The sequence below is a fragment of the Pseudomonas saxonica genome (assembly GCF_007858365.1).
Taxonomy (GTDB): Bacteria; Pseudomonadota; Gammaproteobacteria; order Pseudomonadales; family Pseudomonadaceae; genus Aquipseudomonas; species Aquipseudomonas saxonica.
In genome coordinates this window covers 115344-168239 of sequence record NZ_VFIO01000001.1, presented here as the reverse complement: position 1 = coordinate 168239, position 52896 = coordinate 115344, and the positions used below count along the sequence as shown (strand labels likewise).

General features: G+C 54.3%; 65 protein-coding genes and 1 tRNA gene (1 of these 66 cut by a window edge). 31 read left to right on the top strand and 35 right to left on the bottom strand.

The features are described from left to right. Positions 1–178 precede the first annotated feature (178 nt). The 3 genes from FJD38_RS00910 to FJD38_RS00900 all read right to left on the bottom strand — a co-directional run bounded on the left by FJD38_RS00910 (position 179) and on the right by FJD38_RS00900 (position 1855). Positions 179–736 (bottom strand): Smr/MutS family protein, encoded by a 558-nt coding sequence (locus FJD38_RS00910; RefSeq protein ID WP_059762984.1) that lies wholly within the window; start codon positions 734–736, stop codon positions 179–181. Positions 737–799: 63 nt separating this feature from the next. Beyond that, the gene (locus tag FJD38_RS00905; RefSeq protein ID WP_146383670.1) at positions 800–1120 is read right to left on the bottom strand and encodes a hypothetical protein; all 321 of its coding nucleotides are present in this window, start codon (positions 1118–1120) and stop codon (positions 800–802) included. A 144-nt stretch (positions 1121–1264) separates the two neighbouring features. Then, a complete protein-coding gene (locus tag FJD38_RS00900; RefSeq protein WP_122782952.1) occupies positions 1265–1855 on the bottom strand; it encodes a cysteine hydrolase family protein in 591 nt (196 codons plus the stop codon). Positions 1856–2126: 271 nt separating this feature from the next. Between FJD38_RS00900 and prmB the strand changes: the two genes are divergently transcribed. After that, the gene (gene prmB / locus FJD38_RS00895; protein WP_146383669.1) at positions 2127–3035 is read left to right on the top strand and encodes a 50S ribosomal protein L3 N(5)-glutamine methyltransferase; all 909 of its coding nucleotides are present in this window, start codon (positions 2127–2129) and stop codon (positions 3033–3035) included. A gap of 76 nt (positions 3036–3111) precedes the next feature. Here the strand turns inward: prmB and FJD38_RS00890 are convergent, their stop codons facing one another. Both FJD38_RS00890 and FJD38_RS00885 read right to left on the bottom strand, forming a co-directional pair. Next, positions 3112–3903, bottom strand: a complete 792-nt coding sequence (locus tag FJD38_RS00890) for a hypothetical protein (protein ID WP_146383668.1) — start codon at positions 3901–3903, stop codon at positions 3112–3114. Between the two features lie 59 nt (positions 3904–3962). Next, the gene (locus FJD38_RS00885) at positions 3963–4958 is read right to left on the bottom strand and encodes an alpha/beta hydrolase (protein WP_146383667.1); all 996 of its coding nucleotides are present in this window, start codon (positions 4956–4958) and stop codon (positions 3963–3965) included. Positions 4959–5104: 146 nt separating this feature from the next. Between FJD38_RS00885 and aroC the strand changes: the two genes are divergently transcribed. The 5 genes from aroC (at position 5105) to mtnC (ending at position 9336) form a co-directional block, all read left to right on the top strand. Further along, on the top strand, positions 5105–6196 hold the full coding sequence (gene aroC / locus FJD38_RS00880; protein WP_122782948.1) for a chorismate synthase: 1092 nt from the start codon (positions 5105–5107) through the stop codon (positions 6194–6196). Positions 6197–6230: 34 nt separating this feature from the next. Then, positions 6231–7379: an MFS transporter gene (locus FJD38_RS00875; protein ID WP_146383666.1), complete on the top strand. Its 1149-nt coding sequence runs from the start codon at positions 6231–6233 to the stop codon at positions 7377–7379. After that, complete coding sequence (locus FJD38_RS00870) at positions 7376–7996, top strand: methylthioribulose 1-phosphate dehydratase (protein WP_146383665.1); 621 nt, start codon at positions 7376–7378, stop codon at positions 7994–7996. Before FJD38_RS00875 ends, FJD38_RS00870 begins: the two co-directional genes overlap by 4 nt. Before the next feature lie 101 nt (positions 7997–8097). Continuing rightward, entirely contained in the window at positions 8098–8643 is a 546-nt protein-coding gene (locus FJD38_RS00865) for a 1,2-dihydroxy-3-keto-5-methylthiopentene dioxygenase (RefSeq protein WP_122782945.1), read from the top strand. Positions 8644–8652: 9 nt separating this feature from the next. After that, entirely contained in the window at positions 8653–9336 is a 684-nt protein-coding gene (mtnC, locus tag FJD38_RS00860) for an acireductone synthase (protein ID WP_146383664.1), read from the top strand. Positions 9337–9408: 72 nt separating this feature from the next. Here the strand turns inward: mtnC and FJD38_RS00855 are convergent, their stop codons facing one another. Beyond that, a complete protein-coding gene (locus FJD38_RS00855; protein WP_146383663.1) occupies positions 9409–9687 on the bottom strand; it encodes a DUF3509 domain-containing protein in 279 nt (92 codons plus the stop codon). A 314-nt stretch (positions 9688–10001) separates the two neighbouring features. On the opposite strand from FJD38_RS00855, the gene FJD38_RS00850 reads away from it, so the two are divergent. The 5 genes from FJD38_RS00850 to FJD38_RS00830 all read left to right on the top strand — a co-directional run bounded on the left by FJD38_RS00850 (position 10002) and on the right by FJD38_RS00830 (position 14958). After that, positions 10002–10535 (top strand): ankyrin repeat domain-containing protein, encoded by a 534-nt coding sequence (locus FJD38_RS00850; RefSeq protein ID WP_122782942.1) that lies wholly within the window; start codon positions 10002–10004, stop codon positions 10533–10535. 69 nt (positions 10536–10604) lie between these two features. After that, entirely contained in the window at positions 10605–11135 is a 531-nt protein-coding gene (locus FJD38_RS00845; RefSeq protein WP_146383662.1) for a hypothetical protein, read from the top strand. 84 nt (positions 11136–11219) lie between these two features. Beyond that, entirely contained in the window at positions 11220–11411 is a 192-nt protein-coding gene (locus FJD38_RS00840; protein WP_122782940.1) for a PLDc N-terminal domain-containing protein, read from the top strand. Positions 11412–11615: 204 nt separating this feature from the next. Continuing rightward, entirely contained in the window at positions 11616–12491 is an 876-nt protein-coding gene (gene speE / locus FJD38_RS00835; RefSeq protein ID WP_146383661.1) for a polyamine aminopropyltransferase, read from the top strand. Between the two features lie 388 nt (positions 12492–12879). Beyond that, the gene (locus FJD38_RS00830) at positions 12880–14958 is read left to right on the top strand and encodes an LTA synthase family protein (RefSeq protein WP_146383660.1); all 2079 of its coding nucleotides are present in this window, start codon (positions 12880–12882) and stop codon (positions 14956–14958) included. A gap of 75 nt (positions 14959–15033) precedes the next feature. Here FJD38_RS00830 and FJD38_RS00825 read toward each other — a convergent pair whose 3' ends face one another. Next, the gene (locus FJD38_RS00825) at positions 15034–15186 is read right to left on the bottom strand and encodes a DUF3309 family protein (protein ID WP_122782937.1); all 153 of its coding nucleotides are present in this window, start codon (positions 15184–15186) and stop codon (positions 15034–15036) included. Positions 15187–15392: 206 nt separating this feature from the next. Here FJD38_RS00825 and FJD38_RS00820 point away from each other — a divergent pair, with 206 nt between their 5' ends. Both FJD38_RS00820 and FJD38_RS00815 read left to right on the top strand, forming a co-directional pair. Continuing rightward, on the top strand, positions 15393–15725 hold the full coding sequence (locus FJD38_RS00820; RefSeq protein ID WP_122782936.1) for a YnfA family protein: 333 nt from the start codon (positions 15393–15395) through the stop codon (positions 15723–15725). Positions 15726–15896: 171 nt separating this feature from the next. Then, positions 15897–16100: a carbon storage regulator gene (locus tag FJD38_RS00815; RefSeq protein WP_146383659.1), complete on the top strand. Its 204-nt coding sequence runs from the start codon at positions 15897–15899 to the stop codon at positions 16098–16100. Here FJD38_RS00815 and FJD38_RS00810 read toward each other — a convergent pair. From FJD38_RS00810 to FJD38_RS00775, 8 genes are all read right to left on the bottom strand, one after another. Continuing rightward, positions 16097–16324 carry a YheU family protein gene (locus FJD38_RS00810; RefSeq protein ID WP_146383658.1) on the bottom strand — a complete coding sequence of 76 codons (228 nt, stop codon included), beginning with the start codon at positions 16322–16324 and terminating at the stop codon, positions 16097–16099. The genes FJD38_RS00815 and FJD38_RS00810 overlap by 4 nt on opposite strands. Positions 16325–16425: 101 nt before the next feature. Then, positions 16426–17424, bottom strand: coding sequence for a glutathione S-transferase family protein (locus tag FJD38_RS00805; RefSeq protein ID WP_146383657.1), 999 nt, complete (start codon positions 17422–17424; stop codon positions 16426–16428). 87 nt (positions 17425–17511) lie between these two features. Further along, on the bottom strand, positions 17512–18513 hold the full coding sequence (locus FJD38_RS00800) for a glycosyl transferase family protein (protein WP_146383656.1): 1002 nt from the start codon (positions 18511–18513) through the stop codon (positions 17512–17514). Then, positions 18510–18845, bottom strand: coding sequence for a TusE/DsrC/DsvC family sulfur relay protein (locus tag FJD38_RS00795; protein ID WP_146384585.1), 336 nt, complete (start codon positions 18843–18845; stop codon positions 18510–18512). The genes FJD38_RS00800 and FJD38_RS00795 overlap by 4 nt, the downstream gene beginning before the upstream one ends. Further along, positions 18842–19141 (bottom strand): sulfurtransferase complex subunit TusB, encoded by a 300-nt coding sequence (tusB, locus tag FJD38_RS00790; RefSeq protein ID WP_146383655.1) that lies wholly within the window; start codon positions 19139–19141, stop codon positions 18842–18844. Before tusB ends, FJD38_RS00795 begins: the two co-directional genes overlap by 4 nt. Beyond that, positions 19141–19503, bottom strand: a complete 363-nt coding sequence (tusC, locus tag FJD38_RS00785; RefSeq protein ID WP_146383654.1) for a sulfurtransferase complex subunit TusC — start codon at positions 19501–19503, stop codon at positions 19141–19143. The genes tusB and tusC overlap by 1 nt, the downstream gene beginning before the upstream one ends. 1 nt (position 19504) lies before the next feature. Then, positions 19505–19897, bottom strand: a complete 393-nt coding sequence (tusD, locus tag FJD38_RS00780) for a sulfurtransferase complex subunit TusD (RefSeq protein WP_122783055.1) — start codon at positions 19895–19897, stop codon at positions 19505–19507. A 109-nt stretch (positions 19898–20006) separates the two neighbouring features. Then, on the bottom strand, positions 20007–20678 hold the full coding sequence (locus FJD38_RS00775) for a Bax inhibitor-1/YccA family protein (protein ID WP_122782928.1): 672 nt from the start codon (positions 20676–20678) through the stop codon (positions 20007–20009). Between the two features lie 129 nt (positions 20679–20807). On the opposite strand from FJD38_RS00775, the gene FJD38_RS00770 reads away from it, so the two are divergent. Continuing rightward, positions 20808–20898 (top strand) — tRNA-Ser (locus FJD38_RS00770). 382 nt (positions 20899–21280) lie between these two features. Here the strand turns inward: FJD38_RS00770 and FJD38_RS00765 are convergent. The 4 genes from FJD38_RS00765 to FJD38_RS00750 all read right to left on the bottom strand — a co-directional run bounded on the left by FJD38_RS00765 (position 21281) and on the right by FJD38_RS00750 (position 24789). Beyond that, positions 21281–21568 carry a type II toxin-antitoxin system RelE family toxin gene (locus tag FJD38_RS00765; RefSeq protein WP_146383653.1) on the bottom strand — a complete coding sequence of 96 codons (288 nt, stop codon included), beginning with the start codon at positions 21566–21568 and terminating at the stop codon, positions 21281–21283. Further along, positions 21558–21797: a type II toxin-antitoxin system RelB/DinJ family antitoxin gene (locus FJD38_RS00760; protein ID WP_055101365.1), complete on the bottom strand. Its 240-nt coding sequence runs from the start codon at positions 21795–21797 to the stop codon at positions 21558–21560. The genes FJD38_RS00765 and FJD38_RS00760 overlap by 11 nt, the downstream gene beginning before the upstream one ends. A gap of 263 nt (positions 21798–22060) precedes the next feature. Further along, entirely contained in the window at positions 22061–23761 is a 1701-nt protein-coding gene (locus FJD38_RS00755) for an acid phosphatase (RefSeq protein ID WP_146383652.1), read from the bottom strand. Between the two features lie 131 nt (positions 23762–23892). After that, entirely contained in the window at positions 23893–24789 is an 897-nt protein-coding gene (locus tag FJD38_RS00750) for a DMT family transporter (RefSeq protein WP_122783054.1), read from the bottom strand. Positions 24790–24886: 97 nt separating this feature from the next. Between FJD38_RS00750 and FJD38_RS00745 the strand changes: the two genes are divergently transcribed. Next, entirely contained in the window at positions 24887–26218 is a 1332-nt protein-coding gene (locus FJD38_RS00745) for an aminotransferase-like domain-containing protein (protein ID WP_146384583.1), read from the top strand. A gap of 17 nt (positions 26219–26235) precedes the next feature. On the opposite strand, the gene FJD38_RS00740 is transcribed toward FJD38_RS00745, so the two are convergent. After that, positions 26236–26727 carry a hypothetical protein gene (locus FJD38_RS00740; RefSeq protein ID WP_146383651.1) on the bottom strand — a complete coding sequence of 164 codons (492 nt, stop codon included), beginning with the start codon at positions 26725–26727 and terminating at the stop codon, positions 26236–26238. A 285-nt stretch (positions 26728–27012) separates the two neighbouring features. Between FJD38_RS00740 and FJD38_RS00735 the strand changes: the two genes are divergently transcribed. Genes FJD38_RS00735 through FJD38_RS00715 form a run of 5 tightly spaced genes read left to right on the top strand, consistent with a single transcriptional unit; the run spans position 27013 to position 31753 of the window. Then, positions 27013–28593: an ABC transporter substrate-binding protein gene (locus FJD38_RS00735; protein ID WP_122782922.1), complete on the top strand. Its 1581-nt coding sequence runs from the start codon at positions 27013–27015 to the stop codon at positions 28591–28593. Continuing rightward, positions 28590–29561, top strand: coding sequence for an ABC transporter permease (locus FJD38_RS00730; RefSeq protein ID WP_244302691.1), 972 nt, complete (start codon positions 28590–28592; stop codon positions 29559–29561). The genes FJD38_RS00735 and FJD38_RS00730 overlap by 4 nt, the downstream gene beginning before the upstream one ends. Beyond that, positions 29558–30364 (top strand): ABC transporter permease, encoded by an 807-nt coding sequence (locus FJD38_RS00725; protein ID WP_146383650.1) that lies wholly within the window; start codon positions 29558–29560, stop codon positions 30362–30364. Before FJD38_RS00730 ends, FJD38_RS00725 begins: the two co-directional genes overlap by 4 nt. After that, on the top strand, positions 30364–31155 hold the full coding sequence (locus tag FJD38_RS00720; RefSeq protein ID WP_146383649.1) for an ATP-binding cassette domain-containing protein: 792 nt from the start codon (positions 30364–30366) through the stop codon (positions 31153–31155). The genes FJD38_RS00725 and FJD38_RS00720 overlap by 1 nt, the downstream gene beginning before the upstream one ends. Continuing rightward, positions 31148–31753, top strand: coding sequence for an ATP-binding cassette domain-containing protein (locus FJD38_RS00715; RefSeq protein WP_122782919.1), 606 nt, complete (start codon positions 31148–31150; stop codon positions 31751–31753). Before FJD38_RS00720 ends, FJD38_RS00715 begins: the two co-directional genes overlap by 8 nt. A 9-nt stretch (positions 31754–31762) precedes the next feature. On the opposite strand, the gene FJD38_RS00710 is transcribed toward FJD38_RS00715, so the two are convergent. The 7 genes from FJD38_RS00710 to FJD38_RS00680 all read right to left on the bottom strand — a co-directional run bounded on the left by FJD38_RS00710 (position 31763) and on the right by FJD38_RS00680 (position 39022). Further along, positions 31763–32107 (bottom strand): DUF6388 family protein, encoded by a 345-nt coding sequence (locus tag FJD38_RS00710; protein ID WP_122783051.1) that lies wholly within the window; start codon positions 32105–32107, stop codon positions 31763–31765. Between the two features lie 62 nt (positions 32108–32169). Next, a complete protein-coding gene (locus FJD38_RS00705) occupies positions 32170–32397 on the bottom strand; it encodes a helix-turn-helix domain-containing protein (protein WP_122782918.1) in 228 nt (75 codons plus the stop codon). Positions 32398–32539: 142 nt separating this feature from the next. Further along, a complete protein-coding gene (locus tag FJD38_RS00700; protein ID WP_146383648.1) occupies positions 32540–33925 on the bottom strand; it encodes a nucleobase:cation symporter-2 family protein in 1386 nt (461 codons plus the stop codon). 132 nt (positions 33926–34057) lie between these two features. After that, a complete protein-coding gene (gene lpdA, locus FJD38_RS00695; RefSeq protein WP_122782916.1) occupies positions 34058–35446 on the bottom strand; it encodes a dihydrolipoyl dehydrogenase in 1389 nt (462 codons plus the stop codon). 2 nt (positions 35447–35448) lie between these two features. Continuing rightward, the gene (locus FJD38_RS00690; RefSeq protein ID WP_146383647.1) at positions 35449–36729 is read right to left on the bottom strand and encodes a dihydrolipoamide acetyltransferase family protein; all 1281 of its coding nucleotides are present in this window, start codon (positions 36727–36729) and stop codon (positions 35449–35451) included. Continuing rightward, positions 36730–37785 (bottom strand): alpha-ketoacid dehydrogenase subunit beta, encoded by a 1056-nt coding sequence (locus FJD38_RS00685; protein ID WP_122782914.1) that lies wholly within the window; start codon positions 37783–37785, stop codon positions 36730–36732. Positions 37786–37789: 4 nt separating this feature from the next. Further along, positions 37790–39022 (bottom strand): 3-methyl-2-oxobutanoate dehydrogenase (2-methylpropanoyl-transferring) subunit alpha, encoded by a 1233-nt coding sequence (locus FJD38_RS00680; protein ID WP_122782913.1) that lies wholly within the window; start codon positions 39020–39022, stop codon positions 37790–37792. 207 nt (positions 39023–39229) lie between these two features. Here FJD38_RS00680 and bkdR point away from each other — a divergent pair, with 207 nt between their 5' ends. The 3 genes from bkdR to copD all read left to right on the top strand — a co-directional run bounded on the left by bkdR (position 39230) and on the right by copD (position 41027). Then, positions 39230–39718 carry a Bkd operon transcriptional regulator BkdR gene (gene bkdR / locus FJD38_RS00675; RefSeq protein WP_122782912.1) on the top strand — a complete coding sequence of 163 codons (489 nt, stop codon included), beginning with the start codon at positions 39230–39232 and terminating at the stop codon, positions 39716–39718. Between the two features lie 78 nt (positions 39719–39796). Beyond that, positions 39797–40171 (top strand): copper homeostasis periplasmic binding protein CopC, encoded by a 375-nt coding sequence (copC, locus tag FJD38_RS00670; RefSeq protein ID WP_146383646.1) that lies wholly within the window; start codon positions 39797–39799, stop codon positions 40169–40171. A gap of 4 nt (positions 40172–40175) precedes the next feature. Continuing rightward, entirely contained in the window at positions 40176–41027 is an 852-nt protein-coding gene (gene copD, locus FJD38_RS00665) for a copper homeostasis membrane protein CopD (RefSeq protein WP_146383645.1), read from the top strand. Between the two features lie 43 nt (positions 41028–41070). Here the strand turns inward: copD and lpxO are convergent, their stop codons facing one another. The 5 genes from lpxO to FJD38_RS00640 all read right to left on the bottom strand — a co-directional run bounded on the left by lpxO (position 41071) and on the right by FJD38_RS00640 (position 45345). Next, the gene (gene lpxO, locus FJD38_RS00660; RefSeq protein WP_122782909.1) at positions 41071–41970 is read right to left on the bottom strand and encodes a lipid A hydroxylase LpxO; all 900 of its coding nucleotides are present in this window, start codon (positions 41968–41970) and stop codon (positions 41071–41073) included. A 266-nt stretch (positions 41971–42236) separates the two neighbouring features. Beyond that, on the bottom strand, positions 42237–42965 hold the full coding sequence (locus FJD38_RS00655; protein ID WP_146383644.1) for a GntR family transcriptional regulator: 729 nt from the start codon (positions 42963–42965) through the stop codon (positions 42237–42239). A 153-nt stretch (positions 42966–43118) separates the two neighbouring features. Next, positions 43119–43808, bottom strand: coding sequence for an endonuclease (locus FJD38_RS00650; protein WP_122782907.1), 690 nt, complete (start codon positions 43806–43808; stop codon positions 43119–43121). A 4-nt stretch (positions 43809–43812) separates the two neighbouring features. After that, complete coding sequence (locus FJD38_RS00645) at positions 43813–44064, bottom strand: DUF1654 domain-containing protein (RefSeq protein ID WP_146383643.1); 252 nt, start codon at positions 44062–44064, stop codon at positions 43813–43815. Between the two features lie 201 nt (positions 44065–44265). Continuing rightward, positions 44266–45345 carry an asparaginase gene (locus tag FJD38_RS00640; RefSeq protein ID WP_146383642.1) on the bottom strand — a complete coding sequence of 360 codons (1080 nt, stop codon included), beginning with the start codon at positions 45343–45345 and terminating at the stop codon, positions 44266–44268. Between the two features lie 418 nt (positions 45346–45763). On the opposite strand from FJD38_RS00640, the gene FJD38_RS00635 reads away from it, so the two are divergent. After that, complete coding sequence (locus FJD38_RS00635) at positions 45764–46807, top strand: LacI family DNA-binding transcriptional regulator (protein WP_146383641.1); 1044 nt, start codon at positions 45764–45766, stop codon at positions 46805–46807. 9 nt (positions 46808–46816) lie between these two features. Here FJD38_RS00635 and FJD38_RS00630 read toward each other — a convergent pair whose 3' ends face one another. Continuing rightward, a complete protein-coding gene (locus FJD38_RS00630) occupies positions 46817–47017 on the bottom strand; it encodes a hypothetical protein (RefSeq protein ID WP_122782903.1) in 201 nt (66 codons plus the stop codon). Positions 47018–47172: 155 nt separating this feature from the next. Here FJD38_RS00630 and FJD38_RS00625 point away from each other — a divergent pair, with 155 nt between their 5' ends. Then, entirely contained in the window at positions 47173–47478 is a 306-nt protein-coding gene (locus FJD38_RS00625; RefSeq protein ID WP_122782902.1) for a hypothetical protein, read from the top strand. A 161-nt stretch (positions 47479–47639) separates the two neighbouring features. After that, positions 47640–47948 (top strand): I78 family peptidase inhibitor, encoded by a 309-nt coding sequence (locus FJD38_RS00620; RefSeq protein ID WP_122782901.1) that lies wholly within the window; start codon positions 47640–47642, stop codon positions 47946–47948. 71 nt (positions 47949–48019) lie between these two features. Here the strand turns inward: FJD38_RS00620 and FJD38_RS00615 are convergent, their stop codons facing one another. Continuing rightward, entirely contained in the window at positions 48020–48232 is a 213-nt protein-coding gene (locus FJD38_RS00615) for a cold-shock protein (protein WP_007905882.1), read from the bottom strand. A gap of 293 nt (positions 48233–48525) precedes the next feature. Then, complete coding sequence (locus FJD38_RS00610) at positions 48526–48837, bottom strand: hypothetical protein (RefSeq protein ID WP_122782900.1); 312 nt, start codon at positions 48835–48837, stop codon at positions 48526–48528. Between the two features lie 364 nt (positions 48838–49201). Here FJD38_RS00610 and thrS point away from each other — a divergent pair, with 364 nt between their 5' ends. The 5 genes from thrS to pheS all read left to right on the top strand — a co-directional run. Next, complete coding sequence (gene thrS / locus FJD38_RS00605; protein ID WP_122782899.1) at positions 49202–51124, top strand: threonine--tRNA ligase; 1923 nt, start codon at positions 49202–49204, stop codon at positions 51122–51124. Then, positions 51124–51675, top strand: coding sequence for a translation initiation factor IF-3 (infC, locus tag FJD38_RS00600; protein ID WP_169835808.1), 552 nt, complete (start codon positions 51124–51126; stop codon positions 51673–51675). The genes thrS and infC overlap by 1 nt, the downstream gene beginning before the upstream one ends. Positions 51676–51735: 60 nt before the next feature. Next, a complete protein-coding gene (gene rpmI / locus FJD38_RS00595; protein WP_002553160.1) occupies positions 51736–51930 on the top strand; it encodes a 50S ribosomal protein L35 in 195 nt (64 codons plus the stop codon). 29 nt (positions 51931–51959) lie between these two features. Next, complete coding sequence (rplT, locus tag FJD38_RS00590; RefSeq protein ID WP_146383640.1) at positions 51960–52316, top strand: 50S ribosomal protein L20; 357 nt, start codon at positions 51960–51962, stop codon at positions 52314–52316. A 109-nt stretch (positions 52317–52425) separates the two neighbouring features. Beyond that, positions 52426–52896: the beginning of a phenylalanine--tRNA ligase subunit alpha gene (pheS, locus tag FJD38_RS00585; RefSeq protein WP_048383162.1), read on the top strand. It continues 546 nt past the right edge of the window; the window shows 471 of its 1017 coding nt (coding positions 1–471); its start codon is at positions 52426–52428; the stop codon falls past the right edge of the window.

Below are 52896 nucleotides of genomic sequence, written 5' to 3'. Positions count from 1 at the left end.
ACATTTGCCTGTCACCCGTTTTTAGATAGGGACAGGCAGGTACGTGGGCGGCAGAAAACTAATGGCATGATCGCGCATTTGGTTTTTTGCACGTACCGAGGGGGCCTGATAGTCAACCTCACTGCCGTCAGACGGTAGTACGCAACTCGTTCGGCACTCCCTGTGTCGCGACCCGACGTTATTCGTCGCGACCCTCCATCATGGTGCGTTTAAGCATGACATATACCGCTCCGGCGCCACCGTGTTTAGCCTGGCAGGAGCAAAATCCCAGTACCTGTGAGTGCTGTCGCAGCCAAGTGTTGACGTGGCTTTTGATCATGGGGCGCTTGCCGTCCAGGCGCACGGCCTTGCCATGGGTCACGCGCACACAGCGCACTTCGAGGCGGGTGGCTTCGCTGAGAAATTCCCACAGGGTTTCCCTGGCCTTCTCGACGGTCATGCCGTGCAGGTCAAGGCTGCCCTCAAAGCTGATCTGGCCAAGTTTAAGTTTGCGCATCTGGCTTTCTTGCACGCCGTCACGCGCCCAGCTCAACTGATCTTCAGGGCCTACATCAATGACAAACTGGTCAGACAAGCCGTCGATAATGGTTTCATTGCTGCGCACGATAGCGTTTTGCCGCAGCTTGGCCAGTTGCGCACGGTCAGCTTTGGGTTTTCCAGTGTCAGCCCGATCATGTTTGATCGGTTTAACACCGCGAATTTCATTTTTAAAAAGAGAAAAGTCGTCGTCTTGCATGTCAGCCTCCGCGAAGGTCGGACAGTTTACCCAAGTCGACGGCTAACGTGCGCTGGATGTGCCTCAGTCGCGTTTTTTCATCAGGTGCGCTGCCATGTTAAGGCCCAGGGGTTGGCGCATCTGGCGGCGCCGACGGCGCCACAGCCATGCACCCAGCCACGTGATGAACAGGCCGATGACAAGGACGACGGCAGCACCCGCGGGGCTGGCGTTGAGGTCGCCCAGTGCCGCCGGTTGGCCAATCAAGCTGCTGGCACCCACGACAAGCACGAGTGCACCGCAGAGGGTCAGTAGAGCTGCGAACGTCAGTACCAGTCGCGAGCGCCAGTTACTGTGTGCTTTGGGACGCAAGCGCCGCGCATCAAAACCATCGGCGATTTTCATTCCGATATTTCCTTAAAGGGTATCGGCCCTTCGACAGGAACATGGGCAGGTTGTTCCGGAGGATGTTCAGAAATGAAGGGTAAACGTGTCGCAGAGGGTGTTTACCGATAGGCGGCGCAGTCGTCCGCCTATCCAGAGGCGCGATCAGATGAGGTTTTGAGTCAGTGCCAAAGTAGCAAAATTGTCATTCATGATGGCCATTTCGGTTCTCTGCACGTCGGCGGCGGGGATGATGCCATCGCGTGTAGGCAAGTCGCGGGTGGCGCATGCATCTTCGACCAGGGTGCAACGAAAACCATAGTCCTTGGCGGCGCGCACGGTGGTGCTGACGCTGGAGTGGCTCATGAAGCCGCAGACGATCAAGTCCAGCGGGCCGGCTTTTTCAAGCGCTTCTTTAAGACCTGTGTCATTGAACGCGTTGGGCATGCGCTTTTCGATGATGACTTCATCGTCGGTGGCCTCAAGGCCTTTGATAAATTCGCCGCGCTCGCCCTGCGGGTCGAACAGGCCGCCAACGGTACCCAGATGGCGTACGTGGATCACCGGACGCTTGGCCCTGCGGGCTGCTTCGAGGAGCGCAGCAATGTTGGCGGTGGCGGCCTCCATTCCCGACAGGGCCAAAGGCCCGCTGAGGTATTCTTTCTGCGCATCGATGATCAGCAAGCTGGCATTACTCAGGCTGGCTGCGGCATAACCACGCCCGGTAAGTTGAAACATCGTCTTTAAAGCGGACATTCAGGGGCTCCTTTGGGTAGGGCTTTTGCGACATTCTCCACTGACCGAGCGTTTATGTGAATGGCTAGTCGTGTAAGGCACGTAGTTGTTGGCCTACAGCGATGTCAAGTGTCAGCGCATCATTGCAAAAATGTACAAAATGGAACGAACCGTGCCTTCAGGCAGGGTTTTTTGCTTCAGTGCCTGGGGTTCAAACCACCGCCGGGCACAACTTTGGCTGTCTAGAGGTTTGGCTGTTAGAATCGTCGGTCGATTTTTAGGAGTAAGGCCATTGATCACTTCCCGCCTGCGCACTTTGCGCGACCATATTCGCTGGGCCGTTAGCCACTTTCATGGGGAAGAGCTGTTCTTTGGTCATGGCACCGACAATGCTTGGGACGAAGCCCGTCAATTGGTGCTGGGTGCACTGAACCTGCCTTGGGAAATCGCGGACAGCTACCTTGATTGCCGTTTGGAAGACGATGAGCTGGTCAATCTGCAGCATTTGCTCAAGCGCCGAATCGAAGAGCGTGTGCCAACCGCTTATCTGCTGGGTGAAGCCTGGTTCTGCGGCATGTCGTTTATCGTTGATGAACGCGTGTTGATCCCGCGTTCACCGATTGGTGAGCTGATTGAAAAACGCTTTGAGCCTTGGCTGGCCAGCGAGCCTGCGCGCATTCTTGATTTGTGTACCGGCTCGGGCTGTATTGGCATCGCGTGCGCGTACGAATTCCAGAACGCCGAAGTGGTGCTGGCCGACCTGTCGTATGAAGCCCTCGAAGTCGCCAATCAAAACATCGAACGCCATGGCGTGGATGAGCGTGTTTACACGGTTCAGGGCGATGGCTTCGATGGCCTGCCGGGCCAGCGTTTTGACCTGATTGTGTCAAATCCGCCGTATGTCGATGCTGAAGACTTTGCCGATATGCCAGCGGAATATCAGCATGAGCCTGAATTGGGTCTGGCGTGCGGGGATGATGGGCTCAATCTGGTGCGTCGTATGTTGGCCGAAGCAGCTGATCACATGACCGAAAAGGGTTTGTTGATTGTTGAAGTGGGCAACAGCCAGGTTCACGTTGAAGCGCTTTACCCGGAAGTTGATTTTGCCTGGCTGGACTTTGAACGTGGCGGTCACGGCGTGTTTATGTTGACGGCGCAGCAATGCCGGGAACATCAAGCGCTGTTTGCTTCGCGCGTTTAAGATGGGCCAGTAGCTGCTGACGAGGAACGAAGGCTGCTCGTCAGCGGCTACAGTTTTTTGCTTGTGCGATCCGTACCTAGCGGTGCGTCGCAATCCATATCAGCAGAGCGGCCTGAAAGACTGCAAAAGCCACCAGGCAGGTGATGGTGAAGCGCAAACCGATGTCTTCTCGCTGAAACTTGCTGATCCTGTCTTCTTTAGCACGCAATTTTACTTCTTGCTCCTGCAATGTCTGTTCGGCTTGCTGGAGCATCTGCGCGGCTTCAAGAATTTCCACTAACTGCAATTTTTCACTGTTCCAGGTGGAGTAGAGGTCGCTGACTTCTACGGCCTTTATGTGGGCTTTGAGATGCAGGACATCTTCGTACACCACGTCAAAGCCTTGGGTGCGCAAGCTATGGTCGCGCCGCTGTCGAGTGTCTTCGCTCAAGGCATCCCGGCTCGGCAAGCTCATTTTTTCAACTGTGTAGCGCGAATGTTTTTTCTGCGCCCACAGGATGGCCTGCGCCATCAGGAAGCGTCCGATACCTCGGTTCAGAGGTTCAATTTGCAAGCCGCTCTCGGGGGTGATGCTCACTTGTCGGGTGGCATGGTCCAGCCAGACGTCGAGATGGTTCTGTTCTTTGCGCACTTTCTGGTTGGGCAGCAGGATGCTCAAGCGCAAGAGGCTGAAGTCTTTGTTGTGGCGTTCGGTGTACCCGAACTGGACAAAACGCAATGGCCGAGCGCCCGTGCTGCGATCCGTTGGCAGAGGTGCCAGGCGCAGCATTTTGAAATGCTCGGGTTGCACGTCCGCCCAAGGGCGTGTGGTCGCCTCGGGCGGTGCCGGCTCTTCAGTGCCCGCGTGTGGTGTTGGGGTGTCGCTCATAACGGCAGAATCCTGTGCAAGCCCGGTATGTCGGGCAAGCAAAGGCCGCCGACACCGGCTTATCGGCCGTTATGCGCAGGACTGGAGGGTTTGCCTGCATTCACTTTAGTGATGAAGCGCACAGTTCGATCGCCCAATTCCCCCGCGAGTCGCTGATTGGGATCGTTGTAGGACTGAGCCTGACGTTTCATGTCCATCGGGACAATACGCATCACGTGGTTCATGCCATTGATCAACGTCAGGACGGCATCGGGTTTGGCTGCCTTGAGCAAGCGCGCATCTTTGACGTCGACCTGAATGTCGTGAGTGCCCTGGATAATCAAGGCGGGCATTTTCAATGCGGAAAAAGCGGTGGCCGGGTTGTAATGCAGCAGGCTGATCATGTACGGCTGCACGCTGGGGCGGAACACGGCTTCGAGGTCTTTGGGCACGTTATCGTCGGTATGACCGGCTTCCAGTGAGCTGATCAGTTCAAAGCTGCGTTTGAGCAAGGCGGGCGGCAAATGATTACGTTGCAGTTGCTCACGCAATAACGCGCCGACCGGGCGCCCTGTACCCGCAATCGAGATCACACCGGCGGCCCCGATGCGCGGGGCAGCGAGGCTGGCAATCAGGGCGCCTTCGCTGTGGCCCAGTACAAATACCTTGCCGAAGCGCGGGTCAGCCTTGAGCTTCTCGCCCCAGGCCACTGCATCGTCAACGTATTTGTCCACACTCAGTTGTCGCTCGTCCGGGGTCGCGGGCTGGCTTTGGGCAATCCCGCGCTTGTCAAAACGCACGCTGGCGATGTTGCTTTGGGCCAGGCGCCATGCCAGTTTTTTCAAGGCGTCGTTACGCCCGCCAATCGGGTTGTTGCCATCACGGTCAGTTGGGCCGGAGCCAGCCAGGATCAGTACGACTGGCACAGGCTTGTCGCTTTTTGGCAGCACCAGTGAGCCATAGAGCGTGCCGGAACCCGTGTCCAGTTCAATAGGGCGCAGCAGAACATTAGAAGAGGTGGCCGCCAGGGCCTGAGTGCAGAACAGGGTCAGCGCTAAAAAGAATATTCGCAGCATCGTTACGCCATCATTGTCTAATGTGCCGGTTCTACAAACCCGGATGAGTAAGGTTGGAGGATGAACTACTAGGGCAGCCTGCGTATACTGGCGCGCATAGTAAACGAGGTTGAATTTAATCAACTGTTTTTCGCGGAGCTCCCTGCATGTCCGGCAATACCTACGGCAAGCTGTTCACTGTCACTACCGCAGGCGAAAGCCATGGCCCGGCGTTGGTCGCCATTGTTGATGGCTGCCCGCCCGGGCTTGAGCTGTCCCTTGAAGACTTGCAACGCGATCTTGACCGCCGCAAGCCCGGCACCAGCCGGCACACCACACAACGTCAGGAGCCGGACGAAGTCGAGATCCTTTCCGGTGTGTTCGAAGGGCGTACGACGGGCTGTGCCATTGGCCTGCTGATTCGCAATACTGACCAGAAGTCCAAGGACTACTCGGCGATCAAAGACCTGTTTCGCCCCGCGCATGCCGATTACACCTATCACCACAAATACGGTGAGCGTGATTATCGCGGTGGTGGGCGCAGTTCTGCACGTGAAACTGCCATGCGGGTTGCCGCGGGTGCTATCGCCAAGAAGTATCTGGCAACCCAAGGCATTGTGATTCGTGGCTATATGAGTCAACTGGGCCCGATCGAAATCCCGTTCAAGACCTGGGATTCGGTCGAGCAAAACGCCTTTTTCAGCCCAGACCCGGACAAAGTGCCAGAGCTTGAAGCTTACATGGACCAACTGCGTCGCGATCAGGACTCGGTGGGTGCCAAAATCACGGTGGTGGCCGAGGGTGTCATTCCAGGTTTGGGTGAGCCGATTTTTGATCGTCTGGACGCCGAACTGGCCCACGCTTTGATGAGCATCAATGCGGTCAAGGGCATTGAAATAGGTGCAGGTTTCGCCAGCGTTGCCCAGCGCGGCACCGAGCATCGCGACGAGCTGACGCCTGAGGGGTTTGTGAGCAATAACGCGGGCGGCATTTTGGGCGGTATTTCGTCCGGTCAGCCGATTGTTGCGCATCTCGCGTTGAAGCCCACCTCAAGCATCACCACGCCGGGTCGCTCGATTGATGTGCATGGCAACCCGGTCGACGTGATCACCAAAGGTCGTCATGACCCCTGTGTGGGCATCCGCGCCACGCCAATTGCCGAGGCCATGATGGCCATTGTGCTGATGGATCACCTGCTGCGTCACCGCGGGCAGAATGCCGATGTGCGTGTGAGCACGCCTGTGCTGGGCCAGTTGTAATGCAGGGGCGTATGGGTGCCGTGGTCTGACGACCGTGGCACCACTTCCTTACTGGCGGTTGTCAGGCTTCTACCTTTTCTACTTCGCCTTGCTGGGGGCTACAGCGCCGTATCTGGCGCTGTACTTCCACCATCTCGGCTTCTCCAGCGCAAGAATAGGCGAGCTGGTGGCCATCCCGATGTTGATGCGCTGTGTGGCGCCGAATTTATGGGGCTGGCTGGGCGACTATACGGGGCGACGCTTGCTGATTGTTCGGCTCGGCGCACTGTGCACCTTGCTCAGTTTCAGCCTGATTTTTGTCAGCAAGAGCTATGCCTGGCTGGCACTGGTCATGGCCCTGCATGCGTTCTTTTGGCATGCGGTGCTGCCGCAGTTCGAAGTCATCACCTTTGCCCATTTGCGCCAGCAGCCCGAGCGTTATAGCCAGATCCGGCTGTGGGGCTCGATTGGTTTTATTTTGGCCGTGGTGAGTCTCGGGCGCCTGTTTGAGTGGCTGGATCTGGATATTTATCCTGCGGCCGTGCTCGTCATCATGGCAGGCATTGTGGTGTGCAGCCTGTGGGTGCCCGGAGCGCAGCCGTCCAGCGAGGGGCGCAAGGTGCTGCTCGGCGGGTTTGTTCAGCAGTTGCGCAGTCCCGGAGTGCTGGCGTTTTATGCCTGTGTGGCATTGATGCAACTGAGCCACGGGCCGTATTACACCTTTCTGACCTTGCACCTAGAAGACCTTGGCTACAGCCGGGGTGTGATTGGCCTGTTGTGGGCGTTGGGTGTGGTGGCAGAGGTACTGATGTTTCTGGCCATGCGACGCATCTTGCTGGCATTTTCGGTACGAAGAGTACTTATGGTCAGCTTTGTGTTGGCGGCCCTGCGATGGCTGATGCTGGGCTCGTTTGCCGAATACCTGTGGGTATTGTTGCTGGCTCAGCTGCTGCATGCGGCCACTTTTGGCAGTTTTCACGCCTGCGCCATGGCCTTCGTTCAACGCAGCTTCGGGCCCGGCCAACAAGGTCAGGGGCAAGCGCTATACGCTACTTTGGCGGGCATCGGGGGGGCTGTGGGTGCGCTATATGCCGGTTACAGCTGGAACACACTCGGCCCGACTATCACCTTTAGTATGGCAAGCGCCGCAGCATTGGCCGCAGCCGTTATCATCGCAACTCGACTGCAAGAGGACAGGCCATGAGCCTTACCCGTGAACACTTGAGCCTGGAAATCATAGAAGCCGGGCGCTTCCTGTACGGTCGTGGCTGGTCGCCTGCCACCAGTAGCAACTATTCGACCCGACTTTCGGCCACCGAGGCGTTGTTGACGGTTTCGGGTAAACATAAAGGCCAGTTGGGCCTGGATGATGTACTGGCTACCGATTTGTCGGGTAATAGCCTTGAGCCTGGCAAAAAACCTTCTGCCGAGACCTTGCTGCATACCCAGTTGTACCGCTGGCGGCCTGAAATTGGTGCCGTGTTGCACACGCATTCTGTGAATGCGACCGTACTGTCGCGGCTCACGCCCGGTAACAGCCTTGAGTTTGAAGATTACGAACTGCAAAAAGCCTTCAGCGGTGTGTCGACCCACGCATCGAAAGTGCAGGTGCCTATTTTTGACAATGATCAGGACATCGAACGTCTGGCAGGCAAGGTTCAGCCGTGGCTTGAGGCTCATCCTGACTGCGTGGGTTACTTGATCCGTGGGCACGGTCTGTACACATGGGGGGCGCGAATGAGCGATGCCTTGCGTCAGATCGAGGCCTTTGAGTTCTTGTTTGAATGTGAGCTCAAAACCCGTGCCGTACTTAACCGTTAACGCTGACTTCACTGTGAAGAAGCTCACCGCCTGAATTCAATGGTTTGCCTGAACGGCCTGTAAAAGCCGAAAGCGCACACCTACGCCGAGGAACCGCATCCATGAGCAGCCTGTCCGTCTATCACATTTCCAGCCCAGAACTTCCGAACAAGGTGTTAACCCACCTTGATGACATCCAGTCCACCCTGGCCGAGCAGGGTGTGCGCTTTGATCGTTGGCAAGCCGCTGCGCCGATCCAGCCGGGTGCGACTCAGGAAGAAGTGATCAGTGCTTATCGTCAACAGATTGATCAGTTGATGACTGAGCGCGGCTACATCACTGTGGACGTCATCAGTCTGAACAGCGACCACCCGCAGAAAGCAGAGTTGCGCGCCAAGTTTCTGGATGAGCATCGCCATGCTGAGGATGAAGTGCGATTTTTCGTTGCCGGGCGAGGGCTGTTTACGCTGCACATTGGCGATTATGTCTATGCAGTCCTGTGCGAGAAAAACGACCTGATCTCAGTCCCAGCAGGCACGCCTCACTGGTTCGATATGGGCGAACATCCTCATTTTGTGGCTATCCGTTTATTCAATAACCCAGAAGGCTGGGTGGCGAATTTTACGGGTGAAGACATCGCCAGCCGCTTTCCCCGTCTCGAAGATTAAGGAGCCCCCATGCCGATCAAGGCCATCCTCACCGATATCGAAGGCACGACCAGCGCCGTGAGCTTCGTTTTTGACGTGCTGTTTCCTTATGCAGCCACGCATATGCCCGATTTTGTTCGGGCTCACGCTGAAGACCCTGAAGTGGCCATGCAGTTGGGCGCAGTGCGACTGGACAGCGGTGAACCCGAAGCGGACGTCGAGCGAGTCATCGAGATCCTCGCCCAATGGATTGCCGAGGACCGCAAGGCAACGCCGCTCAAAGCTCTGCAAGGCATGGTCTGGAAGCAAGGTTACGAGGCGGGTGAGTTGAAAGGGCATGTTTACCCGGATGCGGTCCAAGCCCTAAAGGGTTGGCATGCGCTGGGGTATGAACTGTACGTGTATTCGTCAGGTTCGGTTCAAGCACAGAAATTGATTTTCGGCTGCTCCGAAGCGGGGGATCTCTCGACGCTGTTCTCCGGCTATTTTGATACCACTTCAGGCCCCAAGCGTGAGGCGCAGTCCTACCGGCGTATCACCGAAGCCATAGGCTGCCTGGCGGGCCAAATTCTGTTTCTTTCAGATATTGTCGAGGAACTGGATGCGGCTCAAGAGGCCGGCTTGCAGACCTGTGGACTGGCGCGCGAAGGAGGTCAATTGAAAGGGCATAAGACCGTCAGCAGTTTTCTTGATATTGACGTGGAACACCTTTAACAAAAACCTCACTGCAACACAGCAAAAAGCCGGTCAATGCCGGCGTTTTGCTGTGCGCGAGTCGCGATGCCATTACGCTGAATGATAGGTAGGCAGGGCAAAGCGATGTTGGCTTTGCAGCATCGAAATGGTCGGCAATTCGCTGGCGTTACCTGCCAGGTCGCGACGGATGGCGCTAATCACCCAAGTCAATTGCTCAGCGGTGTGCAATTGAGCATACGAAATGCAACGCTGAGTCTGTTTGCCATCGCTGTCACACAGCGTGAGCAACACGCCACCATCAGGGCGAGGCTTTACGGTGACCTTGTGGTTCGAGAACAGGGAAGTGAATTTTTCTTGGATCAGACTCATGTCTTCATCTCCATTAGCGCGTGGAAGGCTTGTATGAAGTGAGAGTTGCAGGGACTGTGCCAGTCGAATGATTAAATAAAATCGTTATAAATCAATAGCTTGATAAATATGCGCCGTGGCTGGGTCGTGCATTTTGCATGAGTGCTAAAAGTTCACCCTGCAATTTGCCCAGTCGTGATCAATCATCGAAGTAAAATTCATGCTCAGGGGCGTGCTTATAGGTTTTTTCTATAAGTGCCGTATACACAAAAGGGGTGACAGGCCGGGGTTGTGTCAGGAAACTAGGCTTTTTTGTAGCCAACACGGAGCCTCATATGTCAGATAACAAGCCAGCAGATCAAAATCGGCAAATGACCCCAGAAGAAGCCGCCGACTTTGCCGAACAGGTGTTCAACAAAGCCCGTGAAGGCGATGCGGCCATGCTGGCTGCGTTGTTGAGCAAAGGCTTGCCACCTAATTTGCGCAACCATAAAGGCGATACCTTGTTGATGCTGGCGAGCTACCACGGTCATGTTGAAGCGGTGAAAGTGTTGCTGGAGCATAAAGCCGACCCTGAAATTCGCAATGACAACGGCCAAAGCCCGATTCAGGGTGCCGCGTTCAAAGGCGACCTGGCGATGGTGCAGGCGTTGGTCGAGGGTGGCGCACAGGTCGAAGGTGCTTCTTTTGACGGTCGCACGGCATTGATGATGGCAGCCATGTTCAACCGGGCGGCAATCATTGATTTCCTGATCAGTAAAGGCGCCGACCCAAAAGCTAAAGACGCCAGCGGTACGACTGCGCTGGACGCGGCAAGGACGATGGGCGCTGTCGATACCACCGCACAGCTGGAAAAACTGCTGGGCTGATGCGATGTCCTCGGGGGGCGCATTTGATATATCCTGCGCGCCCTCTTTTTCCCTGTTACAGGTCTGCCCATGAAAACTGCTCTCGTCGAACTTATCAGCAAAATCAGCTCTGGCTGCCTGAGCGACGACGACATAGCCAAAATCGCTGATGAAGCGTCTCAGGCCTACGCTGAACCTGCTGCATTTCTGGCTGCCAATCCAGATATCAACTACGACGATACCTTCCCGATCACGCTGGGGGAGTGGGTTGTGATCGGCAGTTTGCCTGAAACGGTCTTGTTCCAGGCAGATACCTACATGGACCTGTTTGAACAAATCGTCGCGTCGTTTGGCCCAAATGTGGCGTTCAATATCAAACCGAAACAACTGGCCAAGACCGAAGCGCTGACTGCGCTAAACCGGATTCAGATCCAGATGGGCAGCATGTCGGCGGATAAAGGCGGTTATGTGTTGATGAATGTCAGCCAACCGCTGGATGACGCGCTTCAGGTGGTGCTGGTCTACGGCGAAGACGTGCCGCGTGTGCTGGAACTGTGCGAGGCCCTCGGGATCAGCGCAGCGCCTTCTTTGGAAGCCCTCAAAATCGCTGTCCACGTTTAATCCAGTACGGCCTGTAATAAAAAACGGAACCCTGCCCATAGCTGACTATCCTAAGTAGACAAGTTCTCACTCAGGAGCATCATCATGGGTTCTACGTTTAACGGTCTCATTGGTCTCATCATTCTGGCGCTGGATATTTGGGCCATTATCAATGTGATCAAAAGCGGTGCCGGAACGGGGGCGAAAATTCTCTGGATCTTGCTGATCATCCTGCTGCCTGTACTGGGGCTGATTATTTGGGCCATCGCCGGTCCAAGGGGCAATGTTCGGATTTGAGCCATCAATGAGCGGTTTACGCCACCTTCAGGTGGCTATCCGCTGAGTCAGTCAACGTCAAGGTTCGACCTGTCAGGTTCCTCGACGTAGAATGCGCGCCTTTCTTGGGCAGTTAAGTCGGTGTATTGCGAACGCGATCTACGGCTTGACTGTCGATCATGGGCGGGTGACCGTCCGTTGCCACCAGCATTCAAGGGACTACCCATGACTGAAGCACCAAAGACCGACTATCTCGAAACCCTTTATGAAGGCTATGGCCAGCGTTTTCGCATGGACAAATTGCTGCATGAAGTGCGTACCGAGCACCAGCACCTGGTGATTTTCGAAAATCCGGTCATGGGCCGGGTCATGGCGCTGGACGGTGTTATCCAGACCACTGAAGCGGATGAATTCATTTACCACGAAATGCTCACCCATGTGCCGATCCTGGCTCACGGTGCAGTCAAGCGCGTCCTGATCATTGGCGGTGGCGATGGCGGCATGCTGCGTGAAGTGACCAAGCACCGTGGCATCGAACACATCACCATGGTCGAGATCGATGGCACCGTGGTGGACATGTGCAAAGAGTTTTTGCCTAACCACTCCAACGGCGCTTACGACGACCCGCGCCTCAATCTGGTGATCGATGACGGCATGCGTTTTGTCGCCACGACCGAAGAAAAATTCGATGTCATCATTTCGGACTCCACTGACCCTATCGGGCCGGGCGAAGTGCTCTTTTCCGAAAACTTTTACCAGGCTTGCCATCGTTGTCTGAATGATGGCGGTGTACTGGTCACGCAAAACGGTACCCCTTTCATGCAACTGAACGAAGTGAAGACCACGGCCGGGCGCATGCGCAGCCTATTCGCCGACTGGCATTTCTATCAGGCAGCGGTGCCGACTTACATCGGTGGCGCGATGACGTTTGCTTGGGGGGCTACCGACAAGTCCTACCGCAAATTACCACTGGAGACCCTGCGCCAGCGTTTCGCCGGAAGCGGCATCGTGACCCGTTACTACAACCCCGAGATCCATATCGGCGCATTTGCTCTACCGCAATATGTGTTGCATGCCATTAACAAGCCAAGCAACGATTAATAGACGGTTGTGCTGATAAGCCTGCTCCCCCAAGATCTGCAAGGTGCTTGAGGGGGGTGGGCATGCCTGTGGCAAATAGTCTTTCCCGACGCTTTCTTGTGTTTCAAGATGTTCTCTGTACGAAATTTTCACGGAAGGTTTAGGACAATTCGCGCGCAAAATTTCGGCCTCTGAGTGGCTCCGCCCCCTTATACGGTGCTTGCGATGCCTCTCATTTGATAATGTTGCGTAATAAATGGCATTGACCTCAGTGGATTACCTTGAGGTCAATGCTGCATGTGCTCAGTCCACTTGACCTACGGTTGCATCTAATCGTAGAGAAACCACGAGGGCAGGGCGCTGCATAATAAAAGCCACTTCAATCTGAACCAATGGGTCCTTAAACGACATGGCAATCCCGGACGCCCCAAAACAACAGCATGCGACTACACGTGTGTTGCAACCGACCGTCAAATCGCATCTGGCGTTTACGCTGCTCTGTGCCTTGATCATGATGGTGATGTTCACCCTGCTTCGGGTGGCCTTGCTGGTTTATAACCGAGAAATGATCCTCGATACTCCGGCCTCGACTTTTCTGGAAGCGTTCGCGAACGGTTTGCGATTTGACTTGCGAATCGTGGTCTATCTCAGCATTCCGTGTGTGTTGGCATTCCTCAGCGTCAAAGCCATGGCTTGCCGAGGCGTGCTGCGCTTCTGGCTGACAGCCGCTTCCAGTCTGGCGTTATTTTTGGGCCTGATGGAGATGGATTTCTATCGGGAGTTCCATCAGCGTCTGAACGGTCTGGTTTTCCAATATGTAAAGGAAGACCCAAAAACCGTCATGAGCATGCTTTGGTACGGCTTCCCGGTGGTTCGCTATCTGTTGGCATGGGCAGTGGGTACGGTCATTTTGTACTTTGCTTTCCGCGGCGCTGACCGCCTGACGCGTCCACGTGCTGTAGCGGGTGTATCGAGTGAAGCGCGGAGCGTAGCGCCATGGTATGGCCGTGCTGTGGTGTTCGTGGTGGTGCTGCTGGTGTGTGTGGTCGCTGCCCGGGGCACACTGCGCCAAGGTCCTCCACTGCGCTGGGGTGATGCCTACACAACAGATTCCAACTTCGCCAACCAGTTGGGTCTCAATGGTTCTCTGTCGTTGATTACTGCGGCAAAAAGCCGTTTCTCGGATGAGCGCACCAATATCTGGAAACCCACGCTGGAAGATTCGGTGGCGCAGCAGACCGTGCGCGACATGTTGCTGACCGAGAACGATAAGCTGGTTGATCCGGATACAGCGCCTGTGCGCCGCGATACCACACCGCCTGCGGAAAAAACCTTACCGATCAAAAACGTTGTCGTGATTTTGATGGAAAGCTTCGCTGGCCATTCGGTGGGTGTTTTGGGGCGTCCAGGCAATGTCACTCCTTACTTTGACCAGTTAGCCAAAGAAGGTTTGCTGTTCGAGCGCTTCTTTTCCAACGGTACGCACACCCACCAGGGCATGTTTGCGACCATGGCGTGCTTCCCGAACCTGCCGGGTTTTGAATACCTGATGCAAACCCCGGAAGGCAGCCACAAGCTGTCCGGTCTGCCTGAGTTGCTGAGCGCTCGCCAGTTTGATGACGTCTATGTCTACAACGGCGATTTTGCATGGGACAACCAGTCGGGTTTCTTTAGCAATCAGGGTATGACCACGTTTGTGGGTCGTAACGATTTTGTTAACCCGGTGTTCTCGGATCCTACGTGGGGCGTGTCCGATCAGGACATGTTCAACCGTGGTCTGGAAGAACTGAAAAAGCGTGAAGGCAAGGCGCCTTTCTATGCCTTGTTGCAAACCTTGTCCAACCACACGCCGTATGCGTTGCCTACACCGCTGCCCGTTGAGCCTGTTACTGATCGCGGTTCCCTGAACGAGCATTTGACGGCGATGCGGTATTCAGATTGGGCCTTGGGCCAGTTCTTCGAAAAAGCGCGTAAAGAACCCTATTTCAAAGAAACACTCTTTGTAGTGGTCGGCGACCACGGTTTCGGTAACGAACAGCAAATTTCCGAAATGGATTTGGGGCGCTTTAACGTTCCGTTGCTGCTGATCGGGCCAGGCATTCAGGAGAAGTTTGGCGCGCGCAATGACACGGTCGGTACTCAGGTCGATATTGTGCCGACCATCATGGGGCGTCTGGGCGGTGAGTTCCGTCAGCAGTGCTGGGGTCGTGATTTGCTCACCTTGCCGGAAGGTGACAAAGGGCGAGGTATCATCAAGCCCTCGGGCAGTGATCAGACGGTGGCTATCATCAGTGATGACCACATCCTGGTTCAGCCAAAGGATATGCCCGGTAAAGTGTGGCAGTACACGCTGGGTGCCAACCCTGAAGCTAAAGTAGTGGCTGGCTCGCCTGAAGAAGCTGATCTGAAGCAGAAGCTCGAATCTTTCTTGCAAACCGCTACCAAAAGCTTGGTGGATAACACTGCAGGCGTAGAAGATCCGAAGTAAGCAAACATGCAGTAAGCAATAAAAAAGAGGCCAATTGGCCTCTTTTTTATTGCGCGGTGGTTTACGTCGCCAGCGCTATATTTTGCCAAGTAACAGCAATACCAGCAGCACAACCAATACAACGCCGATAACGCCTGATGGCCCGTATCCCCAGCTTTTCGAGTGCGGGAACACAGGAAGGCCACCCACTAACAGCAAAATCAAGATGATGAGAAGGATTGTTGTCATGATTCTTTCCTTGTTGATATGTTCCGCCAAGGTGTCGCTTTATGAGCACCGCTTGAAGAACATGAATTGGACAGTGCTTACAAAGTCCGACTGTTGCTGATGCCAGATAATTCAAATTTATTTAACGGCGCTCTAAAACATTCCAGTATTGATCCCTGCGTGGGGCGCGAGTAGGGTTGCGCGCTGCACATTGGGAGATGCCTCGGATGCTTAACTACGTTTGGTTTTTTTTGGCGGCCGTATTTGAAATTGCCGGTTGTTACGGGTTTTGGATGTGGCTGCGTCAGGGCAAGAGTGTCTGGTGGGTTGTTCCGGCGATTGTCAGTCTGACGGTATTTGCCGTGCTACTGACCAAGGTAGAAGCTGTTTATGCAGGTCGGGCCTATGCAGCCTATGGCGGGATTTACATTGTGACGTCCATTGCATGGCTCGCCGTGGTTGAGCGTATTCGCCCATTAGGCTCTGACTGGATAGGGCTCGGCCTGTGTGTTGCAGGCGCAACCATTATTTTGTTGGGCCCGCGTTTCACCAGCTCCTAGTGTTTTAGCAGGCGATGAGCTGTTTGATGCTTTTCAAGCAGGTTCACTCCTTAATTGCTGTAGGAATTCTTCCCCTTAGCTGTAGGTCTTGGATGAATTGCCGTGTAGGGATTGAAGCACTGTTTTGCGACGTGCAGTCTTGATGGCCTGTCAGCTCTTGAGATGAAAGCCATGCGAATATTGACTTGCGCCATCGGCGGAGTGATTTCACTGGGGCAAGACATGACCGTGCGCATTATTTCTACTAACGGTAAGCAGGTCAGGCTTGCAATCGAGGTGCCCAAGCATATCGGCGTGCACCGAACAGAAATTTACGACCGAATAAAAGACGAGCTGGCGGCCAAACAGTTGATCAAGCCTTCGACCGAGTCTTAATCAAAGAACTCTTTAGGTACTGCGTGCCTGGGGGCCAGCTGGCACTGCTGACTTTCAAGGTCAAAGAAAATCACTGCCTGACCCTTGCTGAGTGCATTGCGCACGCGTAGCACGCGGGTTTCATGGGGCGTGTCATCACCATTGTCTGTGCCGTCGCGACTCACGAAATCTTCGATCAGGCGAGTGAGGGTGTCAGGTTCAAGCTGGTCGTAAGGAATAAGCATGGGTGGGACTCTCGTAATCAGTGCGAGAGATGCTACTGGCCGCAGGCGTGTGCGGCCAGTCTTTCTGCTCTGCATAGCGCTGATTCGCTGGAAGTACGGTGTTATTCGGAATAAATACCTTGGCCGGGCAGGCGGTTGCGATCGTGCGGCTCAGCGAAGTTCTGCGCCGGTCCTTTTGGAATAATCCCCGTAGGATTGATCATGCGGTGGCTGGCGTAGTAATGACCTTTGATGTGAGCGAAGTCTACCGTCGCGGCGATACCGGGCCATTGGTAAAGCTCGCGTAGCCAGTTGGACAGGTGCGGGTAATCGGCAATTCGTCGTTCATTGCATTTGAAGTGGCTGTAGTACACCGCATCGAAACGAATCAGTGTGGTGAAAAGTCGGATATCAGCCTCGGTAAAGTGTTGGCCTGCCAGATAACGATTGTCTTGGAGGTGCGCTTCCAGATCATCCAGTTCGCGGAACACATCGTCGAAAGCCAATTCGTAAGCCGATTGCGATGTAGCAAATCCTGCACGATAAACACCGTTGTTCAGTGCCGGGTAAATACGCTCATTCCAGCGGTCGATTTCCCCCCTCAACGATGACGGGTACAGGTCCAGCGTGTTGCCAGTCAAACCGTCAAAAGCGGTATTGAACATGCGAATGATATCGGCCGACTCGTTGCTGACAATGCACTGTTGTTGAGTATCCCAAAGCACAGGTACGGTGACGCGACCCGTATAATCAGGCGTATCCCGGGTGTAGCGCTGGTGTAGAAAACTGAAGTCGTCCAGCTTGTCTCCGCTGGAACCGAAGGCCTTGTCGAACGTCCAGCCGTTTTCCAGCATCAACCAGCTAACCACCGAGACGTCTATCAACGACTCAAGCCCTTTGAGTTGGCGGGTAATCAGCGTGCGATGAGCCCAGGGGCATGCAAGGGAGACATACAGAAGGTAACGGCCCTCTTGTGCCGCAAAGCCGCCAGTCCCGGTTGGGCCTGGCGAGCCATCAGGTGTTACCCAATTACGGCGTTGCGCCTGCTCTCGCTGGAAAGCACCGTCTTTGCTGCTTTCGTACCACTGGTCGTGCCAGCGCCCATCGATTAACAAGCCCATAAGGAACTCCGTAGCATTTTTCGTTAGAACTCAGTCTAGTGGGCTGAGTTCGAACAAAAAGCGCAAAACATGGGCGTTACTCATCAGTTAAATCGATTTGTTGCGATTGTCCCAGTAGCTTTTGGCTATTTCGAAGGCCTGTTCACGCGGCGTTCCGAGCCCGCGCAAGGCAAGCGCCATGGTTGAAAGCAAGGCCAGTTGGGGGTAGCTGTCTGCAACGTCACCTCGCCATACTGCCTTTAGATGGGCGGGGTCCAGCGAGGCCGGTTTCACATGACGCTGTGCGGACAGTGCAGGCCATTCTTCGTCCCAGCTAACACCTGCCGTGGTGCCGTACAGATGGCTGATGGTATCCGGGTTGATTTCAATTTCGCCGCCGTCACCTTTGACCACAATGCTGGTATCGCCCAGCAGGCCGCTGGCTTCACGGTGTACGCTTTGATAGCCCGGATGGAAGATGCTTTGCAGGCCACAGCGAGCGTTTAAAGGATTGAGAATGCGAGCCAATGAGTGAATCGGAGAGCGCAGACCCAAGGTATTACGCAGATCAATCATGCGCTGCAACTGCGGTGCCCAGTCTTGTAACGGGATAAACGCCAAATTGTCTGTATTCAGGGTTTCTTGCACGGTTTGCCAGTTACGGCATAGCGGAATTGCCAGCTCATTGAGCAGTTGCTCGCTATAAAGCCGGCCCGCGGTATGAGGGCCGCCACCGTGCATCACAATACGCACGCCATTTTGTGCCAGGCATTTCGCCGCTAACAGGTACCAGGGTAAATGGCGTTTTTTACCGGCATAGGTGGGCCAGTCAATGTCGACCTGGATGGCGGGTGCGGTTAAGCGCTCGCGAACGGCTTCGGTAAAGCCAGCTAATTCTTCCGGGCTTTCTTCCTTATGCCGCAATAGCATCAGGAACGCGCCCAGTTGTGTGTCCTCAGCCTTTTCATCCAGCAGCATGCCCATCGCTTGGCGAGCTTCTTCGCGGGTCAAATTGCGGGCGCCGCGTTTGCCTTTACCCAAAATGCGTACAAATTGTGCGAAAGGGTGTTCAGGTGGCGTTTCAAGGGCCAGTGCAGTGGGGGTATTCATAAGCAATTGGTCGGCTTCGGCAGGCCCGCCAGCTTGGCGGCGAGTTTGGCGGGAGTGCCGTTAAACAGGCGATTTAAGTGCATGCTGTTGCCTTTTTCAACGCCCAGTTTAAGTGCGGTGTATTTGATCAGCGGGCGAGTGGCAGGAGATAGCTCAAATTGCTGATAGAACTCTCGTAACACCTCAAGAATTTCCCAATGCTCGCGGCTCAATTCAATGCCTGACTGCTCAGCCAACGCTTGGGCGACCTCGGTAGACCAGTCGTTGAGATCCACCAGATAGCCGTCTTTATCCAGCTCAATGGTTTTGCCGTTGACGGTGAGTGCATTCATAGCCATGTGTTGACCTTGTCATACTGAATCGACAGCTGGACGAAGCCGGGATAATCGACAGCGGTTGCCCACTGAGGGCATTCCAGATTGCGCGCTACAAGGTCTTCTTCGAGGATAAAAAGCGACTGCGCAGCAAGATTTTCTTGAAGCAACTTGCACATGTTGCTGTTCGGCTGCAGGGCGTAGACCGCATCACCACACAGCAGCAACGCGTCGCCAGTGCCCAGTATGCGTAAGCAGCTAGCCAAACGCGTATCAGAAAAAGGAGAGTGGCTCAGAACGTGTAGGGTCGACATTAGAGGGTGATCACTTGGTCGTAGCGGTCGATAAGAGTGCGTGTTTCTTCTGGCGAAAGTAGCTGAACATCGTCGACTATGAACGAAGTGTCTGAGAGACCGCGCTCCGCCAGGCTGTAGCCGCATACAAAAAGGTCATCGACGCCAAACATCGACAGGGCTTGTAGATTAGCCGTTATATTTTTTTGCTGGAGGGCGGCGGAATTTTGTTCAGGAATCAGCTGAAATACGCCGTCATCCATAAACACCAGGCCAATGGGCAAATCAAATGCGCCGGCTGCGAGCACAATATCCAATGCCTCTCTAGCGCCAGGGCCAGACCAAGGTGCCTGACGACTGATGACCAACAGTGATTTAGGCATCTCAAGGCCCTCCAAAACAGATCAGTCGATCAGCCGTCTGAATAGCATCGTGCAACTGGCCGAGTCCGGACAACTCCCAGGGTGCATGCAGGTTGATCGCCGGGCGTTGGTAGCGGGCTGCTTCTTCTTCATTGAGCACCCCGCGGCGCAAAGCAGCTGCAATGCACACCACACCGTCCAGCTGATTGCTGCTGACGAACGCAGCCCATTGTTGCGCGAGGTCAAGTTCATCCTGCGGCGTCACACAATTGCTTGAAGCGCTATGCACGCCGTCTTGATAAAAAAATAATCGAACAATCTCGTGCCCACCCGCCAACGCTGCCTCTGCAAAGCGCAGGGCTCGGCGAGAAGAGGGCGCATGGGCTGCCGAATAAAGGGCAATGGCAAATTTCATGGAAGGCTCTGTCAGCAAATCTTTGGCAATGATAAAGCCAGAAGTCCAAAGATGCTTGCAGCAGACAACAAAAAGCCCGCCGAAGCGGGCTTTCATCTAGCGGTGTTACTCAGTCATCGCGGCTCATGATGCCGAAAATTTGCAGCAGGCTGATGAACAGGTTGTAGATAGACACATACAGGCTAATCGTTGCCATGATGTAGTTGCGCTCGCCGCCCTGAATGATGGCGCTGGTCTGGAACAGAATGCAGACCGAAGAAAACAGAACGAAACCGGCGCTGATAGCCAATTGCAGGCCGCTGATCTGGAAGAAGAAGCTTGCCAGCGTGGCGCCCAGAAGCACAAAGAAGCCCGCAGTGATGAAGCCACCGAGAAAGCTCATGTCTTTACGAGTGATCAGCACATAGGCAGACAGGCCGCCAAAAACCAGCGCCGTCATGGCGAAAGCGGAACTGACGACTTCAGCGCCACCCTGCATGCCCAGGTAACGGTTGAGAATAGGGCCTAGCAGAAAGCCCATAAAACCGGTCAAAGCAAAGGCGCTAACAAGGCCCCAAGCTGAATTACGCAGCTTGTTGGTCAAAAAGAACAGCCCGTAAAAACCGATGAGAACCACGAAAATATTGGGATAGCCGACCCTCATCTGTTGAGAGATATAAGCCATCACACCACTGAAAGCGAGGGTCAGAGCCAATAGACCATAAGTGTTGCGCAGGACACGGCTGACCTCTAGCTGCTCGGCCTGCACGCTGTTATTAACCGCGTAATCCTGTTCGCGCATGGCGAAACTCCTGTGTTTGGAAATGTTAAGTAGCAAAGATCATAGCAGAGGCTCTGAAACAAGGGATCAAGAGAGTTTGACAACGTGTTTCATTCAGGTATTATGGCGCCCGCAACGACAGCAGTATCCGGGAAATTGGCAGAGTGGTTGAATGCACCGGTCTTGAAAACCGGCGTACGTTAATAGCGTACCCAGGGTTCGAATCCCTGGTTTCCCGCCACATTACATCGACAGAGCCCGCCTTTTGGCGGGCTTTGTTGTTTCTGGGGTTTGGCAAAAACCCCAGCGCAGAGGTAATCGCTTCCGCATCTTTTGGGGTAGCTTGCGCAACAAGGGTGCTAATTTATTCTGCCACTTAGCTCATTCATGCCTGCCAGCTCCAGTCGTGAGCAAGCTTTGGAGGCCAGCCTTCATGCAAAATCTTCTTGCGTAATACCCGGGCCATAGCGGCCTCTGACGTGATTTGTCTTCCAGCACTCAAGATCAATTAATCTGTGACGATAGCCTTCATGCTCGCAATTATTAGACTCTAGGTGTTGAGCATGATTTTAAATAGACTCATGAAAGTGGATATTGCCGCCTTAGTGGTAGCCCTCTTAGCGCTACTTGAGTCGATCTTCAGCCTTCCGATACGCAACATCATTCTCACGCTTGTCGACAGCTACCACGAACACAACAACCTCTTGATCAATCACCTGGTAGATAAGGCGATAACCGAGACTGCGCAACTTGATTTTGTAGCAATCGGGGAGGTCGCGGAGCCGGTTCGCCTCAACTCGTGGGTTTACCAGAATATCTGCCAGTTTCTTCTTGAATTGCTGCCTGACCGTGTCTCCCAGCTTGTGCCACTCTTTGAGTGCGCGCTGGTCAAACTCAAGACTAAAGGTCATCCAGCGTCACCTTCACGCGCTGTGGTGCTGCAAGCCGTTCGCGCACGGTGTTGATGAGTGCTTCGTCTTCTTCGGTCATGAGCACAGGGCGGAAGGGCAGTTGACCGCGTTCTGCGACGTACTGCAGAGCTTGGCGCATCAGTTCTGAGGGAGTGACGCCTAAGCGTTCAAGTTCTTGATAGGCGCGGGCTTTGAGTTCGTCGTCCACACGTATGTTGATGGAAGCCATAGGTTTTACTCCTGTAATGACATTTGTCATTACAATGGCTTTTGCCGTCTTTTAATGCAAGTGCCATTCGGCACTCAGAGGCGGATTTCTGCTTCACAATCCTTTCCGCAATCAAAATCATAAGCCTCACAGGGCGTGCCCTGTAGCTTTGTAAAAGTGATTGAGGTGCGAAATAGAGTAATGGCATCTGAAATTGTCGTCACGGACGGTCGCGACAACACCGCACAGATCAATGGCCACCTGCTTTTGCTTGATCATCCTTCTTAGCATTTAGCACTCCTCTCAACAGCAAACGAGAGCGCGTTAGTCAGGTCGCCCATAGGCTTTTGCCCACGTGCTGTCATCGCATCATCACGTTGTTCGAGGCCATCAAGGACTTCCAGCTGATGCACCCTGGTGATCAGTCTCAGTATGGAGGCTGTGTCGTAGACGGTGTGATCCACCATGCCCCTGCGCGCGAAAGGCGACACTATCAGAGCTGGGATTCGTGTTCCCGGCCCCCAGCGGTCACCTTTGGGCGGGGCTACGTGATCCCACCAGCCACCGTTTTCATCCACGGTGAGCACCACGACCATATTTTTCCATTGTGGGCTTTTTCGCAGCACTTTAAGTACGCGGTCCAGGTGTCGATCACCGGCGGCCACATCGGCGTAGCCCGCATGCAGATTCAAGTTGCCTTGCGGTTTGTAGAAGGTCACTGCGGGTAGTTTTCCTGCCTCGGCATCTGCAAGGAAATAGTTGGTAAGAGCTTCGTCGCCCAAGCCGCCATCCCGCAGGCGTTTGCTGCGTTCTACCGAATTCTGCGGGCCTTGTTGCTCAAAGTAGTTGAACGGTTGGTGGTGGTACTGGAAGTTGGGGATTTTTGGAATGCCGCCGGAGTCTTTGAATTGATCCAGCGTGGCCTGCCAGGCACCCGCGTACCAAGCCCAGTCGATATTTTTTTTGTTCAATTTGTCGCCGATGTGCTCGTGTCGTTGAGGCACTAGCACGCTCGGTAAGTCTGGCTTTGAGTAGTCCGGTCGCTGTGGGTCGCGAATCCACGTGGGCCAATAGGGCGGGGCCATGGTGTTCACTGCAAAGCCATCCGGCGTCAACGCGCTGGGGCCGAATTGTGGTGCGCCAACCATGGCGCTCGCAGGGGATTGCTCCAGGGGTTTTAGACGTGTGCCTGTGGGGTCATCGCTTTCTAAGGTGGCAATTTGTGATTTGGCCACTGACGTAGCCGCGTTCGGGTAAGTAGGGGCGGTGGCGCTGATGAGGTATTGATTGTTCAGAAACGAGCCGCCAAAGGTGCCCTGAAAGAAGTTGTCGCACAGTACGAACTCTCGGGCTACATCCCATAGGCGTAATGAATATTGGGTCTGTGCGTAATGGCCCATGGTCAAACCCCCGGCATCCCCCCAGGCGACAAATTGGTCGTTTTTACCCTCATTGATTTGCATCTGATTCTGGTAAAAGACGTGCCACAGGTCGCGTGTTACAAGGCTTAGCGGGAGATCCTCCTGATGAGGGCCTTTTAGGGCGAACGGTGCATTAGGGAGGTTTTCCTGAAACTGCACCCCTGTGGGATAAGTAACACCATCGACTGTTTGAGGCCCCACCTGCAAAACTCCGCCCCAAGTCGGGGGCAAGTTTTGCAAAAGGCTGCCATCACGGTCACGTTGCTGATAGTCGGCGGGCTTAAGTGCACTCAGTGGCTTCTCTACACCGGGGAAGTCAGCAAACAGATTATTGAAACTGCGATTTTCGGCATAAATCACCACGATAGTTTGCACTTGCTCGTGGAGTTGCTTATCCAACTCGTCGCCTAGTAGCGGCAGGCCATTGGCCGGACGCTCCAACTCGCTGCCTGCAAAGGCATTCAATGTAGCTGCGCCAATGCCTAAGGCAGCAGCACCTGCGAGGAAGCGACGACGGCTGGTGTCAGTGGCAGGTTGTGCGTCTTGGTCTTTCTCGTCACTCATTTTTGGCTCCTGCTCAGATGTAACTAAAAATTCTGGCAGGCAGGCTATCAAGGGATTATGACGACGGTGTTGCGCCGGCTCTCAGTGCGCGACTCACAATTGGACGTAAAAGAGACGCGCGCATCATCCGCTCATTTCGCAAATCGCTTGGCCGCGATCACGCACAAGATGACGCCTCCCGTCACGCTGAACATGCCGATGCTCACGGTTTCATGCAGGAGGATCGCCGCCAATGCCAGCCCGAAGAAAGGTTGCAGCAGTTGGAGTTGTCCGACTGCGGCGATGCCTCCTTGGGCGAGTCCTCGATACCAAAAGATAAATCCGATAAACATGCTGAAAAATGAAACATATCCAAGACCCAGCCATGCGGGCGTGTCAATTGACGCAAAGGAGGAGGGTGCTAATAGCCAGGCCAGTGGTGCCATTACGGGTAGCGATAGTGCCAAGGCCCAGGAGATTACTTGCCAGCCGCCTAAGACTCTCGCCAGTTTTGCCCCTTCGGCATATCCCAGGCCGCAGACAATGACTGCCAGTAGCATCAGAGCGTCGCCTTTGGGGGACGCTGTCAGTCCCTGATTCAGAGCGAAGGCTACCACCAGCCCGCAGCCCAGTACCGAGAAGAACCAGAACGCTGGCTGAGGGTGTTCACCGCCGCGCAATACACCAAATCCCGCAGTGGCAAGTGGCAGCATGCCGAGGAAGACAATCGAATGTGCGGATGTAACATGCTGTAAAGCCAGCGCAGTGAGTAATGGAAAACCCACAACAACGCCAATGGCTACTATCAGCAATGGATAAAGCTGGCTGCGTTCAGGACGTTTACTTTTCAGCAACACCAACAAGCAGAGCGCCAAGATGCCAGCAATGGTTGCCCGAGCTACAGTGAGGAAAACGGGATCGAACTGCAATACCGCAACCCGTGTTGCGGGCAATGATCCGCTAAAAATCACGACGCCAATAAAGCCGTTTATCCATCCGCTCAGATTATTTGAAGGTGCTCGGCTTTGCTGTTCACAGGTACGTTCCATCGAGTTGCACACCCAAGGCCATTTGCGAGATTGCATGCAACGCATCCTAGGGTGGATGATCGATGACAATCAAAAAATTGTCATGGATACAGCCCTGATGCCGCGTTCACGTTATAAGTCGCTGGTTGATAAGTTTGCTGCAGATATTCGCGCCGCGCGCTTGCTCCCAGGTACTCGCTTGCCTACGCATCGGCAGTTGGCAGCCGCAGAGGGTTTGGCGCTGGTGACGGCCAGTCGTGTCTATGCAGAACTTGAGGCCATGGGGTTGGTCAGTGGTGAGGCCGGGCGCGGTACGTTTGTCAGGGAGACATCATTGCCTCCTGGTCACGGCATTGATCAGCCCGCAGTGACGGCAGGCATGCATGACCTTAATTACAACTACCCCTCAGTACCCGGTCAGGCCGAGTTGTTGCGCACGGCATTACGCCAGCTTGCGTTATCGGGTGATCTTGAGTCGCTGCTCCGGTATCAGCCTCACGGCGGACGCCTGCATGAACGTGCGTCCGTGGCGCGTCATTTGGAGTCGCGTGGCTTGCATGTGCCGGCTGAGCAAGTGTTGATCGTCAACGGCGCACAACATGGGTTAACGGTAGCGCTCATGACCCTGCTGAATCCCGGCGATGTGATTGCGGTTGATGCGTTGACCTACCCGGGTTTCAAGGCGTTGGCGCTCGCGCTGCATCTGGAGGTGCTGGCAATCCCTGTGGCCCATACAGGGCCTGATCTCGATGCGCTCGACAAGCTTTGTCGTAGCCGTTCAGTTCGCGCGGTTTACTGCATGCCCACGCTGCACAATCCGTTGGGATGGGTCATGAGCCTTGAGCAGCGAGAGCGTTTGGTAGGCATCGCGCGCACTCATGATGTGCAGATCATTGAAGATGCGGCTTACGCCTTTCTGGTTGAGAACTCGCCACCACCCTTGGCTGAACTGGCTCCGGAAAGGACGGTGTATGTGTCGGGCCTCTCCAAAAGTGTTGCCGCCGGATTACGTATTGGATTTATCGCGGCGCCGGCATCCATGATTGCTGGGTTGGAGCGAATGATTAGGGTCACGGCCTGGAACACGCCGGGGGTCATGACCTCTATAGCCGCTGGCTGGCTGGACGATGGCACTGTCAGCCAATTGGAGCGACAGAAACGTCAAGATGCTCAGGCCAGGCAAATCATTGCGGGTGAGGTTCTGTCAGGACTTCCCGTTGTGCGCCACCCGTTTTCCTACTTTGTCTGGTTACCTTTGCCGGAGGATGCCCGAGCCGATCAAGTCGTCACTGCCTTGATGCGCGAGCAGGTGTCCGTCTCGACCGCGCAGCCGTTTACAACCTCCGCCTATGTGCCTCATGCCATACGACTCGCCTTGGGCTCAGTGGATATGGGTACGCTGCGTATGGCTTTGGCGAAGGTTAAGTGGGTGATTGAGGCTTATTTATAGGGTTGCGACAACCAAGTTCAAATCCCCGATCGAGTCATCGGTCTGATCATTCGGCTGCCCAAGCTCAGCGCTTCAGTCACCAGCCCCCTCAGTTCGGCATTAGTCTCATTGTTGAGGCATTGCGACAGTTTTTCGCCAATGGTCGGGGCGGTGTCTGCACCTTCGGGGAAGGCTCGCAATAGCAACAGCCCGGGATTGGTGAGCACAACCTCGAAAAACGAAATGCCTGACATCCCGTCGAAATGGATGTAGCCAACGTCCGCCAGCCATTTCAGGGTGCCCATAAACAGGTCTTCTTCTTTTTCCAAGGCTGCTCGGTTACCCGCTTCAGCACCTTTATAATCGATAAAGTCTTCTGCTGTCAGGGTGATAGGCAGAGGAAAGTGACGGTACAGGGCGCCCAAAATTAGCCCGGTGTAGCAGTCAAACAGTTCGATATTGTTGGACGGCACGACGTTGAGCGAGTGAACGTTCTTCTCTTTGAGGTGACTCGTTAAATCTTTGAACATGCGAACCTCTGTCAGTTAAATCTATTAGCTGTGACGGAATAATCATTCCTATCGGTATAGCACAGCCTGTTTACGTGCTCTGACAGAGCGGCTATCACGGCGATATTTTTCGATTTCTCAGGCCTGATTGTTACAGAATGATGCTGTGCGTATGAGGTTTGCCACAAAAGATCACATCCTCGCTGGATATTTGAAACCACAGTGCTATTACTGATGGGCACAGTAGCAAGTGGCCGCGGTCGTTCGAGACCCTGTCGGTAAAAATAGTTAATTTCAGGAGGATAGATGTTCAAGCCTGCATGGATGCGTAACACCTTATTGGCCACTGCTTTGCTAAGCGTGCTGGTGGCACCTGCTTATTCCGCTCAGGAACGAACCCTGAAATTGGCCATTGGTGATGAGCCAACAGAAGGGTTTGACCCGATGCTGGGTTGGAGTCACGGCAGTTACTTGCTCTTGCACAGTCCTTTGCTCAAGCAAAACGAGGATTTGTCCTGGAACAGCTTTCTGCTTAGCGAGTACCAGACCAGTGAGGATGGAAAAACCTGGACGCTGAAGCTCAAACCTGACCTGAAATTCTCTGATGGCTCGCCACTCACAGCCAAGGATGTGGCTTACACCTACAACAACGCGGCGGCCAGTGGCGGCAAAGTAGACATGGGGAACTTCCTCAAGGCTGAGGTGGTTGACCCTTTGACCGTGCGCATTCAGCTGAAAGCGCCGCAAAGTACCTTCGTAAATGTTCTCGGATCGTTGGGTATCGTGTCAGCTGATAAGTACGACGCTAAAACCTATGCGCAGCACCCCATTGGTGCGGGGCCCTATCGGTTAGTCAGTTATCAGCCAGGCCAACAATTGATTGTTGAGGCCAATCCGTATTACGCGGGACAGAAAAATGATTTCGGCCAGCTGATCTTTGTGTTTCTCGATGAAGACAGCGCGTTTGCTGCCGCGCAAAGCAAGCAATTAGGTATCGTGCGTATCGCCCCTTCGTTGGCGGTAACGCCTGCGGCGGGCATGAAGCTGTGGGTTCGGCCCAGCGTCGAAAATCGGGGCATTGTATTACCCACCACACCCTCGGGTAAAAAAGATGCGCACGGTTATCCCATTGGTAATGATGTAACAGCTGATGTGGCGATCCGTAAGGCCATCAACTACGCCATTGACCGGCAATTACTGGCAGATCAAATTCTCGAAGGCCACGCTATTCCTGCTTACACCGGAGTGCAGGGGTTACCGTGGGATAACCCGCAGGCAGCTTTCAAGGATGGCGATATCGCCAAGGCCAAGCAGATTCTCGATCAAGCGGGTTGGGTTGAAACGGCCAGCGGCATACGTGAGAAAAACGGCCTGCCTGCAAAAATTACCCTGTGGTATGCCAGTGGCGATGCAACGCGCCGTGATTTGGCTCAGGCCGTGCGTTCGATGCTCAAGCCCATTGGCATTGATGTGGACTTGAAGTCGGGTAGTTGGGAAACCGTAGAGCGAAATATGCACGCCAATCCAACGTTATTTGGTTGGGGCAGCCTCGACCCGATGGAGCTTTATCATCACTACAGCAGCAAGGCGGCGGGCGTTGAGTATTACAACCCCGGCTATTACCAGAACCCGGTGGTCGACCAGCATCTGCAGCAAGCACTGGATGCACCGACCTGGCAGCAGGCAGTGCCATTTTGGCAGCAGGTGGAATGGGACGGTAAAACCGGTGCCGGGGTCAAAGGCGACGCTGCGTGGGCCTGGTTGCTCAACGTGCAGCACACTTATCTGACTGATGAATGCATAGATCTGGGTAAAGGCGCCCCGGAAATTCATGGCTCATGGTCGCTGCTCAATAGCCTTGATGGCTGGAAATGGACCTGTAAGTGATTCGCGGTATAGCGCTCTTTGTCGTGCGTTTGATGGGCCTGTTGCTGGTAACAGCGGCAGGCACATTTACGTTGCTCAGTTTTTCTCCAGTCGACCCCATTCGCGCTTATATAGGCAATGATTTGTTGCATGTGCCGCCTGAACAATACCCCTTGATAGCCGCCCGCTGGGGGTTGGATCTGCCGTTGTGGGAGCGCTTTTTGCACTGGTTTAGCCAAGTGTTACAAGGCGATTTTGGCTATTCCATGCTCTACAACGCCCCAGTCTCGCAGGTGATTGGCGAGCGTTTTGCCACTTCATTTGCATTGCTGGCCAGTGCGTGGATCTTTTCCGGGATCGTCGGGCTGGCTCTGGGGCTGACGGCCGGGCGCTATTTGAATCGTTGGCCGGATCGGCTGATATCGACTCTGTCGTATGTGATGGCGTCCTTGCCCACGTTCTGGATTGGCCTTTTGTTGCTGTCACTGTTTGCCGTGACGCTTAACTGGGCACCCATCTGTTGTGCCTGGACCCCAGGCAGCACCGCCGAAACAGCTACGTGGGGTGACAAACTCAAGCACTTGATTCTCCCTATGTTGGCACTCGGCGTTCTGGGTGTAGGGAATATTGCTCTGCATACCCGCTCACGGGTGGCTGAAGTGATGAACAGTGAATTTATTCGCTACGCCTATGCGCAAGGTGACAAGGGCTGGCCAATGGTCAACTTTCATATTGTTCGGCATGCCGTAACGCCTGCTATTTGTTTGCAATTTGCCTCTGTGGGGGAGCTGATTGGCGGCTCGCTGCTGGCCGAGAAAGTGTTTGCCTATCCAGGCCTCGGGCAAGCAACCATTGATGCGGGTTTGCGCGGTGATATTCCGTTGCTAATGGGGATTGTGATGTTCTGTGCCGTGCTGGTGTTTACCAGTAATAGCATCGCCAATGCGCTGTTACTGCACCTCAACCGGGGGGCGGCGCGTCAGTCATGACCTACAATCCAAATCAAGCGTTACTCAGGCTGTGTGTTTCGTTGTTGATGTTGTTGCTGTTGATTGCTTATGGCGTGTCGATCTCCGGCACGGACGTACCCATGGATTTACTGGCGCGCCGCCAACCGCCTTCGGCACAAGACTGGTTTGGGACTGACAGCTTGGGCCGCGATCTGTGGCTTCGGTGTTTTCAGGGCATGACAACCAGCTTGCAAATAGGCCTGACAGCGGCTTTTAGCAGCGGTTTTTTGGCGATGTTCGCCGCCAGCTTATGCTCACTTAATAAAACCCTGGATTATTTGGTGCGCGGGGTGATCGACAGCATGCTGGCTTTGCCGCATCTGTTGTTGCTGGTATTGATTTGCTTCACGTTGGGTGGCGGCAAACAGGGGGTGATTTTGGCCGTGGCGCTGACCCATTGGCCACGTCTGGCGTTGATCTTGCGCGCCGAGATCCTGCGTATACGCGAGACTGACTATGTGATGCTTTCGCATCGATTGGGCAACAGCAGCTTCTATCGCTGGCGCCATCATTTACTGCCTTTACTCATGCCGCAGTGGATCATCGGCACTTTGCTGATGTTTCCGCACGCGGTTCTGCATTCTGCAGCGCTAAGTTTCCTGGGGTTCGGTCTGGCGCCTCATGATCCTTCGTTAGGGTTATTGCTGGCCGATGCCTTGAGGCATTTGAGTAGCGGTGCGTGGTGGCTGGCGTTTTTTCCGGGTTTGATTCTGGTCAGTTTGGTTCTGGTGTTTGACCAATTTGCCCGCGCATTGCAGCAACTCTGGATAAGGATTACCTGATGCTGAAATTCGCCGATTTCGCGATTGATATTGCTCACTATCATTGGCTCGGGCATAAAACCTGGCACCCTTTGTTGAGCCGTATTTCATTTGAAGTACGGCCCGGCGAACTGGTTGCGCTGGTGGGTTCCAGTGGCGAAGGCAAAAGTCTGTTGCTGCAAAGCACGTTGGGCTTGTTGCCTGACAATATGCGCTGTCGTGGCGATATTCTGCTGGATGGTCAGGTGCTGGGAGAGTCTAGTAAGGTCGACCAGCGCGGCAAAACCCTGTGCTATGTACCGCAGGGTGTCAGCGCCTTGAACCCGCTGATCAGGGTGGGGCCGCAGTTGCAGCGGGCGGCTCAATTAAGCGGCGTCAAACTGGCCCTGGGCGAGGTGGCAGAGCAACTGAAGCATTACAACCTCCAGCCTGAATTGGTCGAAGAGTTCCCACGCAAACTATCGGGCGGGATGGCCAAGCGCGTCTTGGCCAGTTGTGCAGCCCTGACCCACGCTCAATATATTCTGGCTGATGAAATCACCTCGTGGCTGGATGACGAACATGCCTGCCAATTGCTGATGCACCTCAAGGGGTTTTGCCAACAGGGACGTGGGATCTTGTGGGTGACTCATGACTTGGCCCTGGCGGCGCGGTTTGCCGACAAAATCGCGGTGCTGCACGGTGGCGAATTGCACGAAACGCTGACGCCTCAAGCGTTGCGTGAGAATGCTGGAAGCCCATGGGTGCAATCACTGTGGGCCGCTTTGCCCGAACAGCAATTCCTTGCTAACGGGAGCCTTTCCTATGCTTGAAGTCCGCCATCTGACTATTGTGCAAGGAGGCCGGCGACTGTGGGATTCAGTGTCGTTTTCAGTCAATCTGGGTGAGCTTCATGGAATATCAGCGCCCAGCGGCTATGGCAAAACAACCTTGGGCAGAGTGCTGGCGCAATGGCAAACCGCAGCTTCGGGCAGCGTTACAGTTGGCGGGCAGCCCTTGTCCCCAACCGGCTATTGCCCCATTCAGTTGGTGCCGCAACATCCCGAGCAAACCTTCAATCCTTATCGCACTACGGGTGAAAGCCTTCGCGATGCCTGGTCACCGGATGCTGGTTGGTTAGCGCGTCTGGCAGTGAACCCGGCCTGGCTGGCGCGTCGACCTGACGAATTGTCGGGCGGGGAGTTGGCCCGGATTGCCTTGCTCCGGGCGCTGGACCCCCGTACGCGTTACTTGATTGCCGACGAGGTGACTGCACAACTGGATGCCCATATTCAGGCGCAGGTCTGGAAAGTGTTGCTGGAAGAGGTCAAGCGTCGGGAGCTGGGTATGATTGTGTTCAGCCATAACAAGGCATTGCTGGAGAAGGTTTGCACCAGCATCTGGCGGCCAAATCGTCTTTGCTCTTCGTAGAGAGCCTGTTTATACGGTTGGCGTTTGATTGACGAGACCGTGCATCTCGCAATATTCATCCCACGCCATCCCTGCCATTTGCGCCACTTCGCGGTGAACCTCCAGGCGCTGTGCCTCAAATTCTTGCTCGGTGGCACTGGTCAATTGCAACGTCAGTTCCCATGCGAACAGGCCCAGACGTTCAGCTTCGGCTTCAAAGGCCTCGTTCAAGCGCTCCTGGCGATACTCTTTCATCGACTGGCCGATGGCGCGGGCGGCCAATGGGTTCAACGTTTCCAGTGATTGAGCCACATCCGCATGTTCACTGAGAAAGCGGTCGAGGGCTTTTTGATGATGGATTGCGGGTTCGGTCACGCTGATCTCCATAGTCATTGTGCGAGGCATTAGCTGGGTGAAGGCAGGCTGTAATTTGGGGGCTATTGTACAAGAGCACCAATTTGCAGACTGTGGCGCCCGGTGATGATGTACAGCACATCAACCCCCAACAATGTAATAGCTGCCAGATAAGGGGCGCGGGGCAAGGTCACATCGCGCTCGTAAAACCCTTGTGCCTGACGTTTAACGCCACCTGCATGGGCCATCTGAGCCTGCGTCAGTTTAAGACGCAAACGTTCGTGTTTCAGCCGTTCACCGTAAGTGCTCATATGCGTAGCCCACGTAGGCATGAGGTTCACAAAAATCGTAATCCAAAGAGCGAAATAGGGAAAGGCGCATACTGATTTTGGTTGTGTCGTCTGTCAGACAATGCTTCAACTTAAGGCTGCTAACCAAGTGGTTCGCAGCCCCTTAGGCGAGATCAGATTTTTTGGCTTCCGGCAAAAACCAATTGAGTAGCAAGGCGCAAATACCACCCGTCGCGACGCCCGACTCTAATACGTTGCGCAGCGCGGCCGGCATGTGTGCAAGGAACTCGGGCACTTGGGAGACACCCAGACCCAATGCCAGTGACACAGCAATAATCAGCAGTGCACGACGATCAAGCGTGGTGCTGGCCAGAATATTGATCCCCGAAGCGGCAACTGCGCCAAACATCACCATCGCTGCACCGCCCAGTACGGGCTCAGGTACGGCTTGAATCGCACCCGCCACGCTTGGGAACAACCCCAGTAACACCAGCATGCCCGCGATCCAGATGCCTACGTAACGACTGGCAATGCCGGTGAGCTGGATCACGCCGTTGTTCTGGGCGAAGACCGAGCTTGGGAAAGTATTGAAAATGCCTGCCAGCAGGGAGTTGGCACCGTTGACGAGCACGCCGCCCTTGATGCGCTGCATCCACAGCGGGCCTTCCACAGGTTGTCGCGAGACTTTGCTGGTGGCTGTTACATCCCCAATGGCTTCCAGTGACGTCACCAGGTAAATCACCAGCATCGGAATAAACAACGCCCAAGAGAAACCCAGGCCAAAATGCAGTGGAACGGGTACTTGGAACCATTCGGCCTGATGCATGCCGGTGAAGTCCAGACGGCCTAGATAGCCCGCCAGCGCGTAACCCACAGCCAGCGCGATAACGATGGCGCAACTTCGCATCCACACCAGGGGGATCCGGTTGAGAATAACGATAATCGCCAATACCACGCCTGACAGCATCAGGTTTTCGCCATTGGCGAAGGTGCCGTTACCCATCGCCGTAAAGCCGCCGCCCATACTGATCAGGCCGACTTTAATCAACGTCAGGCCAATCATCAGCACCACGATTCCTGTGACGAGGGGGGTGATCATGCGTTTTACAAATGGCAAGACCCGCGAAATGCCCATTTCGATAAACGAACCGGCAATCACTACGCCAAAAATGGCGGCCATCACGGCTTCAACCGGCGTGCCCTGTTTCACCATCAATGCGCCACCTGCAATCAGGGGGCCGACAAAGTTAAAGCTGGTGCCTTGCACAATCAGTAAGCCTGCACCAAAGGGGCCAAAGCGCTTGCACTGAACAAAAGTGGCGATGCCAGAAATCACCAGCGACATCGACACAATCATGTTGGTGTCGCGAGACGAGACACCCAGTGCCTGACAAATCAACAGGCCGGGTGTGACGATAGGCACAATGATCGCCAGTAGATGCTGCAACGCGGCCAGAAACGCGATCCACGGCTTGGGGCGGTCTTCAAGGCCTAAGACCAATTCGTTGGTCTGGGACTCGGCTTCTTTTGGAATGTTGGGAGAGGTCATGACGAGCGCCCTGGAAAAAAGAGCGCGATTCTACTGGTCTTAGGCCATCACGCCCAGTGTTGCTTGCGGCGATAGGTAGCAAACCCTGTGAGAACCCGACATTTCAGACCCTCACAGGATAGAGGTAAGCACTTATAGATGTAGCGCATGCCCCAGAGCCCGTAACGCGGCCTCTTGTACGGCTTCACCCAAAGTCGGGTGAGCGTGAATGGTACCGGCGATGTCTTCCAGGCACGCGCCCATTTCCAATGACTGAGCAAACGCGGTCGACAGCTCGGAAACTCCGGCGCCTACAGCCTGCCAACCCACAATCAAGTGGTTGTCTCGCCGTGCCACCACCCTGACGAACCCAGACTTGGATTCCAGGGTCATGGCCCGTCCATTGGCCGCGAACGGGAAGCTGGCGCTAATAAAATCCAGTCCCGCTGCCTCGGCATCGACCGGTGTCTTGCCCACCACGACGATCTCAGGATCGGTAAAACACACGGCCGCAATGGCGGTAGGGCTGAACTCGCGGTGTTTGCCGGCAATAATTTCGGCAACCATTTCGCCTTGGGCCATGGCTCTGTGTGCCAACATTGGCTCACCGGTCAGGTCGCCAATAGCCCATACATTGCGCATGCTGGTCTGGCAACGGCCATCGATGCGAATCGCTGGGCCGTTCATGTCCAGAGCCAAGGTTTCGAGGTTGTAACCCTGGGTTCGCGGGCGCCGGCCAACAGCCACCAATACCTGATCGGTTTCCAGCGTTTGGCTCTCGCCCATGCGGTTGCGCATCGACAAGGTATGGGTGCTGGCCTGAAACCCCTCTACGCTGTGCTCCAGATACAGTGTTATCCCCAATGACTTAAGGGACTCTGCCACCGGCAGCGTCAGTTCTTTATCGTAGGTCGGCAAGATTCGGTCACGAGCCTCAACCACAGTGACTTCCGCCCCCAGTTTGCGGTAGGCGATGCCCAGCTCTAACCCGATATAGCCTGCGCCCACAACCGTCAGGCGCTTTGGAATCTCAGTAGGCTGCAAGGCTTCGGTAGAGGAAATGATTGCACCGCCCAAGGGCAGCATCGGCAGTTCGACAGTGTGTGAGCCTGTGGCCAGCAGCAAGTGCTCGCACTCGATGCGCTGACCGTCGACTTCTACCGCTTTGCCATCCAGGATCGTGGCCCAGCCTTGTATTACCCGGACCCCATTTTTTTTAAGTAGTGCGCCAACGCCTGTGGTCAGGCGATCCACAATGCTGTTCTTCCATTGCACACTCTGGCCGATATCGAGCGTCGGGGGCTGTGTCTGTATGCCCAGTGGCGAGGTGCCGGTGCTGTAGCGCTGCGTGGTGTAAAACTGTTCAGCGACATGAATCAGCGCCTTGGAAGGGATGCAGCCGACATTGAGACAGGTGCCGCCCAGTGACTGTCCTTCGATCAAGACCGTAGGGATGCCCAGTTGACCAGCGCGAATGGCGGCCACATAACCGCCGGGACCGCCGCCAATAATCAGCAGCGTGGTGTGTTGAGTGGGCTGCATGGTCACTCCAAAAACAAGGTGGCAGGTTGTTCGAGCAAGCCACGCATGGCCTGGATAAATTGCGCCGCGTCCATGCCGTCCACCACACGATGATCGAAAGAGCTGGAGAGGTTCATCATTTTTCGAATCACGATCTGGCCTTTGACGACCATTGGACGCTCAACGATGCGGTTGACACCCACGATGGCGACTTCAGGCAGGTTGACCACTGGCGTGCTGACAATACCGCCCAGTGCACCCAGGCTAGTCAGGGTGATGGTGGACCCCGTCAGTTCCTCTCGCGTGGCTTTACCGGTACGGACAGCGTTAGCCAGGCGAGCGATTTCATCGGCCGCCGCCCATAAATTCAGGGTTTCAGCATGGCGAACCACTGGCACCATCAAGCCGTTGCTGCTTTGCGCCGCAACGCCAATATGAGCCGCACCAAAGCGGGTGATTAATTGCGCTTCATCGTCGTAGCGCACGTTGATCTGGGGGAACTCGCGTAAAGCCACGACCATTGCACGTACTAAAAACGGCAGGAGAGTCAACTTGCCGCGGCTCTCGCCCCATTTGTGGTTGAGTTGTGCGCGCAACTCTTCAAGTGCGGTGACGTCAACTTCTTCGACATAGCTAAAGTGCGCAGCGCGCCGTTTGGCATCCTGCATGCGCTGGGCGATTTTACGCCGCAGACCGATAACCGGAATTTGCTCCTCGTCGGTGCGTTTGTCGTATCCGCTGGGGGGTGTTGACGGTGACTGGGTGTCCTGAGCCAGATACAGCTCAAGGTCGTCATGCAGCACTCGACCTGCCGGGCCGCTGCCTACAACAAAACGCAGCTCGATTCCCGCATCCCATGCCCGCTTTCGGACTGCCGGGGAAGCCAGCGGGCGTTCGTTGGCTTCGCGGGCCACAGGCGCTGGACGTTGGGCAGGGGCAGGGGCAGGTTTGATTGGCGTGGCTGTGACAGCGGCCACTTCGATACGCGTTTGTGGGGCCGCTTGAGGGGGCGTAGCCATGGGTTCTGCGTGCTGCGGAGCACTTTCGCGCAGGTTGCCAGCGCCCTCAACTTCAATCCGAATCAGCTCGCTACCGACCGCCATGACTTCGCCGGGCTGTCCACCCAAGGCCAGCACTCTTCCCGCCACGGGGGAGGGGATGTCCACGGTCGCCTTATCGGTCATCACATCGGCAACCACCTGATCTTCACTGACCATGTCGCCGACTTTGACAAACCATTCCACCAATTCAACCTGCGCAATGCCTTCACCGATATCAGGCATTTTAATGACGTGCGTACCCATTTAAACCTCCATGACCCGTTGCAAAGCCGCACCGACTCGCGCCGGGCCCGGGAAGTAGGCCCATTCCTGAGCATGTGGGTAGGGCGTATCCCAGCCGGTAACTCGCTCAATCGGCGCTTCCAGGTAGTGGAAACAATGCTCTTGGACCAGTGCGATCAGCTCGGCGCCAAAACCGCAGGTGCGAGTTGCTTCGTGCACGACAACGCAACGGCGGGTTTTTTTAACGGAGGTCACAATGGCATCCAGATCAAGTGGCCACAGGCTGCGCAGATCGATGACTTCAGCGTCGATCCCGGTTTCTTCAGCCGCGACCTGAGCCACATACACGGTGGTACCGTAGGTCAGGATGGTGACTTCAGTGCCAGGGCGCACAATCGCGGCGCAATCCAGCGGGACGGTGTAGTAACCATCGGGTACGGCACTGGCAGGATGTTTCGCCCAAGGCGTCACCGGGCGTTCGTGATGACCATCAAACGGGCCGTTGTACAGGCGTTTAGGTTCAAGGAATATCACCGGATCATCGTTTTCGATGGCTGCAATCAACAGCCCTTTGGCGTCATACGGGTTGGATGGCATCACGGTGCGCAGGCCGCAGACCTGAGTAAACATCGCTTCGGGGCTTTGGCTATGGGTTTGGCCACCGTAGATGCCGCCGCCGCATGGCATGCGCAGGGTCATCGGTGCAATAAATTCGCCTGCCGAGCGATAGCGCAGGCGTGCGGCTTCAGAAACAATCTGGTCGGAAGCCGGGTAGAAGTAATCAGCAAACTGGATTTCGGCGACAGGTCGCAGACCGTATGCCCCCATGCCGACGGCGGCACCAACGATGCCGCTTTCAGAGATAGGCGCGTCGAATACCCGTGAACTGCCGTATTTGGCCTGCAGGCCCTCCGTACAGCGGAATACGCCCCCGAAGTAGCCCACATCCTGACCAAACACCACCACGTTGTCGTCGCGCTCAAGCATCACATCCATAGCCGAGCGCAGGGCCTGGATCATCGTCATGGTGCTGGTACTCACGGCGTTCTCCATTTGAATTTTATTATTGTCGTTCATCTGGTTATAACCCCAATTCCTGACGTTGCCGGCGCAAGTGCTCGGGCATGTCTTTGTACACGTCCTCAAAAATGGTCGCCGCACTTGGCATCTGCCCGCCTGCCAACGTGCCAAAGCGCTCAGCTTCTTTTTGAGCACCTATGATTTCAGCCTCTAGCTCGGCGCTGACCGCGGCATGTTCCTCTTCGGACCAATGACCTGTAGCAATCAGATGCTGTTTCAACCGCAGAATAGGATCGCCAAGCGGGAAGTGACTCCAGTCATCGGCAGGACGGTACTTGGACGGGTCGTCAGACGTTGAGTGAGGGCCTGCGCGATAAGTGACCCACTCAATGAGGGTGGGGCCCAAGTTGCGACGCGCGCGCTCTGCGGCCCACACCGAGGCGGCATAGACCGCGATGAAGTCATTGCCGTCGACCCTCAGAGAGGCGATGCCACAACCCACGCCGCGTCCGGCAAAGGTCGTCGATTCGCCACCGGCAATGGCCTGGAAGGTCGAAATGGCCCATTGGTTATTGACCACGTTCAGAATGACCGGCGCGCGATACACGTGGGCAAAGGTGAGGGCAGTATGGAAATCGGACTCGGCGGTTGCGCCGTCGCCTATCCAGGCAGAAGCGATTTTAGTGTCACCCTTAATGGCTGACGCCATGCCCCAGCCAACAGCTTGAACGAATTGAGTCGCCAGATTTCCGGAAATACTAAAAAAGCCGTAATCGCGTACCGAGTACATGATCGGCAATTGACGCCCCTTGAGCGGATCGCGCTCGTTGGACAGCAACTGACAGATCAGATCCACCAGTGGCACGTCACGGGCCATCAAGATGCTTTGTTGGCGATAGGTCGGGAAACACATGTCGTCGATGTTCAAGGCCAGCGCTTGCGCGGTGCCAATGGCTTCTTCACCCAGGCTTTGCATGTAGAAAGACATTTTTTTCTGGCGCTGGGCAACGACCATGCGGGTGTCGAAGATGCGTGTCTTGAGCATGGCTCGCATACCGGCGCGCATAACTTCAGGTGAGACGCCTTCAGCCCAGGGGCCAAGGGCTTGGCCTTGATCGTCAAGCACGCGAATCAGGCCTCTGGCCAGATCGGCAGTATCAGCCGGTTCTACGTCGATGGGGGGTTTGCGCACTTGACCTGCATCGGTCAGGCGAAGGTAGCTGAAGTCAGTCTTGCAGCCTGGGCGGCCAGAGGGTTCAGGAACGTGCAGACGCAGCGGTGCATATTCATTCATGGCTTTCTCTACGCTCGATCTTGTCGTGTTTATTAGGGCGCGGGAGCTAATGTTCTATCCAGGATCTGTCTGACGCTTGCTTCTCAAAACTGTCCTACAACCATCATATTCCTGACAGTGAAGAATATTTTTCTGTAGTTCGTTGCGCTTTGAATGATTTAAAGATAAGAACTCTGCATAAACAAAAAAAACAGGTGGTTTTGTCTCATGCGCAAGCTGGATCGCACGGATATCGGGATTCTCAATAGCCTTCAACAGAATGCACGCATCACCAATGCGGACTTGGCCCGCTCGGTCAACCTGTCACCGACACCGTGCTTTAACCGCGTCAAGGCGATGGAAGAACACGGCTTGATTCGTGAGCAGGTGACATTGCTGGACGCAGATATGCTGGGCCTGCACGTGAATGTGTTTATTCATGTCAGCCTTGAGAAGCAGGTAGAAGAGGCCCTGCATAAGTTTGAGGCGGCGATTTCAGACCGTCCTGAGGTCATGGAGTGCTACTTGATGGCGGGAGACCCGGATTACCTGATCCGTGTGCTGGTGCCGAGCATTCAGGCGTTGGAGCGCTTTATGATGGATTTTTTGACCAAGGTGCCGGGCGTTGCCAATATCCGCTCCAGCTTTGCCCTCAAACAAGTCAGATATAAAACGGCTCTGCCGTTGCCGCCGGGTGGCTTGGTGCTGGAGGAGTGATTCAGACTGCAGCTGTAGAGCCTCTTTTAAAATAGGCGAGTATCATCCCTGCACACTTTTACTCAAGGGTTCTGCACCATGTCTGTTGTTTCTTTGAAAGGAGTTTTCAAAACCGCTGCCTTGCTGACCCTAATGGCCGGTGCAGGATCAGCATTCGCTCATGCGCACCTTGAGCACTCGACACCTGCCGCCGATAGCACCGTCGCCCAAGCAAAAGAACTGCGACTGCAATTCAGTGAGGGTGTTGAGCAAGCGTTCAGCAAAGTTGAGCTTATTCACGAAAACACCCCGATAAAGGTGCGTAGTGTTGCAACCGATGTAGACGACAAAAAAGTGCTGGTTGTAACGCCGGCTGCGCCTTTAGAGCCCGGCAGTTATACCGTCAAATGGAACGCGGTCTCCGTCGATACGCACAAAAGCAAAGGCCAATACACCTTCACGGTGAGCCAGTGAGTTGATGCTCGGCGCAATGGTTGTCTGCCGGTTTGTGCATTTTTGCGCTGTGCTCCTGCTGTTCGGGTTTTGTGTCTTTAAGCCCTTACTGCTTCGCGCCCGGAACGGGGGCGCGTATGACCGTCACAAAGGTTGGATCGAGCGCGGCCTGGCGTGGCTGGCATTGGGCAGCGCTCTGGTCTGGTTGCTCTTGGTAACCCATTCCATGGCGGGCAGTTGGCCTGAAGCTCTGAATGTAGAGACGCTGTGGTTAGTATTGGGCAGCACTTTTTTTGGGCATGTCTGGGCCGCTCATGTAGTGATTAATGTATTGCTACTCATCGTCCTTCAAGTTCGCTCGTCTTCCAAGGCTGGTTACCTGTTAGGTCTGTTGCTTTTGGCCACACTTGCCCCCGTGGGGCATGGCGCGATGCTGGAAGGTTGGCGCGGACAGTTGCTGATGTTCAATCAGTTTATCCACCTGGTCTGCGTCGGGGCGTGGTTGGGCGGTCTTCTGGGTTTATTGCTGGTGTTGATGCGTGCCGACAGACAAGACGTGGACCGCGTTTTGCGGCGCTTTAGTAGCGTGGGTTTTGTTCTGGTAGCGGGAATCATACTGACAGGGCTGATCAATACCCGTGTGTTGACCGGCGCAGTCTGGCCCACGCCCTTGTTCGAAGGATTCGCCCTGATCTTGCTGATCAAAGTCTTCGTGGTCGGCGTGATGCTGTTGCTGGCACTGTTTAATCTGGTGATGAGTCGTGCGGGTCGTTTCGCTGTTTTGCGTACCAGTGTGACGCTTGAATGGTCATTGGGGTTGATAGCGGTTGCGGCTGTTTCTTTGCTGGGGACTTTGCCCCCCTTGGTGATCAACTAGCGACTGAGCCACCTCAGTCGCCATGCCGTACCACAGTCTGGGCTTAGATCAGTAAAAACAATCCGAGCAGGCCGCCAAAAATGGCCCATTTTTCCAGGTAGTAGCGCGTGCGATTGCGTTTTTTCAATTCTTTACCGCGCAGGCGGATTTTATACAGTTTGGTAAAGGCGCGGTTCAGGTTGCCGGTTTTATCATTGGCATCATTAGGGGAGCTGGCAGAGGCCATCACCGTGCGGCTAAACCATTGGTTGAAAGCGGCGGCCCAACGATAACGCATAGGTCTTTCCACATCACAGAACAGGATGATGCGGTTTTTATCGGTGGTATTTTCTGCGTAGTGGATAAAGGTTTCATCAAAGATGACCGCTTCGCCGTCGCGCCATGAGTAGTTCTGGCCGTCGACATTGATATAGCAGCCCGAATCATTGGGCGTGTCCAGGCCCAGGTGATAGCGCAATGAACCTGCATAGGGATCACGATGGCGTACCAGCTTTGAGCCCGGTGGCAGCTCGGCGAACATGGCCGCTTTGATGGTGCCGATGCTATTGAGCAGTTCGATAGTGCGCGGGCACGTCTCTACCGCCGAAGGGTGATTGTCGCCGTACCACTTGAGGTAGAACCGCTTCCAGCCGCTTTTGAAAAAAGAGTTAAAACCGACATCATTCGGTTGCTCAGAGCGTTTTATTTCACCCGCTTGCATCAAGTTTCGTGCTTCTTCGCGGATTTCTTGCCAGTGATCCTGCAAAAGCTGCAATTGGGCAAAGTCAGCGGGCTTGTAGTAGGGCTGGCTGGGAACCTTGGAAAACAGGTATAGAAAACAGTTGATGGGGGCCAGGAAGGTCGAATGGTCGCTCAACTGGCGTCCCAGTTTGTGGCGGACTTTGCCTCGCAGGTGCACATAGGCAATGGAAAGAACGTAAACAGCAATGATAATGAGTTTCAAAATTAACGTCACAAGTCAGAGAAAATGCTGCCCGGATTCACGCAGTCAACCCGACTTCCTGTCATTGGAGTCGGGCGCGGGTGCTGCTCGGTGGGTAGCTAAAGAGGTAAGGTTAAAACAGCACTTCCGGCATTTTCCAGTTTTTCCTTACAGGTTTGTAGATTTTTTCCTACAGTCTTTGGTCGGGTTGCAGGTTGCAACCGGTGCTAAACGGAAGTGAGAAGGTGATGGCTGTTGTTTTTAAGCTGATGATTTTATTGAAAAAATCAGGGTTTATTAATTTTCTTCCGCGCTCCGAAAGATTGATACATCCGAAAATGCTGGGGGTCTAGCCAGCTCTCAACCTGCTCCATAAATCGGTTCTGACGATCGAAGGTCGTGCGCAACGCCTTTATAAAGACTGTCCCCGGTGTGCGTTCAAGTAACGCAGCATCTTGTTCATTGAGCGGGTGCGCGCCAATCCACTGATCGCCTCGATCAGCAACGAAGCCATAGGCTGCCAGCGTAATAGTCAATGAGTTGTCTATCAGGCCGACTCGGGGGAGTCCCTCCAGGCCTCCGGTGGCGGGTACGAGTGAGCGTTCCAGAGAAATGGCGATGCCATCCTGCTGACGTCGCCGACGTTCCAGGATGACGAAGTGACTTATACCCAATTGCAGCGCCAGTTCGGGGCGTTCTACGGTTTCAAGTCGTAAGACTTCGGTGTAAATCCGTGCACCTGTATCCGCCAGTGCTTGAGACCAGCCATTGCTTTGGTCAAGGCTAAAACCGTCATAGGTGACGATCGCACCACCTTCGGTTTGCATGGCGATGTACTTTCGCCTTTCCAGTTCGGCAAGCGCTTCTCGCAATGTGCCTGTACTGACCTGCAATTCCTGCGACAGCTGCTCTTCGCCGGGCAGCAGGTGGCCGTCTGCTAACAGCCCACTTTTAATGCGGTGGACCAGTTCATTGACTGCGCTTTGTTTTTCGTTGGAGCGGGCGGGTTTTATCATGCTCTGAGTAATAGCTGAGCATTAGTCGTTCGGCAATAAATGAGCGTTGAAACCTTCATTTGCGGGTTGAAAAACGGCCCGGAAGGAGGGGCGTCTTGAGTCTTTGATTACTTGGAGACTCAAGACTGGCGCATAACGATGAATGAAGGTGGGTTAGCTACAGGCTTTCAAGTTGACCGGACCGACGAACTCATTGCCGCGGCCCATGACGCAAGCGACAGTCTGGTTGCGTTGGCGTTCCCAGGCCTGAACCGGGTAAGTCTTGTTCCAGGCTTCGTATAGCTGGCGGTCCTGCTTGGACAAGCGCAAATTATATTGTTTGCTCATGTAAAAGTAGGTGCGCGCAATCATGCCGCGAATGGACGGTCGGGGCATGACCTTTTTGGCTTTGAAGTCGACTTGCGTCAGGCAGGAGCCATATTGACCCGACTGTGCAGGCAGCCAGCCAAAACTGAAATTATTGCGATCACCGTTCACCTCGCCGATGCTGGGCACCAGGTTATGAAGGTCGGCTTCCGCTACTTTGTAGACAGGGTCATTGCGGGTGCAGTTTTTACGACCACCGCTTTGCCAGCATTGGCGTTGATGGCCGATTTGCCAGGCGGGAACGATGTGTTCCCACTCAATGCGCGCTGCCCGGTTGGCATTTTTACGAGGGACATAGCCACAGGCTTTAAGGTCGACCCGGTTGCCTGAGTATTTGCATCCGCAGTAAAACTCGGTGGACTGCGGTGCGTAGAGTTTCCAGGCAGCTTTTTTGGCTTCACTGAATGTTTTGGGTGCCGCTGCCTGGGCACTTAACACGGTAAAGAGGCTGACTATCGCCAGCAAACAAACCCTCATTGATTCAATCTTCCTCTGGTACGGTCCAGAAAACATTGACCCCGCCATCATCGCGATGAGCGATCGTGACGTTATCGTTTTCAGATATTTCCTCTAGCAGGCGCTCCCAAAACTCGGGGTTATCGCCCTCTAGCCGTTCGAGCACGGCCATTTTGTCTTTCTGGGCTTTCGGTGAACTGATGATTTTTTGTATGCGCGATCCGAACATTTCATAGGGGCTTGGTAGGGCTGGCGCTTTCGCCGGTTTTTTAGCCATGATGCGATCCTTGGTTGCTGTATGTGCATACAGTATTTAACTGCGCTTCATTTGGCAACTGTTTGAACCCGTCAGGCTGCGGATGGGACTGCGTTTTTTGGTTTTAGTGCGCAAGTCTTTAGAAACTAATGTGAAAACTGCTCCTTCGGGTGAACGAGCAGTCGAAAAGCCGAGCGCTGGGCAGCGCTCGGCGTGGGTGAATCAATATTCCCAGAATATGCGTTGCAGTTCTTTGCTGTCCTGGGTTTGAGTCAGGGCGACCATGGCCAGAATTCGAGCTTTCTGAGGATTAAGGTCATGAGCAACCACCCAGTCATTTTTGTCATCTGGTTGTTCTGCGTTACGCAGTACGAACCCGCCGTTATTTACGTGCGAAGACCGGATGATCTGCACGCCATCTTTACGCAGGGCTTGCAGGGTAGGGACTACGCGCGAAGACACGGAACCATTGCCCGTACCGACGTGGATGATGGCTTTGGCTCCGTCTTTTGCCAGGGCTTTATAAGCGCTGTCGTCTACGTTGCCATACGAATAGGCGATACCTACGTTGGGCAGGGTTTTAATGTTCTTGATGTCAAACTCAGAGTTCATGGTGTGACGCTTGGAAGGCAGGCGGAACCAGTAGGACTTGCCTTCAACGACCATGCCCAAAGCCCCCCATGGGCTTTTGAATGCTTCAGTCTTGATGTTCATGGTTTTGCTGACATCGCGGCCGGACTGAATTTCGTCGTTCATGGTGACCAATACGCCTTTACCGCGAGCGTCTTTGCTACCGGCTACAGCGACAGCGTTGTACAGGTTCAACATGCCATCTGCTGACATGGCAGTGCCTGGACGCATGGAGCCAACAACGATGATGGGTTTATCGGTTTTCTCAACCAGGTCCAGGAAGTAAGCCGTTTCTTCCAGGGTGTCGGTACCGTGGGTAATCACAATGCCATCGACATCATTGCTGTCAGCCAGTTCGGCGACACGACGCGCGAGTTGCAGCAGGTTTTCATTGGTAATGCTTTCGGATGCAATTTGCATCACTTGCTCGCCACGGACATTGGCCAGTTGGCTCAACTCGGGCACGCCTGCAATAAGCTGGTCTACACCTACTTTGGCGGCGGTATAGGTTGCGCTGTTGGCAGCGCTCGCACCTGCGCCTGCAATGGTTCCGCCGGTTGCCAGAATAACCACATTGGGTTTGCTGGCGGCTTCTTGAGCGTGGGCGAAGGGCAGTGAAAGGAGAAGAGCTAAAGTGCCTGGAACAATTGTTTTCAAAACTGATGCATTCATTGTTTTTTCTCTTATTGGTGGGCACGTCGATGCAAGGCATCTCATGCGACGCGTTGCATTGTTCGGCAACACGATATGTACAAGAGAGCACTAAATGTGCCAATACGCGCCGTACTTATTTATTTCATAACGTGTTGATTTGTAATAAAAAAATTCAATACTCGAATTATCTAGCAGAATCGAAGACGGATTCCCGAACATACGCCGTGCTCTCTGTTCGGAGAGTCGACCGTTCGTCTGCTGTGCCGGTTATGGCTGTCGCAGCCAAGCGTATAGCTTCACCGCAGATGCGCGCCGCCAGCAGTACACGATGCGTTGAGCGCGGGAGTTCTTCCCGTGTAGTCGGGGTACTGTCATATTCACGAGCGTCATAGTGGACATTAACCCCGGTAAACGGGTAGAGCGATGGAATTGAGCGATGGCTACCATTAAAGATGTAGCGGCAATGGCAGGTGTTTCCTACACAACGGTTTCTCATGTCCTGAACAAGACACGCCCTGTCAGTGAGCCGGTTCGTTTAAAAGTGGAGGAGGCCATTGCACATCTTGATTATGTGCCCAGCGCAGTGGCGCGTTCACTGAAAGCAAAGACTACGGCCACGATTGGGCTGTTGGTGGCCAATAGCCTCAATCCTTATTTCGCCGAGCTGGCGCGGGGCATTGAGGATTACTGCGAACGTAATAATTATTGCGTCATTTTGTGCAACTGCGACGATGATCCGGATAAACAACGCAACTATCTGCGAGTGCTGTTAGAGAAACGCGTGGACGGGTTGGTTGTCGCCTCGGCCGGTGGGGACGTGGGGTTGGCGAGTGGGCTGTTGGGTGTGCGCACCCCTATGGTGATAGTTGACCGCAATCTGGAAGGCATTCACGCAGACCTCGTGCGTATCGATCATGAGCTGGGCGCATATCTGGCCACACGTCATTTGCTTGATCTTGGGCATCGTGCCATTGCCTGTATTGCAGGTCCTGCAATCACCCGCGTGGCCCAGTTACGTATGGCTGGGTATCAGCGGGCATTGACTGAGGCAGGGATTGAAGTGCCCGAGTACTGGATGCTTGAGAGTGATTTCAGCTGTATGGGCGGTTATCAGGCGGCTGTCCGGTTGTTCGAAGGTAATCGACCTACTGCTATTTTCGCGTGCAACGACTTGATGGGAATTGGTGTCTTGCGTGCGGCGGCAGAATGCAAGATTCGAGTGCCGGATCATCTTTCAGTCATCGGATTTGATGATGTGCAGATGAGCCGCTATGTGTATCCGGCCTTAACCACAGTCGGGCAATCGATTCTGCAATTGGGCGAGATGGCTGCGCAGTTATTGCTGCGACGTATTTCTGCACCTGAGCGCGAGGTGGAGCAGCACATCGTAACGCCGAGTATTGTGCTGCGAGAATCGACGGCTGCCTATCCAGGTTCAGTGGTTTGCCAACAAGGCGAAGGTGGTCAAGTTGGTCGCTAAGGATCAAGTTCAGGTGGGAGTCGACAAGCCCGTATCTTTGTATTTTTCAAATAGTTGGTCGGTAAAGGCCCGGGCCGCGTCTGTGCCAAGCTCTTTGACTAACAGGTCAATCCCGATGATAGCCAGTTCTTCAGGGCTGCCAGGGCTGTAAGAGCACTGCCCTTGGAGCCATTTGGCTTTTATGTTTGCATCGATGGTGACTGTAGTCATGAGTATCTCAAGAGGGCGTTCAGGCGAGGATTTTAGCAAAGTCCTGGCAAGACGCTATCACGAGGCAAAACTTAATCACATGTCGTTCTTTGGCGTTTGCGCTTCCGTACCCGGCTGGAGTGCATCACACTTGAATTTTTTGAGGGAGGGCGGCCATGCAGATTGATTTAAACAACCCCGAGGCACTTACAGAGGCGGCCGTGCGTGATTTGTTGGCTTCGGCCAGTGACGATGTGCATACACAATTACGCGTCACTAAAAACGGTGTGGCCTATATCTCGGCAGGCGTAGTAGGAGGCGTGGACATCGACGGGCTGCTGTTCAGGCTGGAAACCTGGGCTGCCGGGTCAGGCTATGTAGGCAAGGTCGCGGCGAGTGATGGTGTCTGGGTCATGCAGATTTACAATGCGTTGAATGATAATTGGCCAAATCCCGCGTTTGATTACATCGATATTTACTGAGGTTGAGTACACATTTGGTCATGAACTGGTGTGTGCATGCTTTTGCAGCTAAAGCAAACTCTAGCCTTCGCGTGTAATCACTTCTTTGCGAGCGGCCCTGTGCAACCTATTGGCTCATCAGCTGTCGCAAAGGTTCAGAACATTTATTTTAAGGAGGCTTCATGTCTTGGAAGCTAGTGTCATTGGGGTCGTTGGTGGCGGTTTTGGCCTTGTCCGGGTGCGGTACGACTCAGTCTGTTAAAGAGCCAGTGGTTGAGGCGGGGCATACTCGCTGCGATGCCAAGGCGGCAGATTTTGTCATCGGTCAAAAGGCATCGTCCCAGCTTTTAGAGCAGGCCCGTATAAAAGCGGGCGCGCAAGAGGCCCGTATCTTGTTGCCCTCAGACATCATGACCCTCGAGTACCGATCGGATCGACTGAATCTCAACGCGGACAATAATGCAATCATCACACGTGTGAACTGCGGTTAACCGGGATGTAGCATTGTGTCAGGCACAAAAAACCCCGTCACATGGACGGGGTTTTTTTGTTCGAAGGAGATTTACTCCGCGCGAACCTGTGCAGCTTGCATACCCTTTTGGCCTTTCTCAGCCACGAAGGAAACGGTTTGGCCTTCTTTCAGGCTTTTGAAACCGTCGCTTTCGATAGCTTTGAAGTGTACGAACAGGTCGTCACCGCCACCTTGAGGAGTGATGAAGCCGAAGCCTTTTTCATCGTTGAACCATTTTACGGTGCCGGTTTGGCGATTAGACATGGTGTATCTCCAAGAAACTTATATTTTCAGTAGTACTGTGCTGCTCAGGCCAACTGGGCACACTCAGCTATCATAGTCGAAATGTGCGGTTTGGAACCCCCCCTGAGCACTAGTTTGCTGCATTGTTAGCTGTTGTCTTACGTCGAATGCGGCCAAAACCCCCGTTTTATGGGGGGTTTAAGGCGTTTGATCAGGAAAAAAAAAGAGCTGAAAGATGTACGGTTTTCACTAAAAAAACGCTTTTAAGGCTGTTTTGCTCTGGTCGGAGTCCTAAAGCACTCCTTTTTTACGACCTATTTGGCTGCTTTTACCTTGCACGGCTCAATTGCAGTCAGCGCTTTGTTGACCAGATTCTGGTCAGGCTGTTTTTCCTTGTTCATCAACTGCTGTATTTCTGTTGTAGAGAGTTTTGCAGAGAGTTTGTCTGCTCCGCAGGCACAGTGTTGCTCAGCCAGTTTTGTATTTTTGAGGGTTTTGTTCGCGGCAGGCACACATTCTTTCATGTAGTCAGCTTTCTGCCCGGCTGGCCAATTGTCGGCTTGGGCCGTCAGCGGTAGCAGAAAGGCCAGTGGGGCTGCAAAGGCGAGGAAACGAATCATGCGCATGTGAATCTTCCTTTAAGTCGTTGAGGCAGAGAGTGGTTCACGCAATATCTGAGGGAATAATGAAGCTCAAGTTCACAATTTTGCAAAGGCGACTTAATTGCTCTGGGTATGTTTGAGCGAGAAGGGCGGCGTGAATTCATCTGTGCTAGCATGCCGCCCTTGGCCATTAATGTGATTACATGCGCACGCCGCATCAAAGCAGAGCCATAAACCTTTTTGATTTGAATTCCAGTCACTCTGGTTCGGTTTTCGGTTTGCCGTAAGGCTCCTGCCACTGTGAGGCAGGCATACCTCCGAATCGCGTACTGGCTCATCCCAACCCACGTGACCTTTGGTAGGGGTCACCACTAGGAGAGGAGGCGCCATGCCAACTATTACTCTTCCCGACGGTAGTCAACGTTCATTCGATCATCCGGTATCTGTAGCGGAGGTCGCCGCTTCAATCGGTGCCGGTCTGGCCAAGGCCACCGTGGCCGGCAAGGTCAACGGCAAGCTGGTTGATGCTTGCGACTTGATCGAGCACGACGCTACCTTGCAGATCATCACGCCTAAGGATGAAGAGGGGCTGGAGATCATTCGTCACTCTTGCGCCCACTTGGTCGGTCATGCAGTCAAACAGTTGTACCCGACGGCCAAAATGGTAATCGGTCCTGTCATTGACGAAGGCTTTTACTACGATATCGCCTATGAGCGTCCGTTCACTCCGGATGACATGGCGGCTATCGAACAGCGCATGCAGCAGTTGATCGAGAAAGACTACGACGTCATCAAGAAAGTGACTCCGCGTGCTGAAGTCATCGAGCTTTTTTCTCAGCGTGGTGAAGATTACAAGCTGCGTCTGATTGAAGACATGCCAGATGAACAGGCCATGGGTTTGTACTTCCATGAAGAATACGTCGACATGTGTCGCGGCCCTCACGTGCCGAATACGCGCTTTCTGAAGTCGTTCAAACTGACCAAATTGTCAGGCGCTTACTGGCGCGGTGATGCCAAGAACGAGCAGTTGCAGCGTATCTATGGCACGGCTTGGGCAGACAAAAAGCAACTCGCTGCCTACATCATGCGTATTGAAGAGGCCGAGAAGCGCGATCACCGTAAAATCGGTAAGCGCCTGGGCCTGTTCCATACTCAGGAAGAAGCGCCAGGTATGGTGTTCTGGCACCCGAATGGCTGGACGCTTTACCAAGTGCTTGAGCAATACATGCGTAAAATTCAGCGCGAAAATGGCTACCTGGAGATCAAGACTCCTCAGGTTGTCGACCGCAGCTTGTGGGAAAAGTCCGGTCATTGGGCTAACTACGCTGAAAACATGTTCACGACTGAGTCTGAAAGCCGTGATTACGCGATCAAGCCCATGAACTGTCCTTGCCACGTGCAAGTCTTCAATCAGGGTTTGAAAAGCTACCGCGAATTGCCAATGCGTCTGGCCGAATTTGGTGCGTGTCACCGAAACGAGCCATCCGGTGCGCTGCACGGCATCATGCGCGTACGTGCATTCACTCAAGACGATGCGCACATCTTCTGTACAGAAGAGCAGATGCAGGCCGAATCCGCTGCTTTCATCAAGCTGACACTGGATGTTTATTCAGATTTCGGCTTCAAGGATATTGAGCTCAAGCTGTCCACTCGTCCTGAAAAGCGTGTGGGATCTGATGAATTGTGGGATCGTGCCGAAAGCGCATTGGCTTCAGCCCTCGACAGTGCGGGCCTGAAATACGACCTGCAGCCAGGTGAAGGTGCCTTTTACGGGCCTAAAATTGAATTCTCCCTGAAAGATTGTCTGGGTCGTGTCTGGCAGTGTGGTACCTTACAGCTCGATTTCAACCTGCCGATCCGTCTGGGCGCCGAATACGTGTCCGAAGACAATAGTCGCAAACACCCCGTTATGCTGCACCGCGCGATCCTCGGGTCGTTTGAGCGTTTTGTCGGTATTTTGATCGAACATTACGAGGGTGCATTCCCTGCGTGGCTGGCGCCGACTCAGGCAGTGATCATGAATATCACTGATAAACAGGCAGATTTTGCCGCTGAAGTTGAAAAAACTCTCAATCAGAGCGGATTTCGTGCCAAGTCTGACTTGAGAAATGAAAAGATCGGCTTTAAAATCCGCGAGCATACTTTGCTCAAGGTTCCTTATCTCTTGGTTATCGGAGATCGGGAAGTCGAGATGCAGACTGTCGCTGTGCGTACACGTGAAGGTGCTGACCTGGGCTCAATGCCCGTCGCGCAATTCGCTGAATTTCTCGCACAAGCGGTTTCCCGGCGTGGTCGCCATGATTCGGAGTAATTATTATTAAGCGTGAAATGAGACAAGATAAACGAGCTGCACCGAAAGCCCCGATCAACGAGAATATCTCGGCACGCGAGGTTCGGTTAATCGGAGCTGAGGGCGAGCAACTTGGCATTGTCCCGATTGAAGAAGCGCTTCTTAAGGCTGAAGAGGCCAAACTGGATTTGGTGGAAATTTCCGCTGATGCAGTACCCCCTGTTTGCAAGCTGATGGATTACGGCAAGTCGATCTTCGAAAAGAAGAAGCAGATTGCCGCAGCGAAGAAAAACCAGAAACAAATCCAGGTTAAAGAAATCAAGTTTCGTCCAGGGACGGAGGAAGGGGATTACCAGGTAAAACTGCGCAACCTGGTACGTTTCCTGAGTGATGGGGACAGGGCCAAGGTATCGTTACGATTCCGCGGCCGTGAGATGGCCCACCAGGAGCTGGGTATGGAACTGTTGAAGCGGGTTGAAGCTGACCTTGTGGAATACGGGACTGTAGAACAGCATCCTAAGATGGAAGGACGCCAGCTGATTATGGTCATCGCCCCGAAAAAGAAGAAGTAATCAATTGGGCACGGCAGGCCTTCTGATTATGTTTATCAACTGAATGCGGAGTATCCGAACATGCCAAAGATGAAGACTAAAAGTGGTGCTGCTAAGCGGTTTCTGAAAACTGCTAACGGTATCAAGCACAAGCACGCTTTCAAGAGCCACATCCTGACCAAAATGTCGACCAAGCGTAAGCGTCAATTGCGCGGTAGCAGCTTGCTGCATCCGTCTGACGTGGCAAAAGTCGAGCGCATGCTGCGCCTTCGTTAATTTTTGGTTAAGACTAGAGGAAGTAACTCATGGCTCGTGTAAAGCGTGGCGTTGTCGCCCGTAAACGTCACAAAAAAATTCTGAAACTGGCTAAAGGCTACTACGGCGCACGCTCACGCGTATTCCGTGTTGCCAAGCAAGCGGTAATCAAGGCAGGCCAATACGCCTACCGTGACCGTCGTCAGAAAAAACGTCAGTTCCGCGCTCTGTGGATCGCTCGTATCAACGCTGGTGCACGTATCAACGGTCTGTCTTACAGCCGTTTCATCGCCGGCCTGAAAAAAGCTTCCATCGAGATCGACCGTAAGGTTCTGTCTGATCTGGCAGTGAACGAAAAAGCGGCGTTTGCTGCAATTGTCGAGAAAGCTAAAGCCGCCTTGGCTTAAGTACCCCCGACAGTTACTCGAACTCACCTGTGTGGGTTCGAGTGCTAAACGTCTTAAATAGGGGAAGAGCCTTCAAGCTCTTCCCCTATTTTGTATCTGGAGTCTGTACATGGAAAACCTGGATGCGCTGGTCTCTCAAGCACTAGAGGCTGTGCAAAGCGCTGAAGATATCAATGCCCTGGAGCAAATCCGGGTTCAATACCTTGGCAAAAAGGGTGAATTGACTCAGGTGATGAAGACCCTGGGGAATTTGCCTGCAGAAGAGCGTCCGCAAGTCGGCGCCCTTATTAACGTTGCCAAGGAGCGTGTTACAGAGGTTCTCAATGCCCGCAAGGCACTGTTTGAAGAGGCTGATCTGGCCGCCAAACTGTCTGCCGAGTCCATTGATGTGACCCTGCCAGGCCGTGGTCAGACCTCGGGTGGTCTGCATCCGGTCACTCGCACTCTGGAGCGTATTGAGCAGTTCTTCACTCATATTGGCTACGGCATTGCCGAAGGCCCGGAAGTTGAAGACGATTATCACAACTTTGAGGCGCTCAACATCCCAGGCCACCACCCGGCCCGGTCGATGCATGACACC

Coding starts and splice junctions, on each gene's coding strand:
- FJD38_RS00775 (WP_122782928.1), bottom strand. CDS start 20,678: ATGCGCGAACAGGATTACGCGGTTAATAACAGCGTGCAGGCCGAGCAG.
- bkdR (WP_122782912.1), top strand. CDS start 39,230: ATGCGCAAGCTGGATCGCACGGATATCGGGATTCTCAATAGCCTTCAA.
- FJD38_RS00630 (WP_122782903.1), bottom strand. CDS start 47,017: ATGACTACAGTCACCATCGATGCAAACATAAAAGCCAAATGGCTCCAA.
- FJD38_RS00645 (WP_146383643.1), bottom strand. CDS start 44,064: ATGGCTAAAAAACCGGCGAAAGCGCCAGCCCTACCAAGCCCCTATGAA.
- FJD38_RS00910 (WP_059762984.1), bottom strand. CDS start 736: ATGCAAGACGACGACTTTTCTCTTTTTAAAAATGAAATTCGCGGTGTT.
- FJD38_RS00635 (WP_146383641.1), top strand. CDS start 45,764: ATGGCTACCATTAAAGATGTAGCGGCAATGGCAGGTGTTTCCTACACA.
- FJD38_RS00715 (WP_122782919.1), top strand. CDS start 31,148: ATGCTTGAAGTCCGCCATCTGACTATTGTGCAAGGAGGCCGGCGACTG.
- FJD38_RS00655 (WP_146383644.1), bottom strand. CDS start 42,965: ATGATAAAACCCGCCCGCTCCAACGAAAAACAAAGCGCAGTCAATGAA.
- FJD38_RS00890 (WP_146383668.1), bottom strand. CDS start 3,903: ATGAGCGACACCCCAACACCACACGCGGGCACTGAAGAGCCGGCACCG.
- thrS (WP_122782899.1), top strand. CDS start 49,202: ATGCCAACTATTACTCTTCCCGACGGTAGTCAACGTTCATTCGATCAT.
- FJD38_RS00870 (WP_146383665.1), top strand. CDS start 7,376: ATGAGCCTTACCCGTGAACACTTGAGCCTGGAAATCATAGAAGCCGGG.
- FJD38_RS00750 (WP_122783054.1), bottom strand. CDS start 24,789: ATGGAACGTACCTGTGAACAGCAAAGCCGAGCACCTTCAAATAATCTG.
- tusB (WP_146383655.1), bottom strand. CDS start 19,141: ATGTCGACCCTACACGTTCTGAGCCACTCTCCTTTTTCTGATACGCGT.
- FJD38_RS00615 (WP_007905882.1), bottom strand. CDS start 48,232: ATGTCTAATCGCCAAACCGGCACCGTAAAATGGTTCAACGATGAAAAA.
- FJD38_RS00850 (WP_122782942.1), top strand. CDS start 10,002: ATGTCAGATAACAAGCCAGCAGATCAAAATCGGCAAATGACCCCAGAA.
- FJD38_RS00610 (WP_122782900.1), bottom strand. CDS start 48,837: ATGCGCATGATTCGTTTCCTCGCCTTTGCAGCCCCACTGGCCTTTCTG.
- FJD38_RS00820 (WP_122782936.1), top strand. CDS start 15,393: ATGCTTAACTACGTTTGGTTTTTTTTGGCGGCCGTATTTGAAATTGCC.
- FJD38_RS00720 (WP_146383649.1), top strand. CDS start 30,364: ATGCTGAAATTCGCCGATTTCGCGATTGATATTGCTCACTATCATTGG.
- FJD38_RS00625 (WP_122782902.1), top strand. CDS start 47,173: ATGCAGATTGATTTAAACAACCCCGAGGCACTTACAGAGGCGGCCGTG.
- FJD38_RS00685 (WP_122782914.1), bottom strand. CDS start 37,785: ATGAACGACAATAATAAAATTCAAATGGAGAACGCCGTGAGTACCAGC.
- FJD38_RS00840 (WP_122782940.1), top strand. CDS start 11,220: ATGGGTTCTACGTTTAACGGTCTCATTGGTCTCATCATTCTGGCGCTG.
- copC (WP_146383646.1), top strand. CDS start 39,797: ATGTCTGTTGTTTCTTTGAAAGGAGTTTTCAAAACCGCTGCCTTGCTG.
- FJD38_RS00690 (WP_146383647.1), bottom strand. CDS start 36,729: ATGGGTACGCACGTCATTAAAATGCCTGATATCGGTGAAGGCATTGCG.
- tusC (WP_146383654.1), bottom strand. CDS start 19,503: ATGCCTAAATCACTGTTGGTCATCAGTCGTCAGGCACCTTGGTCTGGC.
- copD (WP_146383645.1), top strand. CDS start 40,176: ATGCTCGGCGCAATGGTTGTCTGCCGGTTTGTGCATTTTTGCGCTGTG.
- FJD38_RS00755 (WP_146383652.1), bottom strand. CDS start 23,761: ATGAGTGACGAGAAAGACCAAGACGCACAACCTGCCACTGACACCAGC.
- FJD38_RS00725 (WP_146383650.1), top strand. CDS start 29,558: ATGACCTACAATCCAAATCAAGCGTTACTCAGGCTGTGTGTTTCGTTG.
- FJD38_RS00735 (WP_122782922.1), top strand. CDS start 27,013: ATGTTCAAGCCTGCATGGATGCGTAACACCTTATTGGCCACTGCTTTG.
- FJD38_RS00765 (WP_146383653.1), bottom strand. CDS start 21,568: ATGACCTTTAGTCTTGAGTTTGACCAGCGCGCACTCAAAGAGTGGCAC.
- aroC (WP_122782948.1), top strand. CDS start 5,105: ATGTCCGGCAATACCTACGGCAAGCTGTTCACTGTCACTACCGCAGGC.
- FJD38_RS00800 (WP_146383656.1), bottom strand. CDS start 18,513: ATGAATACCCCCACTGCACTGGCCCTTGAAACGCCACCTGAACACCCT.
- FJD38_RS00620 (WP_122782901.1), top strand. CDS start 47,640: ATGTCTTGGAAGCTAGTGTCATTGGGGTCGTTGGTGGCGGTTTTGGCC.
- FJD38_RS00900 (WP_122782952.1), bottom strand. CDS start 1,855: ATGTCCGCTTTAAAGACGATGTTTCAACTTACCGGGCGTGGTTATGCC.
- FJD38_RS00650 (WP_122782907.1), bottom strand. CDS start 43,808: ATGAGGGTTTGTTTGCTGGCGATAGTCAGCCTCTTTACCGTGTTAAGT.
- FJD38_RS00845 (WP_146383662.1), top strand. CDS start 10,605: ATGAAAACTGCTCTCGTCGAACTTATCAGCAAAATCAGCTCTGGCTGC.
- FJD38_RS00830 (WP_146383660.1), top strand. CDS start 12,880: ATGGCAATCCCGGACGCCCCAAAACAACAGCATGCGACTACACGTGTG.
- tusD (WP_122783055.1), bottom strand. CDS start 19,897: ATGAAATTTGCCATTGCCCTTTATTCGGCAGCCCATGCGCCCTCTTCT.
- mtnC (WP_146383664.1), top strand. CDS start 8,653: ATGCCGATCAAGGCCATCCTCACCGATATCGAAGGCACGACCAGCGCC.
- FJD38_RS00865 (WP_122782945.1), top strand. CDS start 8,098: ATGAGCAGCCTGTCCGTCTATCACATTTCCAGCCCAGAACTTCCGAAC.
- FJD38_RS00740 (WP_146383651.1), bottom strand. CDS start 26,727: ATGTTCAAAGATTTAACGAGTCACCTCAAAGAGAAGAACGTTCACTCG.
- rplT (WP_146383640.1), top strand. CDS start 51,960: ATGGCTCGTGTAAAGCGTGGCGTTGTCGCCCGTAAACGTCACAAAAAA.
- rpmI (WP_002553160.1), top strand. CDS start 51,736: ATGCCAAAGATGAAGACTAAAAGTGGTGCTGCTAAGCGGTTTCTGAAA.
- speE (WP_146383661.1), top strand. CDS start 11,616: ATGACTGAAGCACCAAAGACCGACTATCTCGAAACCCTTTATGAAGGC.
- FJD38_RS00795 (WP_146384585.1), bottom strand. CDS start 18,845: ATGAATGCACTCACCGTCAACGGCAAAACCATTGAGCTGGATAAAGAC.
- FJD38_RS00805 (WP_146383657.1), bottom strand. CDS start 17,424: ATGGGCTTGTTAATCGATGGGCGCTGGCACGACCAGTGGTACGAAAGC.
- FJD38_RS00825 (WP_122782937.1), bottom strand. CDS start 15,186: ATGACAACAATCCTTCTCATCATCTTGATTTTGCTGTTAGTGGGTGGC.
- FJD38_RS00705 (WP_122782918.1), bottom strand. CDS start 32,397: ATGAGCACTTACGGTGAACGGCTGAAACACGAACGTTTGCGTCTTAAA.
- FJD38_RS00745 (WP_146384583.1), top strand. CDS start 24,887: ATGCCGCGTTCACGTTATAAGTCGCTGGTTGATAAGTTTGCTGCAGAT.
- FJD38_RS00700 (WP_146383648.1), bottom strand. CDS start 33,925: ATGACCTCTCCCAACATTCCAAAAGAAGCCGAGTCCCAGACCAACGAA.
- FJD38_RS00640 (WP_146383642.1), bottom strand. CDS start 45,345: ATGAATGCATCAGTTTTGAAAACAATTGTTCCAGGCACTTTAGCTCTT.
- FJD38_RS00885 (WP_146383667.1), bottom strand. CDS start 4,958: ATGCTGCGAATATTCTTTTTAGCGCTGACCCTGTTCTGCACTCAGGCC.
- FJD38_RS00810 (WP_146383658.1), bottom strand. CDS start 16,324: ATGCTTATTCCTTACGACCAGCTTGAACCTGACACCCTCACTCGCCTG.
- FJD38_RS00905 (WP_146383670.1), bottom strand. CDS start 1,120: ATGAAAATCGCCGATGGTTTTGATGCGCGGCGCTTGCGTCCCAAAGCA.
- FJD38_RS00815 (WP_146383659.1), top strand. CDS start 15,897: ATGCGAATATTGACTTGCGCCATCGGCGGAGTGATTTCACTGGGGCAA.
- FJD38_RS00760 (WP_055101365.1), bottom strand. CDS start 21,797: ATGGCTTCCATCAACATACGTGTGGACGACGAACTCAAAGCCCGCGCC.
- lpdA (WP_122782916.1), bottom strand. CDS start 35,446: ATGCAGCCCACTCAACACACCACGCTGCTGATTATTGGCGGCGGTCCC.
- FJD38_RS00680 (WP_122782913.1), bottom strand. CDS start 39,022: ATGAATGAATATGCACCGCTGCGTCTGCACGTTCCTGAACCCTCTGGC.
- FJD38_RS00855 (WP_146383663.1), bottom strand. CDS start 9,687: ATGAGTCTGATCCAAGAAAAATTCACTTCCCTGTTCTCGAACCACAAG.